The organism is Burkholderia sp. Ac-20379 (assembly GCF_017104645.1).
Taxonomy (GTDB): Bacteria; Pseudomonadota; Gammaproteobacteria; order Burkholderiales; family Burkholderiaceae; genus Burkholderia.
Map to the genome: position 1 here is coordinate 1 of NZ_JAAGPF010000014.1, position 49,840 is coordinate 49,840.

Annotated in this window: 32 protein-coding genes and 1 pseudogene; 23 read left to right on the forward strand and 10 right to left on the reverse strand. The window is 68.7% G+C overall.

What is annotated here, in order from left to right; genetic code table 11:
- Positions 1-363: 363 nt before the first annotated feature.
- The 7 genes from G3N92_RS03380 (at position 364) to G3N92_RS03410 (ending at position 6,772) form a co-directional block, all read left to right on the forward strand.
- Positions 364-1,068 carry an ABC transporter ATP-binding protein gene (locus G3N92_RS03380; protein WP_206126036.1) on the forward strand — a complete coding sequence of 235 codons (705 nt, stop codon included), beginning with the start codon at positions 364-366 and terminating at the stop codon, positions 1,066-1,068.
- Complete coding sequence (locus tag G3N92_RS03385) at positions 1,065-2,459, forward strand: FtsX-like permease family protein (RefSeq protein WP_206126037.1); 1,395 nt, start codon at positions 1,065-1,067, stop codon at positions 2,457-2,459. Before G3N92_RS03380 ends, G3N92_RS03385 begins: the two co-directional genes overlap by 4 nt.
- Positions 2,452-2,925 carry a FixH family protein gene (locus G3N92_RS03390; RefSeq protein WP_241014560.1) on the forward strand — a complete coding sequence of 158 codons (474 nt, stop codon included), beginning with the start codon at positions 2,452-2,454 and terminating at the stop codon, positions 2,923-2,925. Before G3N92_RS03385 ends, G3N92_RS03390 begins: the two co-directional genes overlap by 8 nt.
- A 60-nt stretch (positions 2,926-2,985) precedes the next feature.
- On the forward strand, positions 2,986-4,131 hold the full coding sequence (locus G3N92_RS03395; protein WP_206126038.1) for a DJ-1/PfpI family protein: 1,146 nt from the start codon (positions 2,986-2,988) through the stop codon (positions 4,129-4,131).
- A 105-nt stretch (positions 4,132-4,236) separates the two neighbouring features.
- Positions 4,237-5,019, forward strand: a complete 783-nt coding sequence (locus G3N92_RS03400) for an outer membrane lipoprotein-sorting protein (RefSeq protein WP_206126039.1) — start codon at positions 4,237-4,239, stop codon at positions 5,017-5,019.
- Positions 5,016-6,311: a hypothetical protein gene (locus tag G3N92_RS03405; RefSeq protein WP_241014561.1), complete on the forward strand. Its 1,296-nt coding sequence runs from the start codon at positions 5,016-5,018 to the stop codon at positions 6,309-6,311. The genes G3N92_RS03400 and G3N92_RS03405 overlap by 4 nt, the downstream gene beginning before the upstream one ends.
- Before the next feature lie 17 nt (positions 6,312-6,328).
- Positions 6,329-6,772 (forward strand): RidA family protein, encoded by a 444-nt coding sequence (locus tag G3N92_RS03410; RefSeq protein ID WP_241014562.1) that lies wholly within the window; start codon positions 6,329-6,331, stop codon positions 6,770-6,772.
- A 2-nt stretch (positions 6,773-6,774) separates the two neighbouring features.
- On the opposite strand, the gene G3N92_RS03415 is transcribed toward G3N92_RS03410, so the two are convergent.
- The 6 genes from G3N92_RS03415 to G3N92_RS03440 form a co-directional block, all read right to left on the reverse strand.
- On the reverse strand, positions 6,775-8,085 hold the full coding sequence (locus G3N92_RS03415) for a cytochrome c peroxidase (protein WP_206126040.1): 1,311 nt from the start codon (positions 8,083-8,085) through the stop codon (positions 6,775-6,777).
- On the reverse strand, positions 8,078-9,034 hold the full coding sequence (locus tag G3N92_RS03420) for an amidohydrolase family protein (protein ID WP_206126041.1): 957 nt from the start codon (positions 9,032-9,034) through the stop codon (positions 8,078-8,080). Before G3N92_RS03420 ends, G3N92_RS03415 begins: the two co-directional genes overlap by 8 nt.
- Positions 9,031-9,693 carry a GNAT family protein gene (locus G3N92_RS03425; protein ID WP_206126042.1) on the reverse strand — a complete coding sequence of 221 codons (663 nt, stop codon included), beginning with the start codon at positions 9,691-9,693 and terminating at the stop codon, positions 9,031-9,033. The genes G3N92_RS03420 and G3N92_RS03425 overlap by 4 nt, the downstream gene beginning before the upstream one ends.
- Positions 9,694-9,698: 5 nt before the next feature.
- Positions 9,699-10,727, reverse strand: coding sequence for a cysteine synthase family protein (locus tag G3N92_RS03430; RefSeq protein ID WP_206126043.1), 1,029 nt, complete (start codon positions 10,725-10,727; stop codon positions 9,699-9,701).
- A 155-nt stretch (positions 10,728-10,882) separates the two neighbouring features.
- A complete protein-coding gene (locus G3N92_RS03435) occupies positions 10,883-12,382 on the reverse strand; it encodes an alpha/beta hydrolase (protein ID WP_206126044.1) in 1,500 nt (499 codons plus the stop codon).
- The gene (locus G3N92_RS03440; RefSeq protein WP_206126045.1) at positions 12,382-12,663 is read right to left on the reverse strand and encodes an acyl carrier protein; all 282 of its coding nucleotides are present in this window, start codon (positions 12,661-12,663) and stop codon (positions 12,382-12,384) included. The genes G3N92_RS03435 and G3N92_RS03440 overlap by 1 nt, the downstream gene beginning before the upstream one ends.
- A 194-nt stretch (positions 12,664-12,857) precedes the next feature.
- On the opposite strand from G3N92_RS03440, the gene G3N92_RS03445 reads away from it, so the two are divergent.
- The 11 genes from G3N92_RS03445 (at position 12,858) to G3N92_RS03495 (ending at position 39,487) form a co-directional block, all read left to right on the forward strand.
- A complete protein-coding gene (locus G3N92_RS03445; RefSeq protein WP_241014563.1) occupies positions 12,858-13,589 on the forward strand; it encodes an iron-containing redox enzyme family protein in 732 nt (243 codons plus the stop codon).
- Between the two features lie 12 nt (positions 13,590-13,601).
- Positions 13,602-15,131 (forward strand): AMP-binding protein, encoded by a 1,530-nt coding sequence (locus G3N92_RS03450; RefSeq protein WP_206126047.1) that lies wholly within the window; start codon positions 13,602-13,604, stop codon positions 15,129-15,131.
- Positions 15,132-15,179: 48 nt separating this feature from the next.
- Positions 15,180-17,429 carry an AMP-binding protein gene (locus G3N92_RS03455; protein WP_206126048.1) on the forward strand — a complete coding sequence of 750 codons (2,250 nt, stop codon included), beginning with the start codon at positions 15,180-15,182 and terminating at the stop codon, positions 17,427-17,429.
- Between the two features lie 33 nt (positions 17,430-17,462).
- Positions 17,463-23,174: a type I polyketide synthase gene (locus G3N92_RS03460; protein ID WP_206126049.1), complete on the forward strand. Its 5,712-nt coding sequence runs from the start codon at positions 17,463-17,465 to the stop codon at positions 23,172-23,174.
- 92 nt (positions 23,175-23,266) lie between these two features.
- On the forward strand, positions 23,267-27,838 hold the full coding sequence (locus tag G3N92_RS03465) for a condensation domain-containing protein (protein WP_241014566.1): 4,572 nt from the start codon (positions 23,267-23,269) through the stop codon (positions 27,836-27,838).
- A gap of 109 nt (positions 27,839-27,947) precedes the next feature.
- Entirely contained in the window at positions 27,948-32,258 is a 4,311-nt protein-coding gene (locus G3N92_RS03470; RefSeq protein WP_241014567.1) for a thioester reductase domain-containing protein, read from the forward strand.
- Between the two features lie 435 nt (positions 32,259-32,693).
- Positions 32,694-33,221 (forward strand): sigma-70 family RNA polymerase sigma factor, encoded by a 528-nt coding sequence (locus tag G3N92_RS03475; RefSeq protein WP_206126052.1) that lies wholly within the window; start codon positions 32,694-32,696, stop codon positions 33,219-33,221.
- Positions 33,218-34,231 (forward strand): FecR domain-containing protein, encoded by a 1,014-nt coding sequence (locus G3N92_RS03480; RefSeq protein WP_206126053.1) that lies wholly within the window; start codon positions 33,218-33,220, stop codon positions 34,229-34,231. The genes G3N92_RS03475 and G3N92_RS03480 overlap by 4 nt, the downstream gene beginning before the upstream one ends.
- Positions 34,232-34,441: 210 nt before the next feature.
- On the forward strand, positions 34,442-36,874 hold the full coding sequence (locus G3N92_RS03485) for a TonB-dependent receptor (protein ID WP_339385784.1): 2,433 nt from the start codon (positions 34,442-34,444) through the stop codon (positions 36,872-36,874).
- Positions 36,875-37,119: 245 nt separating this feature from the next.
- The gene (locus G3N92_RS03490) at positions 37,120-39,237 is read left to right on the forward strand and encodes a TonB-dependent siderophore receptor (RefSeq protein WP_241014564.1); all 2,118 of its coding nucleotides are present in this window, start codon (positions 37,120-37,122) and stop codon (positions 39,235-39,237) included.
- A 106-nt stretch (positions 39,238-39,343) separates the two neighbouring features.
- On the forward strand, positions 39,344-39,487 hold the full coding sequence (locus G3N92_RS03495; RefSeq protein ID WP_206126068.1) for a hypothetical protein: 144 nt from the start codon (positions 39,344-39,346) through the stop codon (positions 39,485-39,487).
- A 153-nt stretch (positions 39,488-39,640) separates the two neighbouring features.
- Here G3N92_RS03495 and G3N92_RS03500 read toward each other — a convergent pair whose 3' ends face one another.
- The 3 genes from G3N92_RS03500 to G3N92_RS03510 all read right to left on the reverse strand — a co-directional run bounded on the left by G3N92_RS03500 (position 39,641) and on the right by G3N92_RS03510 (position 43,611).
- On the reverse strand, positions 39,641-41,749 hold the full coding sequence (locus tag G3N92_RS03500; protein WP_206126056.1) for a protein-disulfide reductase DsbD domain-containing protein: 2,109 nt from the start codon (positions 41,747-41,749) through the stop codon (positions 39,641-39,643).
- A gap of 25 nt (positions 41,750-41,774) precedes the next feature.
- Positions 41,775-42,485: a DUF1223 domain-containing protein gene (locus G3N92_RS03505; protein ID WP_206126057.1), complete on the reverse strand. Its 711-nt coding sequence runs from the start codon at positions 42,483-42,485 to the stop codon at positions 41,775-41,777.
- 256 nt (positions 42,486-42,741) lie between these two features.
- Complete coding sequence (locus tag G3N92_RS03510) at positions 42,742-43,611, reverse strand: MurR/RpiR family transcriptional regulator (protein ID WP_206126058.1); 870 nt, start codon at positions 43,609-43,611, stop codon at positions 42,742-42,744.
- A 223-nt stretch (positions 43,612-43,834) separates the two neighbouring features.
- Between G3N92_RS03510 and iolC the strand changes: the two genes are divergently transcribed.
- From iolC to G3N92_RS03535, 5 genes are all read left to right on the forward strand, one after another.
- Positions 43,835-45,784 carry a 5-dehydro-2-deoxygluconokinase gene (gene iolC, locus G3N92_RS03515; protein ID WP_206126059.1) on the forward strand — a complete coding sequence of 650 codons (1,950 nt, stop codon included), beginning with the start codon at positions 43,835-43,837 and terminating at the stop codon, positions 45,782-45,784.
- 27 nt (positions 45,785-45,811) lie between these two features.
- Complete coding sequence (locus G3N92_RS03520; RefSeq protein WP_206126060.1) at positions 45,812-46,618, forward strand: SDR family oxidoreductase; 807 nt, start codon at positions 45,812-45,814, stop codon at positions 46,616-46,618.
- Between the two features lie 7 nt (positions 46,619-46,625).
- Positions 46,626-47,294: an HAD-IA family hydrolase gene (locus G3N92_RS03525; RefSeq protein WP_206126061.1), complete on the forward strand. Its 669-nt coding sequence runs from the start codon at positions 46,626-46,628 to the stop codon at positions 47,292-47,294.
- A gap of 69 nt (positions 47,295-47,363) precedes the next feature.
- On the forward strand, positions 47,364-48,686 hold the full coding sequence (locus G3N92_RS03530) for a gluconate:H+ symporter (RefSeq protein WP_206126062.1): 1,323 nt from the start codon (positions 47,364-47,366) through the stop codon (positions 48,684-48,686).
- A 78-nt stretch (positions 48,687-48,764) separates the two neighbouring features.
- The gene (locus G3N92_RS03535) at positions 48,765-49,523 is read left to right on the forward strand and encodes an SDR family NAD(P)-dependent oxidoreductase (RefSeq protein WP_206126063.1); all 759 of its coding nucleotides are present in this window, start codon (positions 48,765-48,767) and stop codon (positions 49,521-49,523) included.
- 34 nt (positions 49,524-49,557) lie between these two features.
- Here G3N92_RS03535 and G3N92_RS03540 read toward each other — a convergent pair.
- Positions 49,558-49,840: pseudogene (locus G3N92_RS03540) on the reverse strand (hypothetical protein); the annotation flags it as partial.

A 49,840-nucleotide genomic window follows, 5' to 3' on the forward strand; every position in this document is an offset into this window, starting at 1 on the left:
AGATCCTGACCAGCTGCCCGTCGTGCCTGCAGGGCCTGTCGCGCTACAACGAGGACGCCAACATCGACGCCGATTACATCGTCGTCGAGATCGCCCGCAACGTGCTCGGCGAGAACTGGATGGCGGATTACGTCGACCAGGCGAATCGGTGCGGCATCGAACGGATCCTGATGTGATGCGAGCGCGATCGGCTCGGCCCAGGGCCCGCGCGCGCGCGTCGCGCGCCCCATCCAGCGGCGCAGGGCTGCCCAACCGAACAGGTTCGCGGCATTCGACGGCTTGCTATCCTGCGCACCGTAGTTGCCCTTGCAGCACCCCTTGCTCGCGCCTTTGCCGGGCTGTCCACACGCCTATCCCGAGATCATGAACGCCGTCATCCTCGAAGACGTAGAGAAGCATTACCTGCTGGGTTCCGTGAAGGTCGCCGCGCTGCGCGCCGTGAATCTGAGCGTTCGCCCGCAACGCCTGACCGTGATCGCCGGCGCCTCCGGCAGCGGCAAATCCACGCTGCTGAATCTGATCGGCTGTGTGGATCGTCCCGACAGCGGGCGTGTGCTGGTGGCGGGGCACGACGTGACGTCCCTGTCCGACGATGCGCTGTCGGATTTTCGCGCGCGGCATCTCGGCTTCGTCTTCCAGAACTTCAATCTGCTGCCGGTCTTGACCGCGCACGAGAACGTCGAATACCCGTTACTGCTGGCCGGAACGCGGATCAGTGCGACCGAGCGCAGCCGGCGCGTGCGCGACATGCTCGACGCGGTCGGGCTGGCCGACAAGGCCGCCCATCGACCGGGACAACTCTCGGGCGGCCAGCGCCAGCGTGTCGCGGTGGCGCGTGCGTTGATCGGGGAGCCCGCCCTGGTGCTGGCCGACGAGCCCACGGCGAATCTCGACAGCGGCACCGGGCAGGCCGTGATCGCGTTGATGCGGCGCCTGCAGCGCGAGCGTCAGGTGTCCTTCGTGATTTCGTCGCACGATCCGCAAATGCTGTCGGCCGGCGACGACGTCATCCATATCGCGGACGGCCGGATCAATACGGCCTCCACCCCGACGAAGGAGTACGCATGAAAACGCTCTCGCTCGCGCTGCGTAACCTGTTGCGAAACCGCCGACGCTCGATCACCACGCTGCTGGCGATGATCGTCGGCGCGCATGCCGTGTTGCTGTTTGGCGGATATACGCGAAACATCACGTATGGCCTGCAGACCGACTATGTGAAATACGGCGGCCATTTACAGATCGAACGAAAGGGCTACTACGAATTCGGCAGCGGCAATCCGTCAGCCTACGGGATCGCCAATTATCCCGAGATGATCGAGGCCGTGAAGTCCGATCCGGTGCTCGCCCCGATGCTGACGGTGGTGACGCCGACCCTGCAATTGCAGGGGATTGCCGGCAACTTCCGTCAGGGCCTGTCGCGCACCGCGCTTGCGCTTGGCGTGCGCGTGGACGACCAGAACCGCATGCGCGCCTGGAACGATTACCGATTTCCGGTGACGGTGCCGCAGATGGCGCTGACGGGATCCGGCATCGATACCGCCGTGGTCGGCACCGGTTTGGCGCGCGTGCTGAATCTTTGCGGCCCGCTCAAGCTCAGCGGTTGTGCGCCGCACGTCGAGGCGGCGGGCGCGCAGGCTCCGGCGCTGCCCGACGACATCGCGCAACTGGCTGGCGCCACGGGCCGCGAAGGCGGCGGGCCGGCGCGCGAGCGCGATGCCACGATCGAGCTGTTGGCCGCCACGGCCCAGGGGGCGCCCAACGTCGCCGCACTGACCGTGCTGAAGGCCGAACAGCAGGGCATCAAGGAATACGACGACATGTACGTGGGGCTGCACCTCGAACAGGCTCAGCGGCTCGTGTATGGCGCGGCGCATCCGAAGGCCACGGCGATCGTGGTGCAACTGCGCCATACGGCGGATCTGCCGATTGCCAAGGCGCGCCTGGATGCGTTGCTGAAATCACACTTCTCGGCCGACGACATGGAAGTGGTGGACTACACGACGCTGAACCCGTTCTACGGGCAGGCGCTCGCCATGTTTTCGACGCTGTTCGGATTCGTCGCGCTGTTGATTGCGGCCATCGTCTTGTTTACGGTCGGCAACACCATGAGCATGGCGGTATTCGAGCGCACGGCCGAGATCGGCACGTTGCGCGCCATGGGCCTGCGCCGCGCGGGGGTGCGCCGGCTGTTTCTGTGCGAGGGCCTGCTGCTCGGCGTCTGCGGCGCGGCGCTCGGCGTGATCAGCGCGGCGGCGCTTGCCGGTGCGATCAACAGCGCCGGTCTGACCTGGACGCCGCCGGGGCGCTCGCCCGTACCGCTGATCATTCGCGTGTGGGGAGAAAACGATCTGATCCTGGGCACGGCGGCCGGCTTGCTGGTGGTGTCGATGCTCTCCGCGCTGCTGCCGGCGCGTCGTGCCTCGCGCATGGACATCGTGGATGCGCTGCGCTATGCGTGAGCGCCCGCGCACCGGCCATCGCCGCCGTCTCTCGATCCGTCTGCTGGGCGCCGCCGTGCTCGGCCTGACGCTTGCGGGCTGTCATTCGCCGGATCGCGGGCGGCCGGCCGATCTGGATCTGTCGCTCTCGCGCAGCACGCGCGACGGGCTTTACCGCGTGAGCCTGGTGCCGCCGGCGGCGCCTCTGCCGCTGAATCGGATCCACACGTGGCGGATCCGCCTGACGTCGCGCTCGGGGGCGCCTGTCGACGGCGCCACGATCAGCGTCGATGGCGGCATGCCGGAACACGGGCACGGCCTGCCGACGCGGCCGCGTGTCGTGCCCGCCGGAAGCGACGGTCTCTATGCGCTGCAGGGCATGAAATTCAGCATGACGGGCTGGTGGGAGATTCGGCTGGGCGTGCATTCGCCGATCGGCAGCGACGCTGTCACGATCAATGTGATCCTGCCGCCGGCCGCGAGTTGAACCGGTGCGGCGGCCAGGCCGTCGCACCCCGTACATTTTTTATCGATCGAGAGGGGCGCGATGCAAACGAAGGTGATGGCTTGGCTGATGACGCTGATGGTGGCGCTGATGGGGGGCGCGGGCGCACTCGCGCAGACCGCCGCAACGGACGGGGATTCCGGCCTGAGCTTCCCCGCGCGGATCACGCCGTCCGAGGCGGATCGCCTGCCGGCTTACCAGCCGCGCTTCGGCCGGGCCCGCCCGGTTGTCGCGGTGGTGGGCGAGAATTACTACACGGAGCTGACCGACTACGTGGTGCCGTACGGCATCCTGAAGGAATCGGCCGCCGCCGACGTCGTCTCGCTGGCCACCAAGCCGGGCCCGATCCGGATGTTCCCCGCCCCGATGAACGTCTTGCCCGATGAAACCACGGCGCAGTTCGATGCGCGTCTGCCCGACGGCGCCGACTACGTGATCGTGCCCGCGGTGCATCGCGACGAGGATCCGACGCTGATCGCCTGGGTGGCCGCGCAGGCGCGCAAGGGCGCCACCATCATCGGGGTGTGCGACGGGGTGTGGGTGGTCGCGCGCGCGGGCTTGCTGGAAGATCGCCGCGCAACCGGACACTGGTATTCGATGGGCGACCTGCGCAAGAAATTCCCGAATACGCGCTGGGTCGACGACAAGCGCTATGTGGCGGATGGCAAGGTGGTCACCACCACCGGCGTGACCGCCACCATTCCGGCCTCGCTGGCCCTGGTCGAGGCGATTGCCGGGCATGAACAGGCACGCAAGGTGGCGGAGCGCCTGGGACGGCCGGCGTGGTCCTCGGAGATCGCCGGAGGCAGCTTCCGGCTCGGTTTTCCGGCCATGATGACGATCGCGACCAACTACGTGAAATTCTGGTCGCACGAGGACGTCGGCATCCCGATTGCGCCTGGCGTGGACGAGATCGCCCTGGTGCTGGAAGCCGATGTCTATTCGACCACCTTTCGCTCCACGGCCTACACCGTCGCGCAGAATCGCGAGCCGCTGCGCACCCGGCGCGGCCTGACGATCGTGCCGGATCGCGTGGCGGGCGTGGATGCCCCCACGCGCATGCTGGCCGCGCCCGATACGCGTCGTCCGCTGCTGGCGCTCGACCAGGCGCTCAACGCCGTGTCGGGCTCGTTCGGGCCGCGCACGGCGGCCTGGGTCGCGCTGCAGATGCAGTACCCCGGGTACTGAGCGCACCGGCCGCCGCCTTCCGCCGTCCCACCCGCCCGCCGCCGCGGCCCAGGCCATGCGGTGCGGGCGTCGCACACTGTTCCTGCCTGACCGGGAGATTCCCTCATGCTCAGCTTCTCAGCAGGCCGCCGCACGTTCGGCGCCGCGCTCCTGGCCGTGTGCGGCATCGCGCACGCCGCCCCCGATGCCCAGCGTCTGCTCGCCGACAGCGATGCGGTACGCAATCCGTCCGAACCGTTCTCGTTGAACGTGACGCTCACGCAGTACACGGATGGCAAGCAGACCGATGCCAATGCGCTGACCGCCTATTCACGCATCAACCCGGTTTCCGGGCAGTTCCGCAGCCTGATCCGCTTCGCCGCGCCGGCGCGCGATGCCAACAAGCTGATGCTGAAGACCGGCAGCGACCTGTGGTTCTTCGATCCCGCCAGCAAGGCGAGCATCCGTATTTCGCCGCAGCAGCGCTTGCTCGGGCAAGCGTCGAACGGCGATGTGGTGACCGTCAATTTCGCGCACGGCTATCGTGCTTCATTCGAGGCCGAAGAGGATATTCAGGATGGCGATCGGCAGAAGCGCCAGGCATACCGCCTGAAGCTCGAGGCGAGCGCGCCCGATATGACCTATCACGCGATCGAGATGTGGCTGGACGCAACGGATTCGCGGCCGATCAAGGCGCGCTTCTACAGCGAGAGCGGCAAGTTGCTGAAGACGGCGTTTTATCGACGGTATCAGCCTCAGCTCGGCGCCACGCGTCCGACCGAAATCGTCATCATCGACGGGCTCAACCCGAACCTTGTGACCGTCATGCGGTATGGCGAATTCAAGGCGCGTGCGATTCCCGACGCCTGGTTCCAGCAGGATTACCTGCCTCAGTTCCAGCCGGAATGATCAGGCTGAAGCGGCTGGCATATCGCGCATGCGCGGCGTGGGCGCTGTTCTCGGGCTGGCCCGACACGGTGTGGGCGGACGACGCGGAGGAGGCCGGGCTGGCGCTTGCCGACGACACCCCGGTGATGCGTGTGGAGCGTACCCACTATCAGTTCAGCCTCGAGCCGGGCTTGCGATTCGCCACCGAGCGGCCCGGCGACGGCGTACGCGCCGCCACGCGCTTGTCGAGCGATTTCTCGATACGCCGCTCGCTGCTGGATGGATGGGATATCGCCGTTGCCGACCGGCTCGACCTGAACGGGCCGGGGCGTCTGAGTGGCGACGCGGGCGCGATCAATACGCTCAAGGAGTGGTACGTCAGCGGCAAGCTGGGCCGCGATGGCCAGACGCTCGTCGATATCGGGCGTGTCAACGTCCGGCTCGGCGTGGCCACCGGCTTCAACCCGACCGATTATCTGCGTGACGGTGCGGTGCGCTCGATCACCTCGGTCGACCCCGCCAGCCTGCGCGAAAACCGGCTCGGCACGGTGATGCTGCGCGGCCAACGGCTCTGGAGCGGCGGTTCGCTGTCGGCGATGTATGCGCCGCGCGTGGCGCAGGGGCCGTCCGATGCCGCGTATTCGCCCGATTTCGGCGCGACCAATGCCCGCAACCGATGGATGCTGAGCGTGAGCCAGCGCCTGTTCGCCGATCTGTCTCCGCAGTGGCTGCTGTACGACGACGGCGAGCGAGGCAGCTCGCCGCAGTTCGGGGTGAACCTGACCCACTTGCTCAACGAGGCCTGTGTCGGCTACCTGGAGTGGTCCGGCGGGCGCGCCCCATCGACCTTGGCACGTGCGCTGGGGCGCGCCGCCAGCGACGTGGCGTTTCGCTGGAAGCTCGCCACGGGCATGACCTGCACCACCGCACGCAACCTGTCGCTGACCCTCGAATATGACCGCGACGGCGCGGCGCTGGACCGGGCCGGTTGGCGCGCGCTGCGAGCCAACCCGGCGGCCGGCCTGCTGGCCTACCGCACCACGGCGGCGATGCGGCAGGATCTGGTCACGCGCGATGCCGTGTTCACCATGCTGCGCTGGCAGGATGCGGGCGTGCCGCACCTGGATCTGTCGGCGTTCCTGCGTCTGAACCTGGCGGACAGCAGCCGCCTGAGCTGGGTGGAGGCGCGCTATCACTTCACGCGCACCGATGTGGCGCTGCAATGGCAGCGGCAGTCGGGCAGCGGTCTCAGCGAGTTCGGCGCGCTCGCGCAGAGCCAGCTCTGGCAACTGCTCGTCAAGCATTACTTCTGAGGCCGGTGATCCGGGCCATGACTCACAAGGACATCACAATGCGTCGATTCATCAGCACGGGCGACGGGCTACCGCAATGGCCCTCGCCCATCAGCCATGCCGTCGTCGTCAACGACACCTGTTACCTGAGCGGGCAGTTGTCGCTCGACGCCACCGGTGCGTATCGGCGCGGCACGCCGGCGCAGGAGGCGAGGCGTGCTTTCGCCCATCTGTTTCGTGCACTCGAGGCGGCGGGCTTCCGGCGCGACGAGCTGGTGTTCGTCGATATCGCCTTCGTCGATCTGGCCGCGTTGCCGGAAGTGAACGAAGTATTTGCCGAGCTGTTCGAGGCGGGCCGGCGGCCCGCGCGTACCGTGTACCAGGTTGCGGCGTTGCCGTTCGGCGGACAGGTCAAGGTGATGGGGACGGCCGTACGCGATACCGCTGCCGGGCAGCCGCCCCGGGCAGGCGTGGCCGCCTGACCCTAGCGCGCCTGCGGCCGTTCGGCGAGCGGGGAGGCGAGCGCCTGCATCAGCGCAACCAGTTGCTGCTGTTCGAGGGGTGTCAGCGCCACGGGCTTGAGCTCGCTGTGCCCGAGGGCCGCGGCCGGCGGCTCGGCGTAGTGGCGCATCACGGCCTCGAGCGTCGCGAACTGCCCGGCATGCATGTAGGGCGGCCGCTCGGCGACGTTGCGCAGGCCAGGCGTCTTGAAGGCGCCGCTCGACTGAGGATCGTCGGCGGCGATGAACTCGAGCTCGTCGCAACGCGATGGCGGCTGATCGCTGTAGGGGCCGCGGCAGTTGAATTCGTCGGCCAGCACCTTGTGCACGCCGTCGGCGCGGCCAGGATCGGGCGACGCAGGTTGGCGAGGGGGCACCCCGATATTGTGGAACTGGCGATCCGTGAGCAGCGGCCCGGTATGGCAGGTGATGCATTGACCGCGGCCGATGAAAACCCGCAGCCCCGCCTTTTCGGCCGGCGACAGCGCCATCAACTGACGTTGGTCGCCGGTGCGCACGCCGTCGATATACGTATCGACACGCGAGGGCGCCAGATGCAACGTGCTCTCGTAGGCGGCGATCGCCTTGCCGAGGTTCGAGAAAGCCCGCGAGACGGCCGCCTGCGATGCGGCATCGAGCGCCTGCCACGCCGCGCGCTCGTCCGGTGTGCCGATCGGGCTGGCGCCCCGTGCCGTCGATGGCAATGCCGGCAATGCGCCGAACAACGCCTCGTAATCGGTGCGATAGTGGCGGGCCAGCACGCGCACCAGATCGAGCCGGTTGCCGCCGTGTTCGTTGCCGTCCTCGAGCGGGCCGAGCGCCTGCGACCACAGGCTGTCCTTGCGGCCGTCCCAGAAAAACCACGGGCCACCGGTCAGATCGGCCACGGGCATGGTGCGGCGTTTGCCGATACCGAGGCCGATCGCCAGCGGCCGGCCGTCCTGGAATTGGTGCTGCGGGAGATGGCACGAGGCGCAGGCGATCTTGCCGTCGCGGCTCAGGCGGGGATCGAAGAACAGACGTTTGCCGAGCGCGGCGGCAGCCGGCACGGCGGCGACACGATTGCTCGGATCGGGCATGGCCGGACGTTGCGCGGGCAGCGCGAGCGTGCCGAGCAGGGCCCGCTCGTCGGCGTTCCAGCCATCGGGGCCGGTATCGGCGGCTTCGTGCGGCAGCGCCGACCAGGCCGCCCAACCGAGCGCGAGGCCGAGCACGGCGCCGAACACCAGCCGAGGCTCGATGCGACGTTTGCCGGCGCGGCGCGTGCGGTGAGGCCGCGGCGTGTCTTCACGCATCGGCGGTCTGCCGGGCCGGCAGCAGCGTGCGCACATTGCCGGCCATCAGCCAGCCGCGCTGCTGCGCGGAGACGCCGGCCAGCGGGCCGTCCTTGGCCAGGAACTGATCCATGACCTTGCGATGGCCGCCCGAATTCCGAAACACCGGCCAGTCGGTACCGAACAGAATCTTGTGATTGATGTTCATCCGGAACAGTTCGGCCAACGCGGCGCGCCATCCTTGCGGATGCTGCGAGCCCAGAAAGGCGCTGACGTCGAGATACACATTGGGCCGGTAGGCGCAGAGCCGTGTACAACTCGCGACGTGATTGACCGCACCGTGCGCGAGGATGAAGTTCACGTCGGGAAAATCGAATGCCGCGCGATCGAGCAGGTCCGGGTGCGCATAGGCGAACTCCAGCGTCGGGCTCGTCGGTCCGATGTGCAGCAGCACCGGCAATCGATGTGCGCGGCACAGCTCGTAGAACGGGTAGAGCGCGCGATCGCTGGGGCTGTAGCCGCACGGCGGATAGAGCTTGAGTCCGGCGAAGCCATATTCCGTCACGCCCTTTTCGAACAGGGTCACGCCGTCGTTCCCCCAGCGTGGATCGATGCCGCCGAATACGTGAAAGCGCCCCGCGTGGCGAGCCAGAATGCGGGCATGTTCGGCGTACATTTCGGCAATGCTCAGTTCGCTCTGCATGACGAACGTGAAGTCGGGCAGCAGCAGGACCGCCTCGTCGATGCCGGCCGAGGTCATCTCTCCGAGCAGCGCATCGGCCTCGTGATCCTGAGCCTGCAGGCAAAAGGATTCGATCAGTTCGGCGTGCGTTTTTTTGATGCCGTTGGCGGCAAGACGTGACTGCACATTGCGGCACAGGCCGTCGAAAAAGGCGAGCGGGATGAAGCGCGTCGACGCGACGTGACAGTGGCTGTCGATAATCGGGCCGCCATAGACCGGCTCGCTCATGATGTCGCCACCGGGCCGCCGATGCGCGCCTCGAGCATGCCCAGTGCGCGCGCCTTGAGCGCGGCCACCGGCTGCATCATGAAGTGGCCGGCATGCACGCTGCCCTGAGCGCGCGCATAGTCGGGAAGCACGCCCCACGTTTCGAAACCGAAGTGCTTCCAGACGCGATGCGCGGGCGTATCGGCGCGCACGTCGAGCGTCACGATATCGACCCCCTCCGCTTCGCAGCGCAGCGCGATTTCGACGAACGCGGCCGGCAACACGCCGCCGCCGCGGAAATCCTGATGAATCATGCCCTTGGCGAGATCGGTCAGATGGCTGTTGTTCGGGTTCAGGTTGCGACGCAGCGTGCACAGGCCGATCAGCGTATCCGTCCCGATCTCGATGGCGAGCAGGCGAACCTTTTGCGCCGCCAGATTGCCTTGCAGTTCGATCAGGTAGTCCGCGGCCTCGCGATCGCTGATCGATTCGGCAAAGCCGATAATCGGCGCGCCTTCGGTCGTGTGCCGCATCAGGGCGATGATCCGCTCGCCGAGCAGGGGATCGATGGTCTCGACCCAGCGATAGGCGACCACGCTCGGGGCGTGGCGCTCGAACGTCATGGTGTAGTGTGCGACGCCGGCCTCGGCGGATCGCAATGCGTCGATCGGGGTGCTCATGGTGGTCAGACTGCCTCGAGGGTGGGGTGATGGTCGGCCGTGGCGGGATGGGGGGCCGCTTGCGACGCGGCATGAATGACGTCCTGCATGCCGTGCGAGACGAGCCATTGGTCGTCGTAGATCGTGTCGAGATACTTGGTGCCGCTATCCGGCAGGATCAGGACGATATTGGCCGGCCCGTCGATGTGCGCCAGATGGCGGCGGGCCGCCTGGGCAATCGCTCCGGACGAGCCGCCCAGCAGCAGCCCCTCGTCGAGCGCGAGCCGCCGGCAGCCGAGGAACGCGTCGCGATCGGTCACGCGAACGGTTTCGTCGACGAACTGCATCTGGATGTTGCCGGGACGAAAGCTCAGCCCGGCGCCGTTTTGCAGGTGCGGCCGATAGGTGCCGCCGAATACCACCGAGCCCTCCGGCTCGACGCCGATCACGCGCGTGGCCCGATTGCGCTCCTTCACGTAGCGGGCGATGCCGCTCAGATGGCTGCCCGTGCTGGCGGAGACGATCACGGTATCCACGCGATGCGCGAGCTGCGCGACGATCTCGGGGCCGGTTGAATAGTAGTGCGCATCGATGGCGGCCGGGTTGTTGTACTGATCCAGGTTGATGCAGTTCGGCCGGCTGGCCGCGATGGCGCGGGCCACCGCGATGCGCTTCTTCTGGAAGCTGCCCGTTTCGTCGGGTTGCTCGACCATTTCCACCTGGCCGCCGAACGCGCGCACCAGGTTGGCGTTGGTCTTCGGCGTTTTCGGATCGAGCACGCAAATGAAGCGGTAGCCGTGCGTGGCGCAGAGCATCGCGAGCGCATGCCCCATGTTGCCCGAGGTCGATTCGACCACGGTCCACCCCGGGCGGAGGCCATGATCGAGCTCGGCCTGACGCAGCAGTTGCAATGCGCTGCGATCCTTGACGCTGTTGCCCGGGTTGTAGCACTCGAGCTTTCCGTAGACGCGAATCCGCCGGCGCTCGTCCGACAGGCTCTTGAGATAAAGCAGCGGCGTATCGCCGATCAGTTCGACAAGGCTATTTGCGTACATTCAGCATCTCCGGGCGTCATGATGACTCGTGCCCGCGAGGCGGGCAGGGAAGGAAAAAAGGCGGCCGCCGCGGGTGGCGGCACGCTGGTTTCACTGTAGTGGACGCGATTCAACCCGTTAGCTGTCCGAACGGGCAGACTGTGTTCCGATCCGGCCTACAGTTCCCCGGTTTCCACGTCGTCCGGTCGCGTCTTTTCCGTTTCCGACCGGACGACGCGGGACGGCAAGGGGCTCGGTGTGTCGCCGGTGGCGATGAAGGCGGAGACGAACGCGGCGAGCAAGGCCGCGTTTTGATGGATCATCTGGTGAGCGCCGAACCGGAGCACGAAGCGCTGGACGTTGGCGAACCCGTCGCACAGGTCGTGGGCGCGCGCCGCCGACGTCATTTCGTCATATTCGCCGGTGATCAGCAGGCAAGGCACCGGCCCGAGTGCCGGGCCGATCGATGTCTCGACGGCATGCTCGCGGAACGCCGCCAGCTGCCGGCTGTACTCGACCATGTTCGACGCCGATGCGAACGGCGCCCCGAGCCAATGCCGGGTGTTGGCATCGGGCTGGGAGAAAAGCGCTGCATCGTCGCTCGCGGCGCCGGGCGCCGCCTGCTTGTCGAGCAGCGCACGCATCGATTCCGCCATGCTGTTCGCCGCCTGTGGCATGCGATTGACGAGCTTGGCCATGGTGTGAAGGTTGGTCTCGTAGGCCGAGTCCTGGCCCACGCCCGCGGCGGCGCCGGCGAACGAAGGCGCGAGAAAGCTCATCGACGCGATCCGGCCGGGAAGGGTTCGTGCCAGCTCGAGCGCGTAGCGTACGCCACCGCACCAGCTCACGAGGTGCAGTGAATCGAGCGACTCGTTGGCCATCAACTCGCGGACCGCGTGTGCGAAACGCGCCGGCGCGTCAGGCGTGGCGTAGTAGACGCGCGTGAACCCGGCATCGCCGCCGCCGCTGTCCGCGTCGTCGAACAGATAGACCGCGTGATCGTCCGGGAGCGCGGCGGCGAACCGGCTCCAGACATCGTGCGGCATTCCGAATGCATTGAGCAGCAGCACCGGCGTGGCGCCCCGGCGGTAGCGCAGATAGGGCTGTCCGCTCGCGGTGGTGACGCGATCCAGATCGGGCAGATCGAGGTAGCGCGGCGCGGCGCGCGAGGCTTCGTCGGCGAGCCGGGCCGCCACGCGCATGCGCACCGGCTCGGCCTGGTTGAATCCGGATTCGTCGGGCAGGCGCGCGGCGATGCGGGGCGATTCGCTCGACGGCGCGTCCTGGGCAGCGGCGATGCCATGGCGCAGCGACACGTCGCGGCATGCGTCGGCGAGCAAGGTCGCGACGCCATCCGCCGTGACGCCCTGAGCCGATTCCACGACGTCGATCTCGCAGAGGCGGGCGACGCACCGCACCAGCGCGGGCCAGTCGATGCCGGTTGCCGAAACCGGCCACCGCGCATCGCGCGCGCTCGACAGCCGCAGCGGCTGTTGGCGGAACGCGGCAGGGTTGCGCCGCTGCACCTCGAGCAGCACGTCGAGGATCGCGTCGATGGCATCGTCGAGCCAGGCCGGCGGCGGCGGGCTGTGAGCAACGACGTGCGCCGCGAGCGGATCGGCGAGCCGAATAGGTGCAATCGGCGCAGTCGGCGAGACAGGCGTGGCGTCCGGCATCACGATGCCTCGGCCTGAGCCTGAGCCTGGACCAGCTCGCTGGCCAGCGCGACCGCGTCGCCCACGGTGTCGAGTTCGGCGACACGGCTCGTGCTCCCCGAAAAACTGATGGCCAGACGTTCCTCGGCCAGCGCGATCAACGATAGCAACGAGATCGAGTCGAGCATCAGATCCGCGGTCAGCGACATGGCCGGCGTGATCATTTCCGGCGCGACTTCTATGGCGACGATCTCGGTGATGATTTCCACGACGACGTCGAAGACGTGGGTTTCCTGTTCCATCGGCGGCTCCTGGTTGAGTGACCGTCGCAGTTATAGCCGATGGCGCGCGTGCTGAAACCTGCACTGCCGTACAGTTTTCACGCCGGGCTCCGACATCGCCCGAACGGACAGGTTTCAAGCGGTTCAACGACCATTACATTGCGCTTACCCCATCGAATGGATCGCCTACCATGTCTTCAGCACTCGCTTTGCCCATGGAAAAACCCGAGTTTGCTCGCACGCTGCGCGCCACGCTCGACGAGCAACTGACCCTCGATCATCCGATCTTCAAGGAGTTGTTCACGCCGGAGAAGAATTGGCGACTCCTGAAGATCATCTCGCTGGAGGGGTATCAGATCACGCGCTACTTCCTCGAGTACATCGAGAACCTCTATTTCCGCTGCCCGTTCCCCGATCACAAGCGCCGTCTGCTCTATAACCTGTTCGAGGAGGAAACGGGGCGCTTCTCCAAGACCAAGAACCACGTCGAGCTGATGGAGGATTTCATCCGCGCGCAGGGCATCTCGGACGAGGAGCGCGATGCGTGGACGCCGTCGGCCGCGACGCAGGAGCTGATCGACTACCGCCTCGAGAACTGCAAGGGTGCGGGCACCTATCACATCGGCGCCGCTGCCGTGATGATCGCGAGCGAAGGGCAGAGCCTCGAGACGCGTGCCGGCGATGCGCGCCACACGATCCTGGCCCAATGCTATGGCCTGTCCGAGAACGACACGCGGTTCTTCTCGGTGCATCAGAAGGAAGATGTCGCGCATGTGGCCGAGGGCATTTCGCTGGTTGCGGATCTCTGCACCACCGAACGCATGCAGGAAGAGGCGCTCTTCTCGGTACGTCATACCTGCAAGCTGTTCTGGAACATGTACGAAAGCGCGGCGCAGAAATACTACGCCGCCGATGCGCAGGCCGAATCGGCCGCGCTCGATGCCTGAGCAGGAGCGTTCATGAAGCTTGGCGACATCGTTGGCCGCCTGGCGGCCCATCGCGGACAACTCGTGTTCGCCGCGCCGGACGGTGCGGAATGCGTGCGTTCGTTTCAGGATCTGCACCGCGATGTCATCGCGACCGCCCAATGGGTCGGGCAGCTGGGATTGCGTCCCGGCGCTCGCATCGGGCTCGCGGGGCCGGCCGGTTATGCATGGATGGTGTGGGATCTGGCCTGTATCGAGCTCGGATGCGTGTCGGTGGCATTTCCCAACGAACGGGGCGCCGATGCCTGCGACACGCTGATTCAACGCTACGGCCTGAGCCTGCTGGCGATCGACGCGGCGTGGCTGGATCGATCCGACGGCGTGGCCAGCTTGCCGGCCAACACCGTCTTGCTGGATGCGGCGCCGTCGCCTGTCGCGGTGTGCGCGTCCACGGAGGCGCGCGAGGATGTGGCGGCGCAGGCGCCGGATACGCATTCGCTCGTATTCAGCTCGGGCACCACCGGCAAGACCAAGGGCCTGGTCATGAGCGCGCGGGGCACGGAGCATCTGATCGACCTGTACCATGATGCATTCGGCGTGGCCGACGGCGAACGCTTCCTGACCTTTCTGCCGTTCGCGAATTACCAGCAACGGATGATCTACTACTTCTGCCTGTACTACGGCATCGATTTCGTATCGGTGCCGTTTCAGGGGCTGTTCGCGGGCCTGAAGCAGTACCAGCCGAGTTTCCTGATCGCGCCGCCGATCGTCTACGAAACCTTGCAGACGCTGGCGAGCGCCGGCGTGGGCAAGGCCGATGCGCAGCGCGAGGCACGCCTGACGGAACGGCTGTCGGCGTTGACCGGCGGAAAGATCCGATACATGGTGACCGGCATGGCGCCGATCCGTCGCGCCACCCTCGATTTCTTCTGGCGTCACGATATTACGTTATACGAAGCATTCGGCATCACGGAAGCCGGCATGGTGGCCTGGAACAAGCCCGGCAGCGTGCGGCTCGGCTCGGTGGGGCGTCCCGCCGAGGCCGCAAGCGTGTCGCTCACGGAGGAGGGCGAGGTCATCGTGAAGCGCGATGCCCTGCTGTCGCTCGGATACTTCGAGGCCTCGGAGGAAGATCGCCTCGCGACGTTCGTTGCGGCGGATGCGGTTGCCACCGGCGATATCGGCCAATTCGACGACGATGGTTTCCTGCGTGTCGTCGGCAGAAAGAAGGACGCCATCATCTCCAGCAACGGCGAGAAATTTCATCCCGAGCCGATCGAGGCGATGTTGCAACAAGATTCGCGCATCGACGTGGCCGTCGTCATGGGCAGCACGGCGCCCGGCCTTCGCGCGGTGATCGGAACGCGGCACCATGCCGACGCGGCCGTGCTGGGCGAATTGCGGGCGCATGTCGCGCAGGTGAATGCGGCGCTGCCGGCCCAACGCAAGCTGGTCGATCTCGTCTTTACCGGTAGCGAATTCAGCATCGCGAATGGTCTGCGCACACCCAACCTGAAACTGAACCGGCGCGCGATTGCGGCGACCTTCAGCTCACCCGAATAAATGCGAACGGCGCCGCCGCTGGGCGGCGCACGTTGCGTCGGAGCTCTCATGACCCCCGTCCAGAATCCCCTATCCGACGCGTTCGGGCTTGCGCACGAACCGTCGTCTCTGATCGAAACCCTGGCGTCCCACGCCGAGCGCAGCCCCGATCGTACGGCGCTCACGATCCTTCGCGACGGCGAGGCGATCGAGCGCGAATTCAGCTTCGGCGAGTTGTACGACGCGACCTTGCGCGTGGCAGCCGGCTTGTCGGTCTTGACTGCGCCAGGCGAGCGCGTGTTGCTGCTGTTGCCGAGCGGAGCCGAATTCGCGTGCACCTTCTATGCGTGCCTGGCCTCGGGCCGTGTTGCCGTTCCGGCCTATCACCCGCAGCAGGCGCGCAAGCTCTCGCAGTGGCAAAAGCTGCAGGCCATCGTGGAGAGCTGCGGCGCCCGTGCGATCGTCGCACCGGCCGGCTCGATGGCGACGCTCGACAGCCTGCGCGAAGCACAGGGGATGTTCACGGGATGCGCGTTCCTGACGTACGAGCAGATGGTGGAGGCCGCCGTGCGACATCCGGAGCCGTTCGTCCCGCGATGCGCCGATCCCGCCTTTCTGCAGTTCACGTCCGGTTCGACCGGCACGCCCAAAGGCGTGATGATCACGCACGCGAGCATTCTGGACAATCAGCGTTCGATTGCCGCGATGATGGGGCACGACACGGCCACGCGGATGCTGTCCTGGCTGCCGCTGTATCACGACATGGGCCTGTCGCTGTTGCTGCAGCTCGCCTCGGTCGGGGTAAGCGTGGTGTTGATGTCGCCCGTGGCGTTCATTCAGCAGCCGGGCCGGTGGCTGCGTGCCATTTCTGCCCATCGTGCCACCACCTCCGGCGCACCGAATTTCGCGTATCAACTGGCGGCGGCCGCGCTTGCCGACAGCGCGCCCGACGAGCCGCTCGACCTGACCAGCTGGAGCGTGGCGTTCTGCGGCGCGGAGCCGATCCAGCGCGAGACGGTGAGCACCTTTATCGAGGCCGCCTCGCGGTTCGGGTTCGACGCCGCGGCGTTCTACCCGTGCTACGGCATGGCCGAGGCCACCTTGCTGGTGACCGGCGTCGGTCGCGGGGCGGGGCCGAGCTTTCTGGATGTCGACGGTGCGCGGCTGGCGGCCGGTGTGATCGAACCGGCGCACGATGCGCTGGCGCCGGCCAAGAGCCTGGTGTCGTGCGGTGTTCCGGCGCCCGGTACGGAGATTCGCATCGTCGGGCGCGACGCCCGCCCGGTGGCGCACGCGTCGCACGTCGGGGAGATCTGGATTCGCGGTGGCGCGATCGGCGCGGGTTACTACGGCCGCGAGGAGGCCACCCTCGAGACGTTCGGCGCGCGCCTTGCCGGCCAGACCGACGACACGGCGGCGGATGCGCGTGCGTTCATGCGCAGCGGCGATCTCGGCGCGCTCGTCGACGGCCGGCTTTACGTGACCGGCCGCCTCAAGGACATGCTCGTGATCCGGGGCCGCAACGTCTATCCGCAGGACATCGAGCTGTGCGTGCAGGACGCCGTGCCGGCGCTGCGCCGTGGCGGCGGCGCGGCGGTCGGCGTGATGATCGGCGGGGAAGAGCGCCTGGTCATCATTCAGGAGGTGGGCCGTACCGCACGTCGCACGATGGACGTCGATGCGACGTTGCGCGCCATGAGCATCGCCGTGGGCGACGATTTTGGCGTCACCCCGCATGCGATCGTGCTGGTCGAACCGGCCACCATCGAGAAAACCTCCAGCGGCAAGATCGCGCGCAGTCTGTGCCGGCGCGCCTACCTTCAAGGCGAGCTGCGCGCCGTCGCGAGCTGGACCGAGCAGGACGGGCTGGTGGGGGCGAGCGAGCCCGAGCCGGCGGTCGTGACGGCTCCCGCCACGCCGGCGCAACTGCTGGTGCGCGAGCTCGAGGCCCGCATCGTGCGCACGGCGGCCACGCACCTGAAGATTCCCGATGCGCAGGTGCCGCGCACGGCGCCCTGGGTCGCGATGGGCTTCGATTCGATGACGGCCCTGCAATTTGCGCTCAAGGTGCAGCAGGCGGTGGGCCTGTCGTTCGAGGCAGCCGTGTTGTGGGATTGCTCGAACGTGGCCGAGCTGGCGGCGCATCTTGCGACGCTGCCCGGCGCTCAGGCCGTGCTGGCGGGCGCCGGGAGCGGCTCGCCCGCCGCGGCCGGGCTGCCGGCGCTCGAGCCGCACGCGGGTGCGGAGCCCGCCGCGCCACTCGCCTCGCTTTCGGACGACGAGGCGCAAGCCCTGCTGCTCAAGGAACTGCAACGCTGAGTCGGCCTGCCCGACAACTCCGGAGTGAACAGCATGAATCAGCCCGATGCCATGGGGCTTACGCCTGTCAAACAGGCGCTGTTGAAGATCGAGTCGCTCCGACGCGAGCTCGAAGCCAGCCGCGCGGACAGCGGCGAGCCGATCGCGATCGTCGGCATGGGATGCCGCTTGCCGGGCGGCGTGAATTCGCCCGACGAACTCTGGGCCATGCTGGCGGCAGGCACCGATGCCATCGGCGAGGTGCCGCCGGAGCGCTGGACCGACGCGCTTTACGATCCGCGTCCGGGCCGTGCGGATACGAGCTACAGCCGCCACGGTGGCTTCATCGACGCCGTCGATCGCTTCGATCCGGCCTTCTTCGGCATCTCGGCACGGGAAGCGGCGCGGATCGATCCGCAGCAGCGGTTGCTGCTCGAATGCAGCTGGCGCGCCGCCGAAGATGCCGGTTTCACGCGGGAAACGCTCGCGGCATGTCAGACCGGCGTGTTCGTCGGCTCCTCGGTGGACGACTATGCGCGCATCAGCGAGCACGCCGCCGACGAGTTCAGCTATGCGCAGACCTCGCTCGGCACCGCGCGGCCGTTCGCGGCCGGCCGGATCGCGTACCTGTTCGGCCTGCACGGGCCCGCGCTGCATCTGGACACGGCCTGCTCGTCGTCGCTGGTCGCGGTGCATCTGGCCTGCCAGAGCCTGCGCGCGAAGGAAAGCGACGTGGCGCTGGCCGGGGGCGTCAATCTGATGCTGTCGCCGGAAATGACGATCGCGCTGAGCGAGCTGCAGGCGCTGTCGCCGGGTGGCCGCTGCCGCACCTTCGACGCCGCGGCGGATGGCTACGTGCGCGGCGAGGGATGCGGCGTGCTCACGCTGATGCGCCTGTCGGATGCGATCGCGCAGCACCGGCCGATCCGCGCAGTGATCCGCGGCTCGGCGCTCAACCACGACGGCCGCAGCAACGGCATGACGGCGCCAAACGGGACGGCGCAGCGCGAGGTGATTCGCGCGGCGCTGGCTCGCGCCGGCATATCGCCTGCCGAAGTCGATTACGTCGAAGCGCACGGCACCGGCACGCCGTTGGGCGACCCCATCGAGCTGCGAGCGCTGGAGGAGGTCTATTGCCGCGATGTGGCGCGCGCGCATCCGCTCTACGTCGGCAGCATCAAGACCAATATCGGCCATCTGGAATCGGCCGCCTCCGTGTCCGGGCTGATGAAGCTCGTGTGCGCGTTGCAGCATGGCGAACTGCCGCGTCATCTGCACTGCGACACGCCGACGGCTCACGTGGATTGGGCCCGTAACGGGATCCGCGTGGTCACCGAGCCGATGCGCTGGCCGTCTGCACGCCAGGGCGCCCGCGTCGCGGCCATCAGCTCCTTCGGGATGAGCGGCACGAACGGGCATCTGATCGTCGAGGCATGGCAGGCCGCGTCGCGCCACGACGGCGAGGCGCCGCCGCCGTCGTGGACCGCCGACGAGGACGTCGCGACGCCGCCGGACATTTTTCCCGTATCGGCGCATTCGGGGGCGTTGCTGACGCGTGCGATCGCGGATTGCGCCACGCAACTGAAGGCCGACCGCACGATTTCGCCGGCCGCTTACGGTTTTGCGCTGCGCGCCGGGCGCGATACCCAACGCCACCGTTCGGCCGTGGTCGCGAGCTCGCGCGAGGCGTTGATCGAGGCGCTCGAATCGCGTGCGCAAGCGATCCCGTCCCTCGAATCGCGCCCGGCCGGCGCCGGCCGGCTGGCCTTCCTGATGACCGGCCAGGGCGCGCAGCGCATCGACATGGCCAAGGCCTGTTATCGGCAATACCGCGTGTTTCGCGAGGTGTTCGACGAATGCGACCGGCATGTCACGGCGCTCGGCGAGCTGTCGCTGGTCGACGTGCTGTGGGGGGACGAGCAGGCTCGGATCGACCATACGCGTCACACCCAACCCGCGATGTTTGCGGTGGAGCTTGCGCTGGCGACGCTCTGGATGCACTGGGGCGTCGTGCCCGACGCCCTGATGGGACACAGTATCGGCGAGTATGCCGCGGCCTGTGTGGCGGGCGTGTTCTCGATCGAGGACGGCTGCCGGCTGGTGGTCGCGCGCGGCCGTCTCATGGAGACGCTCACCGGGGCGGGCGCGATGCTGGCCGTGCTGGCCTCGGCGCAGGACGTGCAGGATTGGATCGCGGCGTCGGCGGAATCGGACGGGCCCGTCGCGATTGCCGCCGACAACGGCCCGGCCAACACGGTGGTGGCCGGCGAGCCGGCGGCGATCGAGGCGTTCTCCCGGCGCTGTCGCGAGCAGGGCGTCGCCACCCGCGCGCTCGACGTCACGCGGGCGTTCCATTCCCCGGCGATGGCGCCGATGCTGGCGGCCTTTGCGGACGTGGCGGCCAGCGTGCAGTTCCACGCGCCGCGCATCCGCCTGGTGTCCAACGTTTCGGCAGGCTTCGAGACGACGCGTCTGCTGGATCCGCGCTACTGGGTGGAACATGTGAGTGCGCCGGTGGCGTTTCGCGCCGGCATGGACACCTTGCTCGACGACGCGATCCGCACGTTTGTCGAAATCGGCCCGGGCGGCACGCTCGTCGCACTCGCGAGTGCGTGCATCGAGGCCCGTGCGGCCGGCGCCTTGGCCGGGCCGACTTGCGTGTTGCGCTCGCTCGGCGCGCCGCAGCAGGAGGCGCACACGCTGCTGCTCGCGCTGGCGAGCCTGTACGAGGCGGGGTGGCCGGTGGACTGGACGGCGTACGAGCGTTCGCTGAATCGGCCCGCCACGCTGCCCCGGCTCGTGCTGCCGCCTTACCCGCTCGATGAAGGGCGCTACTGGGTCGGCCCGCGCGTGCCGGCCACACGCGCCAGGCCGCTGTCGGGCGCGATGGGCGTGGCGCCGGGCGGCGGATCGGGCGGCCTTCTCGGCGCCCGACTGGAACTGCCCGACAGCCGGGCGCAACGATACGAGGGACGGTTCGCGATCGAAGCCGATCCCTGGCTCGACGGACATCGGGTGCAGGGGCACTGGGTTGCGCCGGCCGCGGCATTCGTCGATATGGCGCTCGACGCCGTGCGGCGCGGGCGATCGGGCGAGGCCGCGGCGCAGGGTTCGGCCGGGCACGGCTGGATCGCGGCGCAAGCGCTGACGTTCGAACGCGCGCTGCGGCTGACACGCCGCGACGCGGCGTTTGCGCTGGGCACCGTGGTGGAGTCCGAAGCCGGCGGCGATGTGGATACCGCTTGGCGGATTGCCGTGTACGCCCGGCCGATCCAGGCCGACGCGCCCGCCTGGGTGCGGCACAGCACGGCGCAAGCGGGCGCGGCGGCAGGTGCGCACGGTCACGAATGCGCGGACGCGCCGCCGCTTGCCGGGTGGCACGTGCAATGCACGTCGGTTTTGCCGGTCGAGGCGTTCTACGCCCGTCTGGCCGAGCTCGGCCTCGGCTACAGCGGTGCATTCCGCTCGATCCGGCAACTGGTGCGAGGGGAGCTCAGCGCGCTGTCGCGCATCGAGCTTGCCGCCGACGATCGCGCGCTCGCCGCGGGCGTGGTTCAACCGGCCTTGCTCGACTGCGCGTTCCAGAGCGTCGCCGCGGCGGTCTGGGACACCGGTACGGGGCATGCCCATGTGCCGGTCGCGTTGGGCCGCATCGTCGTCCGGCCGTGTGCCGAACGCCTCGCTGCATGGTGCGCGGTACGTGTGCGACCGGGGCGAGGGCGGATCGAGGCGGATATTTGGCTCTACGACGATGACGGCGCCTGCTTCGCATCGATCGAACGCCTGACGCTGGCCGCCGTCGATGCGCGCGCATTCGGCGTGTCGGACGCGCCACCGGCCGCTCTGGCGGTCGCGCATCATCGCATCGACTGGCCGGCCATCGCGCTCGCGGCCGAGCCCGCCGATCTGCCGGCGCGCTGGACGCTGTTTGCCGGCGGCTCGGCGCTCGATGCCGGGTTGCTCGAGCGCTGCCGCGAGAGCGGTTGGCCCGTGCATTGCGTGCCGGCTTCCCGGCCCGCGCGCGTGAGCGATGCGGGTGCGGATGCCGATGCCGATGCCGATCAGGCCTTCGAATTCGATGACGATGCGTGGCTGGCCGGCGTGCGCGAGGCGTGCGAAGCGCACGTGGCCGCCGGCGCTGGCGCCGGGCGTCTGATGCTGCTGTACGTCTGGCCGCGTGCAGCGAATCGATACGACGACGATGCGGCCTCGCCCGAGGCGGCATTGGCCGAGGCGCTGCATGCGCAACGCCGCTTCGCGGCCTGGTGGCGCATCGTGCAGGCGATCGACTGGGCGTCGTGCGATGTCGGGATCGGCGTGCTGACGCAGGGCGCGCTGGCGCTGCCCGGGTCGAGCGCGCGCGTCGAACCGGATCAGGCGGCGGGTTGGGGCGCCGTGCGCAGCCTGATGCACGAAAGCGGGCCGTTGCACGTCGCGCTGGCCGATCTGTCGGGCCCCGATCGCGAGGCCTGCTCGTGCGCGCTGGCGGCGCTCAGCGCGGCGTCTCGCATCGGCGAGACGCAGTTCGCGGTACGCGGTGCCGCCGTGCATGGCGCGCGTCTGGTCGAGCGGCCGCTGGAGGCGCCCGTGCCGCTGGCGTCCGGCGCCTATCTGGTTACCGGCGGGCGCGGCGCCATCGGCGTGCGGCTGATCGAATGGCTGATCGGCCAGCGCGTGCCGAAGGTCGTTGCCGTGAGCCGGGGGCTGCCCGACCCGGCATTGCGCGATCGGCTGTGCGAGCTTGCCGAGGCGCACGCCGTGCAACTCGCGTTCGAGTCCGCCGATCTGGCCTGTTACCGCGACGTGGTGAATCTCGTCGAGCGCATCGGGACCGATCGGCAGGCGCCGCTGGTCGGCATCCTGCACGCCGCGGGGGTGCTCGAGGATGGCCTGCTCGACAGTCAGCCCGCTGCCGCGGTGCGGCGTGTGCTGGCGCCGAAGGTGGCCGGCACGCGGCATCTCGATCGCGCCACGGCCCACCTGCCGCTCAAGTCCTTCGTGACGTTTTCCTCGATCGTCGCCTGTATCGGCTCGCCCGGGCAGAGCGCCTACGCGGCCGCCAACGCGTGGATGGATGGCTTGATGCACGAGCGTCAAGCGGCCGGCCGGCCCGGACACACGATCAATTGGGGGCTCTGGGACGGCAGGGGCATGGCCGAGCAGCTCGACGCGAGGCAGCGCGAGCGGATTGCCGCCTACGGGCTCGGCGCACTCGATCCCGATGCGGCGCTGGTTTCGCTCGCCGCGCTGATCGGCGAGCCGGCGGGCCAGTCGCTGGTCTGGTGCGTCGATCCCGAACGCCTCGCCGCGCGCGGTTCGAGCCCCGCGCTGCCCGCCTTGCTCGGGCCGCTGCTGCGCGGCCCCGGGCCCGTGCAGGCCGGCGCGGCGCGGGCGGAGGGCTTGCGCGATCGCGTGCTCGCGGCGCCCGCCCCGGCACGCCGTGCGTTGCTGCGCGAGCATCTGCTCGGGGACATCGCCACGACGCTGCGCACCCCGGTCGGGCAGCTCGACGCGGATCGGCCGCTGATCGAACTCGGGCTCGATTCGTTGATGGCCGGCGAATTTCGCAGCGCGCTGCGCCGCCAGCTCGGCGTGGACATCCCGTTCGGCCGGCTGCTTGAAGGGGCGACGCTCGACGACGTCGTCGTCAGTGCGCTGGCGACGCTGTCCGGCGCGCGTGCCGCGGCGCACGGGGATCATCCACATACCGAGGTCGCGGCGCCGCAGCCGGCGCTGGCGATCGACATGGAAGGGGGAGAACTGTGAGTTCGATCGAATTCATCCGGGATCTGGGGCGCCAGGGCATCGAGCTTTGGGCACAGGACGGCAAGCTGCAGTACAAGGCGCCGAAGGGCGCCATGACGCCCGAACTGATCGCCACGCTGAAGGCCGACAAGGCCGAGCTGGTCGCATTGCTGGAGCAGTTTGCCGGCACGCTCGGCAGCTATCCGCTGTCGTACGCGCAGGCTTCGCTCTGGTCGCTTCACCAGCTCAATCCCGAGAGCGCCGCGTATAACGTGACCTATGCGATACAGCTCGACGATGCGGTGGAGAGCGCGACGTTGCGGCGTTGCGTCGATTATCTGATCGCGCGCCATCCGATCCTGCGCACCGCTTATCGCGTGATCGACGGCGAGCCGTGTCAGGAGGTCGTGGCGACGGCGGCCGCGAGCCTCGCCATCGACCGGCTGTTCGACGCGGATGAGGCGGCGATCCGACACTGGATCGACGATCAGGCCAACCAGCCGTTCGATCTCGCGCAATCCCCGATCCGGCTCAAGCTGCTGGTCAATGTGCCGCGAGAGGCCCAGGGGATCCGGCAGGTGCTGCTGATCAACGTGCATCACATCGCCGCCGATTTCCGCTCGCTGGAGATCCTGATCCGCGAGTTGCACGCGCTGTATGCCCAGGCCGTCGCCGGCGCACCGCTCGCGCTGCCGCCGCTTGCGCTGCAGTACCGCGACTGTGTCCAGCATGAGCTGGCCCGGCTGGGGCGCGGCGCCAGCGAACCGGCGGCGGCGTTCTGGCGTCACGAATTGCGCGATGGCTGGCCGGTGCTCGAACTCGCCACGGACCGCGTCCGGCCGCCGCTGAAGAGCGAGCGTGGGCGCGTGCACGAACTGGCGCTGGGCGAGGCGCTATCGGCCCGCGTGCGCGACGCCGCCCGGCAGGCGCACGTCACGCCCTACATGTGGCTGCTCACCGTCTACCAGTTGTTTCTTTACTGTCATACCGGCCAGCCCCGGCTGATGATCGGGGCGCCGACGTCCGGTCGCGGCGTGGCAGGCAGCGAGAATGTGCTCGGCCACTTCGTCAACACGGTCGTGCTGGCGTGCGACGTGAACGAGGGCGACACGTTTTCCACGTTGCTGGATCGCACGCGCGAGATGATGCTGCGGGTGCTCGAGCATCAGGACTATCCGTTTCCGATGTTGGTGGACATGCTGCGCCCGCCGCGCGATGCGAGCCGTTCGCCGATCTATCAGGTGATGTTCAACTGGAATCAGGCCCACGGCGAAACCGGGCTGGACGCGGCAGGCGGCGTGCCGTTCTACGGGGCGCGGCTCGCGGCCTCCAGCACCGGCACGCGAGGCGCGACGCATGACCTGACGCTGAATCTCCAGGATCTCGGCAATGCTTACCTGAGCGCCTGGACCTTCAATACCGATCTGTTCGAGCCGGAGAGTATCGAGCGCTTCGCCAGGCAGTACGTGCGTCTCGTCGAGCAGGCGCTCGAGGATCCCGCTCGCGCGCTGGCGCGCTTCAGCACCGCGGATCAGCAATCCGGCGCCGCACTGATGGCGCGGCTCGCCCGTGTGCTGCCCGGTTCGCCGGCGGCCCTGTCCGAGTGCGCCACGACGTCGCTCGACGCGAGCGCCGTGGTGTGGCAACTGGACGGCGCGGGGCTGACGCGGGCCGACGTCGACGCGGCCCGGCGAGCCCTGACGGCGCGTCTGGCGAGCGCCGGTGTGGCGAAGGGCACGTGCGTCGCGTTGCATCTGACGGCGCCGGCGCAATGCGCGCTGGCGCTGTTGGCCGTGTGCGAGCTGGGCGCGCGCGTGCTGCGCACGACGATCGGCCTGCCGCGCGCCGACGACGCATGGGTCGATCCGCGCGTCGGCGTGACGCTGCTCGACGGCGGCACGCCGGATTGGCACCCCGCCTCGATCCGCATCGAGGCAGCCCGGCAGGGCGCGCATGTGCGCTCGGACGATACCCGCGACGCGATGGACGCGGGTGCCGTCATGGCGTTCACGGCGGATCTCGCGCGCCTGTTGCGCGCCGATCGGGACAGCGTGGTGGTGGCGTTGTGCGACCAGCCCGCGTGGCTGACGGTCGCCTCGCTCGTGCATGCGTTCAGCCGCGGCGGATCGGTGCGGCTGAGCTCGCAGGCTTCCATTTCCGCGCTGGCAAGCCCCGACGCGTCGCTCGCCCGGGCGGCGCGAGCGACGCTGGGAGCGCTGCTCTCGCCCGCCGCGTGTCTGATGGTGCCCGCGTTGCTGGCCACCCGGTTGGCCGACGCCGGCATCGACCGGGTTCGGCACCGGCTTGTCTATGGCGATCGGCCCGGCGGCGCGTCGGGCTCGACCGTTTTTGTACCGCTCGCCGCCGTGGAACCGTGGCACACGCTTGCCGGCTTCGTGCCCGATCGCGGACGATGGCGCTTCCTGGCGCCGTCCGCCGATGGCCGCGTGGCCGTGGTGGTCGGCCCGACGGGGCGCCTGGCCGACGAGCGTCAGGCCGGCGAACTGCGTTTCGTCTGGCCTGCCGCGGGCGCATGCGACATCGCAAGCCCGCCTGATTCGCCAGATGCGCTGTTGGACGGGGCGGTGCCGCTCGGCGCCGGCCTGCGCGCGGTGCGGATCGGCGAGACCATCCTGAGCGATGCGCCGTCGTTGCGCGGGAGCGATGCGTCATGCGGTGTCGCCGATGCGATCGAGCGGCATCTGCGCGGTGTGCCGGGTGTCCAGGACGCCGCCTGCGAGGCGCGCGAGGTGGCGGGCGCCGTGGTGCGGGTCGCCTATTTGACGCCCGATCCGGCGCTGGCCGATAGCGGGCCCGACGCCTTGCTCGTGCGTGCGCGGGCTGCACTGAAGGCGGCGTTGCCCGATGCCATGCATCCCGATGCGATCCAGTGGCTCGCGCAATTGCCGCTCGACGCGCGAGGCGCACTCGACGTGTCGCGCCTGCCGCTTCCGGATGCGCAGCCGGGTGCGTCGCGAGAGGCGGACAGCGAGATCGAGCACGCCTTGGTCGCGATCTGGCGCGACGTCCTGGGGCGCGCGACGATCGGTGTCGACGACGATTTCTTCGAGTCGGGCGGCGACTCGATTCTGGCCGCGGTCATCGTGTCGCGTGCGGCGCTCGACGGGCTGTATCTGAAGCCGAAGGATCTGTTCGAACATACGACGGTGGCGGAGCTGGCCGCCGTGGTGCAGGCTGCGCCGGCGCTCGGCGTGGATCAAGGGCCGGTGCGTGGCGACGCGGCGCTCGGGCCGGCCGCCGCCTGGTTTGTCGAGAAAGTCGACCGCGATCGCTCGCATTTCAACCAGGCGCTGCTGGTGTCGCTGCGCGACGAGCCCGATCTGGCGATGCTGGCCGAAGCCTGGCGCGTGGTTGTGCAGCATCACGACGGCCTTCGCTCACGCTTCGCAGCCGACGGCGCGAGCCTGCGTCAGCACTTTCCCGATACCGCCGGCGACGATGGCATCGATGTCGACGCGGTGTCCTGCGTCGATGCCGCCGGGCGCCACGACGAGGCGGCTTGGCGAGCGGCGATCGCCGCCGCGCAAACCGGCCTCGATATCGAGCGCGGCCGGCTGCTGGCCGTGCGTTGGCTCAAAAGCGCCAGCTTATGGTCCAGCCGGCTACTGATCGTCGTCCATCACCTGGCGATCGACGGCGTATCGTGGGCCATTCTGCTGCAGGATCTGGCCGATGCGTATCTGCAGATCCGCCAGCGCACGACGCCGAAACTGCCGCTGAAAACCAGCGCCGCGAAGGCCTGGGTCGAGCACTGGCAAGCCCTGGTCGCCACCGGCGCGCTCGATCGTGACCGGGCCTACTGGCTGGCGCGCGCCGAACATGTCCGGGCGGCGCTCGGCGGCGGGACGCGCGTGGCGCTGATGCGTCACAGTCTCAACCCGATCGTGCACCACACCTACGAGGATTCGCCGCTGAGCTGCACGATCACGCTCGATGCGAAAACCACCACGCGCTTGCGTACCACCGCGCATCGCGCCTATGGCACGGACGCCAACGATCTGCTGGTGGCGGCCCTGCATGGCGGCTTCTGGGACTGGAGCCGCAGCGAGGCGCTCTGGATCGACGTCGAGGGGCATGGTCGCAACGCGTTCGACGACGAGGCGCTGGACCTGAGCCGCAGCATTGGCTGGTTTACCTCGATTTATCCCGTGTTCGTCGATGCGCCGGCCGACGGCGAGGCGGCGCGCTTGATCAAGGGCGTCAAGCAGCGCCTGCGCGAGGTGCCCCGCCATGGGGCCGGCTTCGGCGCACTGCGCTATCTCGACGGCGACGCGACGCTGGCGGCGCTGCCCGCCGCCCCGATCCTGTTCACCTATCTCGGGCAACTCGAGCAGATGGCCGGCAACCCCGACTTTTATCGCGGCACGCTCGAGGCTGCCCCCGGCATCCGCAGCCCGCGCCAGCGACGCACGCATCTGCTGGACATCGTGGCGTATGTGGCCGGCGGCAGGCTCATCCTCGATGCGTCGTTCCACGGGGCGCCCGGCGTGGACGAGAGCATCGGCTGCCTGATGTGCCACGTCGAGGCACGGCTCAGAGCGCTGATCGATCACTGCGACGCGGCGCCGGACGGCGGCATGACACCGTCCGATGTGCCTCAGCTGGACGTGGATCAGGACGAGCTGGACGCCGTGCTCGCCGAAATCGACGCCCTCGAACCATGACCCGATGGCGGTGCGCGGCCCGCGCATCGCCCGTCATTTCCCGAATCAGGAATTCTGCATGGCACGCAACGTCGATACGCTCTATTACGCTACGCCGCTACAGCGCGGCATGCTGCATCACTCGCGGCTCGATCCGTCGTCGGGCATCTATGTCGAACAGTTTTCGTGCGTGTTGCGCGGTGCGATGGACATCGAGCGATTCCGCGCGGCCTGGCAGACCGTGGTGCTGCGGCACGACGTGCTCAAGACGCTGTTCATCCGGCTGCACGAGGCACGCCCGATGCAGGTGGTGCGCCAGCGCGCGACCCTGCCGCTCGAGGTACGCGACTGGCGCACGCTTGCGAGCGAGGAACACGCGTCGCGCTTCGAGGCCTTGCTGGCCGACGATCGCCGGCGCGGCATCGCGTTCGACGTCGCGCCGCTGATGCGCGTCACCGTCGTCACGCTGGCCGACGACCGCCATCGCTTCCTCTGGACCTATCACCACGCGATCCTGGATGGCTGGTCGATGCCGGTGCTGCTCGGCGAGGTGTTCGCGAGCTACGCGCGACCCGAGCTGCCGCTGCCGGCCGCGGCCCGGGATTATCGTCACTACGTGCAGTGGTTGGCGGCGCAGGACACGCAGGCCGCGAACGCATTCTGGCGCGACATGCTGGCCGGGTATCGCGAGCCGTTGCGTTTCGCGCCCTCGGTCGAACCCAGCGTGGCGGCCGCGTCGGCGGAGCGCCGATTGCGGTCGGTGGAGGCGGCGTTGCCCGCCGACTGGCTTCAGACGGCGCAACAGCGCTGTCGTGCCGAGCACATCACGCTCAGCACGTTGTGCCAGGGCGCCTGGATGCTGCTGCTGGCCCGCCTGGGCGGCGTGGACGATGTCGTCAGCGGGGTGGTGATGTCCGGCCGTCAGTCGACCTTCGAGGGCGCGGAGCGGATTGCCGGTTTGTTCATCAACACCTTGCCCGTGCGGGTGCGGCTGGATGGCGAGTCGCGCGTGGGCGACTGGCTGCGCGGCGTGCAGCGGCTCACGCGCGAGGTCGAGCAGAATGCGTCCTGCGCATTGACCGAGGCGCTGCAGTGCAGCGACGTGCCACGCCATCTTCCGCTGTTCGACGCACTTTACGTATTCGAGAACTACCCGGGGCGCGATGCGTTCGATCGGCTGGCGGCCGATTGCGGCTGGCGCGTCGAGGCAACGCGTGCGGTCGAGGAAACGAACTACGCGCTGGCCCTGATCGTGCTGCCGGCCGATGCGCTGCACCTGCAACTGACCTATGACACGGCGCGCTTCGACGCGCGATTCGTCGATCGTCTGCTCGGGCACTATCGCGCGCTGCTCGAGTGCATGATCGCGGACCCGATGCCGCGCCTGGGCGCGCTTGCGCTGGCGGCGCCCGAGTGGCGGCGGATCCGGCCCGAGGCGGCGGCGCCCGCGCCGATCGCGCTGGTCGACGCGCTGCTGGCTCGGGCCACGCATGCGCCCGAGCAACTGGCGTTGTCGTATGCGCATCAGCAGGGTACTGCCGAGGGCGGGCTGACCATTGCCGTGACGATCGCCTACGCGGCGTTGGCCGAGCGTGTGACGCGGGCGATTCGGCAGTGGAAGCGCTTCGGGCTGCAGGCGGGCGATCGCGTGATCCTGATCGAGCCTGAGCCGATCACGCGGCTCGTGTTGTTGTATTCGGGGCTGGCCTGCGGCATCGATTGCTGGATGGCGGAGGATAGCCAATCGGCGGCCGCGCTCGCGGAATTGCGCCGCGAGGGGGCGGGTTGGCCGACGCTGCGCGGGTGCGCGAGCGCGTCGTCCGCCGTGTCCGGCATGCTCTGTTTCGTTTTCGACGAGCGCCACCCCGATTATGGCAAGCCGGCGCCGGCCGCCGATCAGCGTGCCACCGATCCGATGCCGGCCGCGCAGGGCGCCTGTTCGCTGTTCACGTGCGACGCCGACGGCACCTGGCAACAGGTACGCTATCGCCACCACCAGCTCGCGCTCGCCGCGCAGTCGTTCGCCGAATCGTTCAGCGCCGGCGAGTGCGTGGATGTCGCGATCGATGGGCCGCTCGATGCCCCGACGCATCTCGCGATCGTGCTGGGCGCGCTGCATGCGGGCCTGTCGATTCATCAGGTGGCAGGCAGCGATGCCGGGAGCGTTCTGCAACGGCTGGCGGATTCGGCACGCCGCTGGCACAGCGTGTTTCTCGGCGCACCTGCCACGCGCCGTCTCGAGCCGATGCTGGAGCGGGCGCCGCACGCGCGTATCGAATGCGCCTATCTGGTGGCCGACAGCCGTTCGTTGACCCCGCACGGTGCGCGCGCGATGGGGATCCTCGCACCGCGTGCGCGGCACTATCGGGTGCTGCGATGGCCGGCCGTTTCGTTGCCGCACGCGTTGGATCCGATCGACGCCGGCACCACGGCCTTGGCGGCGCTGATCCACCCCTTGGGCCCGGATGCCACGGTGGGAGTGGTCGATACGCACGGTAATCCGGCCGGCACGGATGCCTTGGGCCGGCTTGCACTCGGTGGCGCGAGCGTGCCCGAATCCATCCGGACGGGGGCGGCGTTCGACGGCACGGCGGGGCCGGGGCCATCCCGGGATGCCCCGCTGCCGACCACGCTCGAGGCGTGGCGCACGGCGGCGGGATGCGAGCTGCGCCTGCCGGATCCGCGTGCGGCCGCCGATGCCCCCGCGGCCGATTGGGCGGCGCTCGAGGTGCTGGCCGCACGCGCTGCCGACGCCGATGCGCATGCGCTCGCCGTGGTCGAGCGTCTCGACGCGAATGCCCGGTGGGAGACGATCCTGTTCCACGTCGGCGCGCAGGCGGCATGCGACGTACTGCTTGCCGCCTGCGAGGGCGATCCGGAGCGGCGCGCGAGCATCGATGCGGTGATCGAGCTGGCGGCCATGCCGCGCGACGCGCATGGCCGTATCGACCGGGCCTGCCTGATCGCGGGCGCGGCGACACCCGTCAGGCCGTCGAGTTCAGGCGAGCCCGCCAGTCCGATCGAAGCGGGCATTCTCGAGATCTGGCAAGCATTGCTCCAGCGCCAGGACATCGGCCTGCACGACGACTACTTCGAACTCGGCGGCGATTCGCTGCAGGCCACGGTCATGCTCTATCAGATCGAGGCGCAGTTCGGGAAGAAGATCGGCACGCAGGCATTGCTGGCGAAGCCGACGATTGCGGCATTGGCCGCCCGCGTGGCGAGTGAGGCGGACGACGCCGACGATGCGATGCCGGATCTCCGCGCCGATGCGGTCCTGGATCCCGCGATCACGCCGAATGCCGTGCCGACGGCCGCAGCCGCGCGTGCCGTATTGCTGACCGGCGCGACGGGGTTCCTGGGCGTGCACCTGCTCGAGGCGCTGCTGAACGACACCGCGGCGGACGTGTGGTGCCTGGTGCGCGCGAACGATGCTCAGGCCGGGGCGCGCCGTCTGCGTGACGCGATGCAGGCGCATGGCGTCTGGCGCGAGGCCTATGCGGCGCGCATTCGGGCCGTGCCCGGCGATTTGGCGCTGCGGAATCTGGGCTTGTCCGACGCCGATTTCGATGCGCTGGCAAGGTCGGTCGACGTCATTTATCACAACGGCGCGCTCGTCAATTTCGTCTATTCGTATGCGGCGCTGAAACCGGCCAATGTCGATGCGACCGAAGCGATTCTGCGGCTCGCGAGCCTGCACGGCGCGATTCCCGTTCACTATGTTTCGACAGTCGGCACACTGAACCGCCATGCCGATGCGATCCCTGAAACATTGGCCGTGCCGTATCACGACTATCTGGCAACCGGGTACGAACAGAGCAAGTGGGTGGCCGAGCAACTGGTCGCGCAAGCATCGGCCCGCGGTCTGCCGGTGACGGTATATCGACCGTCGCGCATCGTGGGGCACTCGTCCAGCGGCCGCATGAACCTCGACGATCTGTTCAGCCGCCTGATCAAGGGCATCGCGCTTCAAGGCCAGGCGCCACGCAATGTCGGGTTCGACAACATGCTGCCGGTCGACGTGGTGAGTCGCATCATCGTGGCATCCTCGCTGAGCGCGGAATCGGCGGGCAAGGCGGTGCATGTCGTCAATCCGGTATGGAATTCTCTTGATGCGCTGGTCGATTACATCGAACAGGCCGGGTATCCGTTGACACGCCTCGACTACGACCAGTGGCTTGCCGCGCTCGACGATCACGTGCGCGTCATGCCGGAGCATCCGCTGGCGACGCTGATCCCGGTGCTCACGAAGCTGAATCCGTCGGCGGATCCGTCGATCGGAAAGATTCTGCCGATCGAATCGGTGCAGCTTCATCGCCTGGCGGGCGCCGTTCTGGCCGACAGCTTGCGTCCTGCCGAGGTGTGGCTCGACACGTTCTTCGATTACTTCCATGCCGAGGGTTTTCTGCCGGCCGTGGCGGACGCGGTCGATGGTGCCTGAGCGAAGCGCCATGCGGACGCCTCGCGGCCATGCTGCATTCCCGGGGGCAAGGCCTGATCGTGTTTCTGCGCCGGACGGCGTTCGGTTCGACGAAGCCCGGCGCGATTCGCAAGCCGACCGCGAGCCCCCGGCTGGCGATCGCCGGGGCGGCTCGATGGCCGGAAACGTTCGGCTCGCGGGCTGACGTGTTCCGAGCAGCGGAATCCCGGCCAGCCGACGATCGGTGCCGACTGGCGGCGCGTGCAGGCGCGTGACGCGCCGTGTGGCGGGGATCGCCGCGCCGGCCTGCGCGGCGTGGCGCCGCTGCGCGCCGAACACCCGCCCGTGCGGTTCTCCAGACGCACTTCGCGCAACGCCCCGATCGCCATCCTCCATAGATGAGAATGATTCGTATTTGTGATACATTGCGCCCTTCGATACTGAAAGGTTTGCAACATGACGACTGCCACGACCGCCGCGTATCAGGATGTTCAAGCGCTGTATCGCGATCATCACGCGTGGTTGCAGTCGTGGCTTCGGCGGCGCTTGGGCGATGCCGTCGATGCCGCGGATCTTGCGCACGACGCCTTCCTGCGCCTGATCGTCAAACCCGCTCCGACGGGGCTTGCCAGCGAAGGCGAGGCGCGCGCCTATTTGCGCACGCTGGCGCATGGCATGTGCATCGATCTGTGGCGCCGCCGCCAGGTCGAACAGGCGTGGCTCGAATCGTTGGCCGCCCAGCCGGAGCTGTATGAACCGTCGCCCGAGCATCGGGCCGTGGTGATCGAGACGCTGCTCGAGATCGGCACGGCGATAGGCCGTTTGTCCGCCAAGGCGCAGCAGGCGTTCGTGATGGCTCAGATCCATGAACTGCCGACGCGCGTGATCGCAGAGCGGTTGGGCGTGTCCGACCGGATGGTGCAGAAGTATCTGGCCCAGGCGATGCTGCAACTGGCCCTGCTCGACGCCGGCCTCGACGCGTGAGCCATCCGTGCGACACCTCGCCGGACGCCGAAGCGAGCGTCCGCGCCGATTTCCGCAGTCTCGAGCAGGCGGCCGAGTGGTACGCCGTGCTCTACGCCGGTGACGCCGCCGCCGGCCATCACGAAGCGTGGCTGCGCTGGATGGCGGAGCGGCCCGAGAACCGTCAGGCGTGGGCGCACATCGAATCCGTCAGGCGCCGCATCGTGCCGTTGCGCAGGGAAGGGGTGCGCGAAGCCAACGCGGCTGCCGTCAAGGTGTCGGCGCGGCTGACGCCGGGGCGCCGCAAGGTACTCGGCGTCGCGCTGGCCGCACTCGGCGGCTCCGGCTGCGCCGCTTGGCTCGGCTGGCGCGATCCCGACGTGCGGGACCGGATCGCCGCCTGGCGCTCGGATTACTCGACCCGCGTGGGCGAGCGCCGCGATATTCGCCTTGCCGACGGCACGCGGGTCTGGCTCAACACGGGCAGCGCCTTCGATGCGGATTACAGCGCCGGCCGGCGCGACCTTCGGCTGACGGCAGGCGAAATGCTCGTCGAGACCGGCCGCGACGGCGGCGGCCGCCCGTTCTTCGTCACGAGCCGGAACGGCCGGATGCAGGCGCTCGGCACGCGCTTCACGGTGCGTCAGACGCCCGGCGCCACGCTGCTGGCCGTCTACGACGGGCGCGTGCGAATCCGGAATCTGGCGGGCGGCGAGGCGATCGTCGAGGCGGGCCGGCAGCGCACGTTCACGGCGCACGACATCGGCGCCGAGGTGCCGGCCGAACCGGCGCGCGAGGCCTGGTCGCGCGGCTTGCTGCTGGCCGACGACATCACGCTGGGCGCGCTGTTCGACGAGCTGGGCCGCTATCGGCACGGCCATATCGCCGTGGATCCGCAGGTGGCCGGCATCCGCGTGGTGGGCCGCTTCCCGCTCGGCAATGCCGACCAAACCTTCGCGATGCTCGAGCGCGATCTGCCGATCCGCATCCGCCAGCCGCTGCCGTGGTGGGTCACGGTGGCCGCTCGCTGAGCCGCGCCGCCGCGTTTGCCGGCGGCCGATGACGGCCGCTCGAAAAAATTTTCGCGAATCGGTTCGCACTTCCGATCCTCATCCGGTTTACACAGCAAGGACGACGATGCCGCCGCGCGAGGTGCGGCGCATCGCCGGCTCCGCAACGTCGACCCTGAGGAATCCCGTTTCATGCATCGCCCGCCGTTCCCCGCGAACCCGCCCCGTTCCGTGTCCGCCCGTGTTGCGCACTTGCGCGTCCGGGCGGCGCGGCTGGCCGTGGTCGGCCTGCTGCTGGCGGCGGGCCTGGCGGGCACCGGGCCGCGCGCGTTCGCCGAGACATCGGGCGCGCCGGGCGCCTCGGCCTCGGCGGTGCGGCGTTTCGCGATCCCGGCCGGGCCGCTGGCCACGAACCTGAACCGGCTCGCCGAGCAGGCCGACGTGCTGCTCAGCGTGCCCGGCGATTACACGGCCGGCAAGACCGCGCCGGCGGTGCGCGGCACGTACACCACCGACGAGGCGTTTCGCGCGCTGCTGAACGGCAGCGGGCTCGAGGCGGTGCGGCAGAGCGACGGCAGCTATTCGCTGCGGCCGGCCCCGATCGCCGACCTGCGCGGCGTGCTGCCGAGCGTCGAGGTGCGCGGCCGCCGCCGTGCCGATGCGGCCGTCGAGCCGTATGCGGGCGGGCAGGTCGCGCAGGGCGCGGAACTGGGCCTGCTCGGCAATCGCGATTTCATGGACACGCCGTTCAGCCTGACCGGCTACACCGACAAGCTGCTGCGCGACACGCAGGCGACGAGCGTGGCAGATCTGTTGAGCACCACGGATCCGTCGGTGCGCGCGGCGATCGACGGCAGCAACCGCTACGACGCGCTGACGATACGCGGGCTGCGCGTGGAGAACGGCGAGATCGCGCTGAACGGGCTGTACGGCCTCGTGCCGAACTACCGCATCGGGCCCGATCCGGTGCAGCGCATCGAGCTGCTGCGTGGGCCGGGCGCGATGCTGAACGGCATGCTGCCGCTCGGCGGCGTGGGCGGCAACGTCAACGTCGTGACCAAGCGCGCCGACGACACGCCGCTGACGCGGCTGACGGCCGAGGCGATGTCCGGCGGCCTGGCGGGCGCGCACGCCGATATCGGCCGGCGCTTCGGCCGCGACGGCGAATTCGGCGTGCGCATCAATGCGTCGCGCCGGCAGGGCGATACGCCGATCGACGAACAATTCAGGCGCAACAGCGCGTTCTCGGCCGGCCTCGACTATCGCGGCGGCCGGCTGCGCCTGTCGGGCGACGTCGTCTATCAGGACGACACCATGCGCGGCGCCGCGCGCGGCTACACGCCGATCGCGGGCATCGCGCTGCCCGACGCCCCCGATCCGCGCATCAATCTCGCGCAGCCGTTCTCGTATTCGAATTCGCACAGCCTGACGACGATGGGCCGCGCCGAATACGATCTCGCGCCGAACACGACGCTGTTCGGCGCGGTGGGCGTCAACCGCTTCGGCTACGACAAGCTGGAGGATCCCGGCGCGACGCTGCTCGATGCGCAGGGCGATGCGCTGGCCGCCACGAAATACCAGGACGGCCGCGCACAGGCGCTCTCGGCGCAGGCGGGCGCGAGGACGCGGGTGCGGACCGGGCCCGTCGAGCATCGTCTCGTGGTGGCCGGCAACTACCTGCAACAGACGACCTGGCTCGGCCAGGCCGTCTACGGCAGCTATGCGACCAACATCTTTCTGCCGACCCGGCTGGCCGGGCTCGGCGAGCCCGTTTCGGCTTCGCCGCAGGCGCGCGACAGCGCGCAGATCCTGCGCGGCATCGCGTTCGCCGACACGCTGTCGGTGGCGGGCGGGCTCGTGCAACTGACGCTCGGGCTGCGCCGCCAGCAGATCGCCAGCGCCAACTTCGCCGCGTCCGGCGTCGAGACCGCGCACTACGATCGCGGCGCCACCACGCCGTCCGCCGCGCTGCTGATCCGGCCGCTCGATCGGCTCGCGTTTTACGCCAACTACATCGAGGCGCTGACGCCGGGCGCGACGCCGCCCGCCGACGCGGCCAATCCCGACCAGGTGTTCGCGCCGTACCGATCGAAGCAGGTCGAGCTCGGCGGCAAGCTCGACCTCGGCCGCTTCGGCGCCACGTTGGCGCTGTTCCAGATCGACGTGCCGAGCGGCATCGTCGATCCCGTCACCAGGATCTACGGCATGACCGGCCTGCAGCGCAATCGCGGCGCGGAGCTGTCGGGCTTCGGGCGGCTCGCGCCCGGCCTGCGCGTGCTCGGCGGCGCGAGCTGGCTCGACGCGATCCTGCGCCAGACGCAGGGCGGGGCCAACGACGGCAACCGCGCCGTCGGCGCGCCGGCGTTCCAGGCGAACCTCGGCGCCGAATGGGATGTGCCCGCCGCGCCCGGCGTCACGCTGACGAGCCGGCTCATCTACACCGGCTCGGCCTATGTCAGCCAGGACAACACGCAGCGCGTGCCGTCGTGGACCCGCGTCGATCTCGGCGGCCGCTACGCCACGCATGTCGCGGGGCACGGCCTGACGGTGCGCGCCAACGTCGTCAACCTGTTCGGCCGGCGCTACTGGCAGGCCAATCCAACCGGCTACTTGATCGGCGGCATGCCGCGCACGGTCTGGCTGTCGGTTTCGACCGACCTGTAGCGCAGGCCCGGCGCGCCGCATCGCGATGCGATGCGGATCGGCAGCCGCCGCGTGCCATTTGAATCGGACTACGAAGTATTGAAGTGTGCTGGAAAGGGAATGGTCTTCATTCCGGGGTTGCGAGGACGTGCTCGTCCGCCGGCCGGCGGCGAGCGATTTCGACAATAAGACGAAACGGAAGCAGAGCGATGCGACAGATCGGCAAGGCAGAGGGGAAACACACACGGGCGGGCGGCGCGCGGCGCATGCCGGCGATGCGGCAGGACAGGTTGATCCTGGCCTGCGCGATGGCGTTCGCCTCGTGGAGCGTGCAGGCGCAGGAGACGGCGCCCGCGCAGGATGCGGCCGCACCGGGGGCGCAGCCGCCGACGGCGCTCGAAACCGTGACCGTGAAGGCCAGCCGGCCGTCGCTGTACTCGGTGCCGGACGTCAACGTCGGCGCGCTCGGCGCGAAGGATCCGAAGGATCTGCCGCTGTCGGTGGCGTCGTATTCGAGCGAGCTGATCGAGGCGCAACGCGCGCGCACGCTGATGGACGTGCTGAAGAACGACCCTTCGGTGCAGAACACGGCGGTGGGCGGCGCGATGGACAACATCAGCATTCGCGGCTTTCCGGTGGACTGGACCAACACGATGCGGCGCGACGGCATGCCGGTGGCACCGTACTACGATCAGCCGCTCGAGAACGTCGAGCGCGTGGATGTGCTGAAGGGGCCGTCGGGCTTCCTGTACGGCGTGAATTCGCCGGGCGGCACGGTCAATTACGTGCTCAAGCGCCCGACGCGCGACCGCTTCACCACCGTCACCGGCGAGACGCGCAGCTACGACGGCTACTACGGCGCCGTCGACACGGGCGGCCCGATCGGCGACGGCCGCTTCGGCTACCGCTTCAACGCCGCCGGCGAGAAGGTCGGCAACTTCGGCCATGCGGGCGACCTGCGCCGCACGTTCGTGAGCGGCGCGCTCGACTGGGCGATCTCGCCGCGCGCGCTGCTGCGCTTCAACTTCGATTACCAGAACAAGCGGCTCGCCGCGCAGCCGGTGATCGGCACGCAGCCCGACGGCGCGCTGCCGCCGATGTTCGATCCGCGCACGCTGCTGGGCCAGCCCTGGCTGCAATACAGCACGAATACCTTCAACGTCGGCGGCCAGTTCGACTACAAGCTGACCGACAACTGGAGCTTCACGACGCAGATCGCGCAGTCGTACAACAACCGCGATGCCGCGTTCCCCGATGTCTATTCGGTGGCGCCGAACGGCAACATCCTCAGCGGCGATATTTATCTGTCGCCGAGCCAGAGCTACCGCGTGCTGTCCACCAACACCTTCGTGACCGGCAAGTTCGGCACCGGGCCGCTCAAGCACCAGCTGGTCGCCGGTATCTCGACGCGCAACTACGATTCGCAGCAGGGCGGCTTCGGCGTGATTCCGATCACGGTCGGCAATATCTTCAGCCCCGTCTATTCGGCGCCGCAAGGCACGACCTATCCGGCCAAGACGGCCACCAGGAACTTCCAGCCGAGCGTGTTCGTCAGCGACCTGATCGACATCGGCTCGCACTGGAGCGTGATGCTGGGCCTGCGCCACGTGCGCTATCGCGACGATGCCTATGCGCCGGGCAGCGCCGATACGCATTACCAGACCAGCGTCAACGTGCCGTCGGTGGGCGTGGTGTTCAAGCCGCTGCCCGCGCTGTCCACCTATCTCAGCTATGCCGAAGGCTTCGAGGAGGGCGGCGTGGCGCCCTATAACGCGCTCAATGCCGGCGCGACCCTGTCGCCCGTGAAAAGCAAGCAGTACGAAGCGGGGATGAAGGCCGACGTGGGCCGCGATCTCAGTGTCAACGCCGCGGTGTTCCGCATCGAGAAATCGCTGCAGTACGTGAACGGCGCGAACTACTACGTGCAGGCCGGCACCGAGCGCCACGTCGGCGTGGAGCTGACGGCCAACGGCCGCGTGACGCGCGACCTGTCGATCGTGGCGGGCGCGTCCTACCTGCATACCGAGCAGATCGGCACCGGCGACGCCAGCACCGACGGCAAGCGTGCGGCCAACGTACCGACGTTCCAGGCCAGCGCCTTCCTCGACTATCGGGTTGCGGCCGTGCACGGTCTGAACCTCGACGCCGGCGTGTACTACGTCGGCGCGCGTCCGCTCGATGCGGCCAACACCGTGTCGCTGCCGGGCTATGTGCGCTTCGACGCGGGCGCGCGCTACCAGATGCGGATCGGCGGCCACAACACGATCTTCCGCGCCGGCGTGCAGAACCTGACCGACAAGCGCTACTGGGCCGCCGCCAACTACAACGCGGTGTGGCCGGGCCAGCCGCGTACGTTCTTCCTGTCGGCGCAGGTCGACATGTAAGCCGCTTCACGAGGGCCGTCGAGCGCCACCGAGAGACGACGGTACCGGACGCGCCGCAGAGCGCGCCGGCCGTCACCTGCCACGACGCGTGTACGCCGCGGCGGGCATGGCGCTGGAAGTGCTGCAGCAAGTGTTGGGACACGCCTCGCTGCAAACCACCACGATCTACGTCAATGCAGAGCAGCAGCGCATGCGTAAGGAATCAGCCGAATACCATGCACGTTTGGCCGCTCGGGCTTTGGAAACATGAAATCCGTGAAACTCGGAAGTTATTTGGGTAACGACGTGCCCGCTAACTGGCTTTTTCGGCTCGAAATGCCCCTTCGACGGAAGCGATTTGGGTAATTTCGGGGAAATGAATCGAGTACCTCTACAGTAATCGCTCCACGACCCGACGCGTGTATCACATACGGGCGCGGTCGAGCGCATCGAGTATCGCGGAGGTGTTCAACAATTCGGGAAGGGCCCGGCCGTTCGGCGCGCCGGGCCCGTACACCACGTCGAGCGGAATGCCGGCGCGGCCGAAGCCGTCCACGTAGCGCGCGATGCCGGGATCGGCGTGACTCCAGTCGGCGCGCATGCGCACGAGGTTCGGCGCGGCAAGCGCGCGCTGGATCTCGGGCCGGCGCAGGACGGTCAGCGCGTTGACCTTGCAGGTCAGGCACCAGGTGGCGTCGACGTCGACGAATACCGTCTTGCCCTTCGCCACCAGTGTTGGGATCCGCGCCGGATCGAACGCCTGCCAGCCGTCGCCGGCGGGGGGCGCTGCAGTGCGGCTTGCCGCCGCCGCGGCCGGCGCCGAGTCGTGTTCTTTCGGCAGCGCCGCGACGACGATCGCGCCGATCGCGAGCCCCGCAAGCAGCGGGGTCGTCCAGCGCGATGCCGGCGCCTTGCCCGCCCCGGACAGCAGCGCGCGCATGCCGAGCAGCGCCGCGATCACCAGCGCGACCGCGAGCGCGATACGCACGCCGGTGGCGCTCGCCAGCAACACCAACAGCCATCCGGTCGTCGCCAACAGCAAGAGTCCGAGCAGGGTTCGTACACGGTTCATCCACGGGCCGGGACGCGGCAGCCAGGCAACCAGCGACGGTGCGATCGCTATCGCGAGGAAGGGCGACGACATGCCCAGCCCCATCGCGAGCAGCACGGCGACGATCTCGACGGGGCCGCGCCCGAGCGCAAAGCCGATCGCCGTGCCGACCAGCGGCGCGGAACACGGCGTGGCCAGCAAGGTCGAGAACGCGCCCGAAACGAACGCCTCGGCGAGCGGGCCGCGCGTGGTGGCGGTGCCTGCCAGGTCGGCGAGCGTGCGCGGCAGGCCGATCGCGAGCCAGTCGAACAGGCTCGCCGCGAAGAGCGCGGTCGCCACGGCCATGCTCGCGAGAAACCACGGTTGCTGGAACTGAATGCCCCAGCCGATTGCGACGCCGCCGAGCTTCAGCGCGCTCAGCGCCAGGGCCAGCAAGGCAAACGCGGCAAGGGTGCCGAGCACGGACGCGCCGGCAAGCCGGCTCGTCGACCGGCGCGAGGCGCCGGCCGTCTTCAGCAGGGCGAACGCCTTCAGCGACAGAACCGGCAGCACGCACGGCATCAGGTTGAGGATCAGGCCGCCCGCGAACGCGGTGAGCAGGATCGACAGCAGCGGCAGGATCGACGCGCGGCCGTTCGCGCTTGCGGGGCCGATTTCGACGGCGCGGGCGCCATCGACGAGCGTCAGGGTCATCGACTGCGCGTTGCCGGTCGAGCCGGGCAGCGCGACGTCCAGTTCGGCGTCGCGCCGATCGTTCGACAGCCGGACGACCGGCGCCGCAGGCAGCCCGCTGCCCGCGCCTTCGACGAACAGGTCGGGGGCCGTGAACGGCAGCGTGCTGCTGCGCAGATGGATGTCGAGGCTGCGTACGCCCGCGTGCATCGAGATGTCGCTGGAGATCACCGAGATTCCGGCCTGGGCGGCAGGCACCGGCACGGCGCGTCGCGCCGCGTCGAGTTCGGCGGCTTCCGCCGAGGCCGGCGGCGGATCCGTCGCGGCCGGCAGCGCGAGCGTCAACGCCGCATGCTCGGGGACACAGACATTCGAGCAGGCCGCGTAGTCGAGCGTCAGGTTCAGATGCGCCGGCGCGCCGGCCTGGCGAAGCCGGATCGTCGTGGGCAGCACGACATCCTCGCGATACACCGCGTTTTGCAGTCCGTCGATCACGAGCCGCGTCGGCGCCGGCCACTGCATCGTGGCCGACGCCACGTCCGGCGCGTGCGACCAGTCCGGATGCGGGGCGACGCCGGCATCGCCGGGGGTGCGCCAATAGCCGTGCCAGCCGCGTGGGAAATGAAATTCGATGCCGGCCTGCAGCGAGGTGCCGGCCACCGCGTCGACGGCGGTGACGAGGCGCGCCTGCGCACGCGCGTCGCCGACCCAAACGGACGCGGCGGCGTGGGCGGCGCTCGCCTGACCGAGCGCCGCCGCGCACAGTGCCGCCGCGAGTATGCCGCCCAGCCGCGTGCTCGGGTTTCGCATTGCCGCCTCCCGGTGCGCCGCCCGCTCAGTGCGCACCGGCGTCCGCGACACGCGCGGCGCCGACGATCCTGCCGTCCGGCGCTTCCAGCAGCACTGCCAGCCGTTCGCCCGACACGGGAGCCGTCTTGAGCGCCAGTGCGGCGCCCGACCATTCGCCGATCGGCATGAAGCTGCGCACGATATTCGATTCGGTCAGCGTGCGGCCCGAGTTTTCGCCGCGTCCGATCGCGGTGGCGTGGCGCGTGTCGTAGCCGACCAGCAGCACACGGGCCCGCCCGGCGCCCGCGCCAACCGACACCGTGACCGTGCCGCCGTCGCGGCTCGCGTCGACGGCGGCGGCCGTCACGCTCGACGTCTTCGCTTTCGCGATCGCGGCATTGACTGCGCCGCGATCGGAGCCGACCACGCCGGCTGCGCCGTCGATCACCATCTCGGGCGTGTACGAGCCGTCTCCGAAGCGCTGGGCGTAGCGCGCCTGTCGATCCGTGGCGAGGTCCAGCGAATAGGGATCCTTCCAGCCGAGCTGGTTCCAGTAGGTCACGTGAAACGCTAGCGGCAGCACATCGGCGCGCGTATCGCCAAGTTCGGAGAGAAAGCGGTCGGCCGGCGGACACGACGAGCAACCTTGCGAGGTATACAACTCCACGACGACGGGGCGTGACGCCGCGGCGAACGCGTGGGCGCTGGCGAGCACGGCGGAACCGGCGCACAGGGCGAGAAGAAAACGGGGCAGCATGGCGAACTCCAGTGAAGGACGTGATGGGTAGTTCGTCGTTTGCCGCCGGCGGGTTACACCCGCTTCGCCGAAACGCGCTCGAAAATACCGGGCTGCGCGGCGAGGTCGCGGTGTCGTTGGGGATGGCCGCTCGCAGGTCAGCCTGTCGGGCGCCGGATATCGGTGGCTATTCGAGGCTCGGCGACGATCAGAAACGTCGGCCGGGCAAGGCGGTGTCACCGAACCGGAAACAGGCGGCGCGCGCCCGCTTCCTTCCTCATCCCACCGCCGGCCCCGCCAGCTCCATTCGATACGCCACGCTCAAAAACAACGCCTGCGCGAGACACATCGAGCTCGTCAGCGCGCGGAAGCCGAACGTGCTGCCTTCGCGCGCGAGCAAGGCCACGGCGGCGCGCGGGATCAGCGGACTGAACTGGCTGTCGGTGATGGCCAGCACGCGGGCGCCGCGCGCCACGGCGGTGTCCACGGCGTCCAGTGTTTCCGGCGCGTACGGCTCGAACGAGATGGCGATCAGCACGTCGTCCGGCGTGATTGCGCGCAGTTCGCCCTGCTGTGTGAAACCGAGGCCCTGCAGCCAGTGGATCGGCTTGCCCGTCTGCTGCAGCGAATAGGCGAGGTAGGCGGCCACCGGGAACGGCCGCCGCGAGGCGATCAGCCAGATCGAGCGCGCGCCGAGCATCAGCTCCACTGCGGCGTCGAGGTCGGGCATCGGCAACTGGTCGAGCAGCAGATGCAGGCTATCAATGCTGTTGCCCGTGACTTCCCGGGCAATTCGCGAAGGCGTGATCGGGCCGGAATCGGTATCGATCAGCGAGCGCAGCCGCTCGTGATACACGAGCTCAGGCGCGAGCCGCCGCGCCGCGCCGGCCCGGAACAGCGCCTGCATCTCGCTGAATCCTGAAAACCCGAAGCGCTTCGCGAAGCGCACCACGGCCGAAGGCTGCACGCCGCACTGGCGCGCCGTGTCCTGAATCCCCTCGATCGCGATCCGCTCCCCCTGCGCCTCGATGTAGCGCGCCACCAGTTTGAGCTGACGGCTCAGCCCGTCGAATTCCGCCTGGATCGTCTCCATGAACGCCGCGACGTCGGCGGGCGGGGCGGTATCGGGCAGGGCGGCTGGGTTCATGGGGCTTGAAGGTCTCGCAGTGCGGCGTTCGCCGTCGTCGGGAAGGCTGGATTATACGGCCCGGGCGCCACCCGTCTCATTGATCGGAAAATAAATTCCAATTTAAAAAGTATTGGAAATTTATTTCCATTTGAGTAGACTGCGTTCCATGCCCGAGACGCCGGATGGCACCGGGCTCACGAAGACAGCCCCGCAGCGGGCGCAGATTGGAGATACGTGGCGCATGGAACTTCCTTTTCCCTCAGGTCGGTCGATCGACGTGGCCTGCCTCGGCCGGCTCGGCGTCGATCTCTACGCCGACCAGATCGGCTGCAGCCTCGAAGACGCAACCCGGTTTTCCAAATACCTCGGCGGTTCGTCGGCCAACATCGCGTTCGGCACGGCGCGGCTCGGGCTGGCCTCGGCGATGATCTCGCGCGTCGGCAACGAGCAGAACGGCCGTTTCCTCGTCAACACGTTGAAAAATGAAGGCTGCGACGTTTCGCAGATCCAGGTCGATCCGCAACGTCTGACGGCCATGGTGCTGCTGGGCATCAAGGATCAGCACACGTTTCCGCTGCTGTTCCTGCGCGAGAACTGCGCGGACATGGCGATCGAGGCCGAGGCGATCGACGCCGCGTTTCTCGCCGATTGCCGCAGCCTGCTGATCACGGGCACCCACCTGAGCACGCCGGCCATGCTCGCCACCTGCCGCCACGCGCTCGACATCGCGGGTCGACACGGCCTGGTACGCGTGCTCGACATCGATTACCGCCCCGTGCTGTGGGGCCTGACGAGCCGCGGCGACGGCGAGACGCGCTATATCGGCAACGACGGCGTGAGCCGCCATCTGCAGGCCCAGCTTGGCCAGTTCGAGCTGATCATCGGCACCGAGGAGGAGTGGATCATCGCGGGCGGCGTGGAGGGCGACCTGATCGCTAGCCTGCGTCGTGCGCGCGAATGCACGCAGGCGGCATTCGTCGTGAAGCGCGGCGCGCTCGGTTGCAGCATCGTGCCGGGCGCGATTCCCGATTCGATCGACGATGCGCTGACCGTGCTCGGCGAGCGCATCGAGGTGTTGAACGTGCTGGGCGCCGGCGACGCCTTCGCGTCGGGGCTGTTGTCGGGGCTGCTGCGCGGCAAGGACTGGCGCGAATCGGCGTCCATCGCCAATGCCTGCGGCGCGATCGTGGTGTCGCGTCATGGCTGTGCGCCGGCCATGCCGACGCCGGACGAACTCGCGCACTGGTTCTCCGGGCATCGTCATCCGCGCCCCGATCAGGATCCGCAACTGGCGCATTTGCATCGGGTGTCGGTCAAGCGGCGCGCGTGGCCCGAGCTGCACGTGCTCGCCTACGATCACCGCCCGCAGTTCCTGGAGATGGCCGATGCCGCCGGCGCACCGCCCGAGCGGGCCGCCGCGCTGAAGCACCAGCTCAACGCGGTGCTGGCGCGGATCGAGCGCGATTACCCCGATTGCCGCGGCAAGCTCGGCCTGCTGCTCGACGGTCGGCCCGGGCTCGGCGAATCGGCGTTGCACGCGGCGACCGGGCGCGGCTGGTGGGTCGGTCGCCCGGTGGAGTTGCCGGGTTCGCGCCCGCTGCAGTTCGACGGCAGCGAATCGGTGGCGACCGGCCTCGCACACTGGCCGCTCGAACAGGTGGTCAAGTGCCTCGTGCTGATTCATCCCGACGACGAGGCGGCCCTGCGCGCGCAACAACTGGCGCGGCTGCGCGAGCTGTGGGAAGCCACGCGCGCGAGCGGGCACGAACTGCTGCTCGAGATCATCCCGCCGGCGGCCACGCTTGCGCCCGACGATGCAGGCGAGGCCGTGGTGCGGATGATCCGCGAGCTGTATGCGCTCGGCTTCCGGCCCGAGTGGTGGAAGGTCGGCACGATGTCGGCGGCCAACTGGGAGGTGCTCGATGCGCTGGTGCGCGAGCAGGATCCGTATTGCCGAGGCGCCGTGATTCTCGGTCTGGCTCAGCCGATCGAGCAACTGGTTGAGGCGTTCGCGCAGGCTCGCGCACCGATCGTCAAGGGCTTCATGGTCGGCCGCTCGGTGTGGTCGGAGCCGGGTGCGGCCTGGCTGCGCGGCGAGATCGACGATGCGACGCTGCAGGCACGGATCGCCGCCAATTTCCTCGCGCTGATCCGGGGCTGGCAATCACGGCATGAACGCCACGCTGGCTGAACCACGATATCGATCCAGGAGACGAACATGAACGACAACACTTCCACGCAGCGCCTCGCCTCGCGCACGGCTCTGATTACGGGCAGCGCCAGCGGGCTGGGCCTCGCGACGGCGCGTCGGCTGCTCGGCGAAGGCGCGCAGGTGGCGCTGGCCGACCTCGATTCGGCAGCACTTGATCGCGCCGCAGCCTCGCTCGAGGCGCCCGCCGGGCGCGTGCGCGGCTACCGGCTCGACGTGCGCGACGCCGCGAATGTCGAGGCCGTCGTGGCGCAGGCCGAAGCCGATTTCGGCCGCATCGACATCCTCGTCAACAGCGCCGGCGTCAGCTATCAGGGCTCCGTGCTCGACAATCCGCTCGACGCCTGGGAGCGCGTGATCGGCATTAACCTGACGGGCACCTATCTCTGTACCCAGGCCGTCGCGCGCCGCATGGCGGAGCGTCGCTACGGCCGCATCGTGATGTTGGCCTCGATCTCGGGTCAGCAGGTGTGGTCGGGGCGCGTCGCGTATTCGTCGTCGAAGGCGGGCGTGTTGGGGCTGGCGAAATCCTGTGCGATCGACCTCGCGCCGTTCGGCATCACCGTGAATTCGGTGTCGCCCGGCCCGATCGAGACACCGCAAACCGCCGCGCTGCACAACCAGCTGATCCGCGACACGATCGTGCAGGCCACGCCGATGGCGCGCTACGGCCGCCCCGACGAAGTGGCCGATGCGATTGCGTTCCTCGCCAGCGACGATGCTCGTTTCGTGACGGGCCACGACCTCGTGGTGGACGGCGGCCTCACCAGCGCCGCGATCCTCTACGACCTCGCGAAGAACCCGCAACCGAGCTGAGCCCGCCATGACGACGCTGAATTCCGCCTCCACCTCGCCCGCCACCATCCAGGCCGTGATCTTCGACTGCGACGGCACGCTCGTCGACAGCGAACCGATCGCGATCGCGGCGCTGCTCGACGAAGCCCGTGGAGAAGGCTTCGTTCTCGACCGGCACGTCGGCGAGGCCCGTTTCAAGGGCGTGAAGATGGCGCTGTGCGTGGCCGAAATCGAGCGCGAGCTCGGCCGCGCGCTGCCCGACGATTTCGTTTCGCGCGTGCGGGCGCGGATGGTGCGCGGTTTCGAGGCGAACCTGCCGCTCATGCCCGATGCGATGCGCGTGATCCGCGAGCTGCCGCTGCCGTATTGCGTTGCGTCGAACGGGCCGCCCGAGCGGTTGCGCGTCACGCTTGGCGTGAGCGGCCTGTTGCCGGAACTGCGCGGGCCCGTGATCAGCGCCTACGAAGTCGGCCACTGGAAGCCTTCGCCGGCATTGTTCCTGCACGCGGCCGCGATGCTCGGGGTGGCGCCACAACACTGTGCAGTGGTGGAAGACAGCGCGCCGGGCATCGAGGCGGGCGTGGCCGCCGGCATGACGGTGTTCGCGCTGTGCGCCGAGCACGAGATCGATCCGCGCTGGCGCGGAGAGGTGGTGCGGATCGACCGCCTCGGCGAGCTGCTCGACCGGCTCGCCTGAGGCGCGAGCGAGCGTTTCATGTTGCATCTTCAGAATGACTAACCAAAAAGCAAACATCAGGAGACAACCATGCCATTGATCATTCTGGCAGTCGGCATCGCCGTGCTGTTCGTGTTGATCGTCGGGTTCCGCATCAACAGTTTTCTGTCGCTGATTGTCGTCAGCCTCGGTATCGGCTGGGCCGAAGGGCTGCCGCTCGCCAAGGTGCTGCAGGCGATCGAGACGGGCGTGGGCGGCACGCTGGGCCACCTCGCGATCGTCGTCACCTTCGGCGCCGTGCTCGGCACCTGGATGGTGGACAGCGGCGGCGCACAGCGCATCGCCTCGGTACTGATCGGCGCGGTCGGGCGCAAGTATTTGCGCTGGGCTGTGTGTCTGAGCGGCTTCATCGTCGGCATCGCGCTGTTCTATGAAGTGGGCTTCGTGCTGCTGATTCCGCTGGTGTTCTCGATCGCGATCGGCGCGCGCATGTCGGTGCTCGAAGTGGGCGTGCCGATGGCCGCTGCCTTGTCCGTCACGCACTGCTTCCTGCCGCCTCACCCGGGGCCGACCGCGATCGCCGTGATATACGGCGCGAACGTGGGCCGCACGCTGCTGTACGGCATCGCGATCGGCATTCCGGCCGCGATCATCGCCGGGCCGCTGTTCCTGCCGCTGATGAAGAATATCCGGCCGGCCATGCTCGACGGCATCGCCTCGACGCGCACGTTCCGGGACGACGAAATGCCCCCGTTCCTGACCAGCCTGCTGACCGCACTGACGCCGGTGATCCTGATGGGGGCGGCGTCGATCGCGAGCCTCACGCTGCCGGCCGGCTCGGGCCTGCGCGCGTTCCTCGAATTCGTCGGCAATGCGGACATGGCGCTGCTGATCGCTGTCTGTGTGGCATTCGTGACGTTCGGCCGGGCGCGCGGCATCGCCACGCCGGAACTGATGTCGGGCGTGCAGAAGGCCGCCGCGACGGTGGCCATGATTCTGCTCGTGATCGGCGGCGGCGGGGCGCTCAAGCAGGTGTTGATCGACAGCGGCGTGGGCAAGTACATCCAGTCGCTGATGGTGGGCTCGAGCGTGTCGCCGTACATCCTCGCCTGGCTGACCGCCTGCCTGCTGCGCGTCGCGGTCGGCTCCGCCACAGTGGCCGCGCTGACGACGGGCGGCATGATGGTCTCGCTGATCGAATCGACCGGCGTGAGCCCCGAGCTGATGGTGCTCGCGACCGGCGCCGGCAGCGTGTTCGCCGGGCCGCCGAACGATCCGGGCTTCTGGATGTTCAAGGAGTTCTTCAACCTGTCGGTCAAGGAAACGCTGCGGACTTGGTCGGTGCTGGAAACTGTGATTTCGGTGGTCGGCATTGGCGGCGTGATGACGCTGGCCGCGCTCGGCGTGCACTGACGCGATGGCGCGGGCCATCGGTGGTGGCGGCCCGCGAGAACTTGCCGTACTTCCCGTTCATTCCGAGGAGACCTGATCATGTCCGAGGCGATTGCCGCGCCTTTGTCCGGAAAAACCGCACTCGTCACCGGCTCGGCCGGCACCATGGGGCTGGCCGCCGTCAGGGCGCTGCTGGCCGACGGCTGCCGCGTCGCGATGGTCGACGCCAACGTCGCCCGCAACGAAGCGCTGGCCCGCGAGCTGGGCGTGGGCGTGCAGGCTTTCTCGTTCGACATCGCCGACCCGGAGCAGGTGCAGGCTCACCACGAGGCGATCGTCGCCGCGCTCGGGCCGGTCGACATTCTCGTCAACAACGCAGGCATCCTGTCGAACAACAAGGCCGAGGCCACCAACGCCACCGAATGGCGCCGCGTGCTCGGCGCGAACCTCGACGGCGCGTTCTATCTGGCCCGGCAGGCGATCCCGTCGATGAAGGCACGCCGCTTTGGCCGGATCATCAACACAACGTCGCTGGCCGCGAAGACGGGCGGATTGACGGCCGGTACCGCCTACTCGGTGTCGAAGGGCGCGCTGGCCTCGCTGACGTTCTCGCTCGCGCGCGAGCTGGCCGCGTTCGGCGTGACGGCCAACGGCATCTCGCCGGCCTACGTGAAGACGCCCATGATCATCGAGCAGCTCGACGAGGCCCAGCGGCAGAAGTTGCTGAAGGAGATCCCCGTGGGCCGCTTCTGCGAGCCGGAGGAGTTCGCTCATGTCGTGCGTTTCCTGGCTTCGCCGCTGGCCGGCTTCATCACCGGCGAGGTGGTGGACATCAACGGCGGGCTGTTGATGGATTGAGCGCGCGAAGCGGGCGGCGGTGCTCGAACGCCCGCTACACCGTCTCCCAGAACGCCCGCCGATCCACCGATTCCGGCAACGCCTCCCCGATCCGCGCCCGGAACACCGCCGTATCCGCGCCCACCGCCGCGCGCTGGGCGACGATCCGCGCGATCGGCCCGCTATGTGTCGCGCGCCGCCGCGCGGCCCGTTCGACCAGCGCGGGATCGAACGCCGCGGCCACCGTGCTGGCCTGCGCGCCGCGACCGCGCCTCCGGGTAGATCTGAAGAGCGTCGTGTAGGGCAAGAGTGGTGGTGGCAGTGTAGATCTCGGTGGT

Bases quoted from the DNA above. Each gene is read 5' to 3' on its own strand.
- G3N92_RS03380 (WP_206126036.1), top strand. From the start codon at position 364: ATGAACGCCGTCATCCTCGAAGACGTAGAGAAGCATTACCTGCTGGGT.
- G3N92_RS03385 (WP_206126037.1), top strand. From the start codon at position 1,065: ATGAAAACGCTCTCGCTCGCGCTGCGTAACCTGTTGCGAAACCGCCGA.
- G3N92_RS03390 (WP_241014560.1), top strand. From the start codon at position 2,452: ATGCGTGAGCGCCCGCGCACCGGCCATCGCCGCCGTCTCTCGATCCGT.
- G3N92_RS03395 (WP_206126038.1), top strand. From the start codon at position 2,986: ATGCAAACGAAGGTGATGGCTTGGCTGATGACGCTGATGGTGGCGCTG.
- G3N92_RS03400 (WP_206126039.1), top strand. From the start codon at position 4,237: ATGCTCAGCTTCTCAGCAGGCCGCCGCACGTTCGGCGCCGCGCTCCTG.
- G3N92_RS03405 (WP_241014561.1), top strand. From the start codon at position 5,016: ATGATCAGGCTGAAGCGGCTGGCATATCGCGCATGCGCGGCGTGGGCG.
- G3N92_RS03410 (WP_241014562.1), top strand. From the start codon at position 6,329: ATGACTCACAAGGACATCACAATGCGTCGATTCATCAGCACGGGCGAC.
- G3N92_RS03415 (WP_206126040.1), bottom strand. From the start codon at position 8,085: ATGCGTGAAGACACGCCGCGGCCTCACCGCACGCGCCGCGCCGGCAAA.
- G3N92_RS03420 (WP_206126041.1), bottom strand. From the start codon at position 9,034: ATGAGCGAGCCGGTCTATGGCGGCCCGATTATCGACAGCCACTGTCAC.
- G3N92_RS03425 (WP_206126042.1), bottom strand. From the start codon at position 9,693: ATGAGCACCCCGATCGACGCATTGCGATCCGCCGAGGCCGGCGTCGCA.
- G3N92_RS03430 (WP_206126043.1), bottom strand. From the start codon at position 10,727: ATGTACGCAAATAGCCTTGTCGAACTGATCGGCGATACGCCGCTGCTT.
- G3N92_RS03435 (WP_206126044.1), bottom strand. From the start codon at position 12,382: ATGCCGGACGCCACGCCTGTCTCGCCGACTGCGCCGATTGCACCTATT.
- G3N92_RS03440 (WP_206126045.1), bottom strand. From the start codon at position 12,663: ATGGAACAGGAAACCCACGTCTTCGACGTCGTCGTGGAAATCATCACC.
- G3N92_RS03445 (WP_241014563.1), top strand. From the start codon at position 12,858: ATGGAAAAACCCGAGTTTGCTCGCACGCTGCGCGCCACGCTCGACGAG.
- G3N92_RS03450 (WP_206126047.1), top strand. From the start codon at position 13,602: ATGAAGCTTGGCGACATCGTTGGCCGCCTGGCGGCCCATCGCGGACAA.
- G3N92_RS03455 (WP_206126048.1), top strand. From the start codon at position 15,180: ATGACCCCCGTCCAGAATCCCCTATCCGACGCGTTCGGGCTTGCGCAC.
- G3N92_RS03460 (WP_206126049.1), top strand. From the start codon at position 17,463: ATGAATCAGCCCGATGCCATGGGGCTTACGCCTGTCAAACAGGCGCTG.
- G3N92_RS03465 (WP_241014566.1), top strand. From the start codon at position 23,267: ATGACGCCCGAACTGATCGCCACGCTGAAGGCCGACAAGGCCGAGCTG.
- G3N92_RS03470 (WP_241014567.1), top strand. From the start codon at position 27,948: ATGCTGCATCACTCGCGGCTCGATCCGTCGTCGGGCATCTATGTCGAA.
- G3N92_RS03475 (WP_206126052.1), top strand. From the start codon at position 32,694: ATGACGACTGCCACGACCGCCGCGTATCAGGATGTTCAAGCGCTGTAT.
- G3N92_RS03490 (WP_241014564.1), top strand. From the start codon at position 37,120: ATGCCGGCGATGCGGCAGGACAGGTTGATCCTGGCCTGCGCGATGGCG.
- G3N92_RS03495 (WP_206126068.1), top strand. From the start codon at position 39,344: ATGGCGCTGGAAGTGCTGCAGCAAGTGTTGGGACACGCCTCGCTGCAA.
- G3N92_RS03500 (WP_206126056.1), bottom strand. From the start codon at position 41,749: ATGCGAAACCCGAGCACGCGGCTGGGCGGCATACTCGCGGCGGCACTG.
- G3N92_RS03505 (WP_206126057.1), bottom strand. From the start codon at position 42,485: ATGCTGCCCCGTTTTCTTCTCGCCCTGTGCGCCGGTTCCGCCGTGCTC.
- G3N92_RS03510 (WP_206126058.1), bottom strand. From the start codon at position 43,611: ATGAACCCAGCCGCCCTGCCCGATACCGCCCCGCCCGCCGACGTCGCG.
- iolC (WP_206126059.1), top strand. From the start codon at position 43,835: ATGGAACTTCCTTTTCCCTCAGGTCGGTCGATCGACGTGGCCTGCCTC.
- G3N92_RS03520 (WP_206126060.1), top strand. From the start codon at position 45,812: ATGAACGACAACACTTCCACGCAGCGCCTCGCCTCGCGCACGGCTCTG.
- G3N92_RS03525 (WP_206126061.1), top strand. From the start codon at position 46,626: ATGACGACGCTGAATTCCGCCTCCACCTCGCCCGCCACCATCCAGGCC.
- G3N92_RS03530 (WP_206126062.1), top strand. From the start codon at position 47,364: ATGCCATTGATCATTCTGGCAGTCGGCATCGCCGTGCTGTTCGTGTTG.
- G3N92_RS03535 (WP_206126063.1), top strand. From the start codon at position 48,765: ATGTCCGAGGCGATTGCCGCGCCTTTGTCCGGAAAAACCGCACTCGTC.